Raw genomic sequence first — 57,671 nt, forward strand, 5'->3', positions numbered from 1 at the left:
CAAAAAGCGCCTTCTTGCAGGGGGGGCTTATACCTTTGTCCCAGAACAGTCGCCTCCACATTTAGGTCAATCCGTCAAGAAGGCTAAAGAGCAGCCTTCTCGCCGGCTCGTCTGTAGCCTTGCGCCCCTGGTCAAGGCGCTTCCGCTTTTCTGTTGGTACGGAGTCCTCTTTCTTGCTATAATAAAGTGAACCTATTAGGGGCCTGAAGAGAGAAAGGGAGAAGAAAAATGTTTCTGCCATCCGTACTAGCATTATTTTTGTACTTTCCTGAAGATAAAAGAGAATATATTCCTGCTGCCATTACTTGTGTTATTTTTTTAATCGGTGCATTATTAACCATGCGTCTCATTATCAAAATTTCAAACCGGGAAGCCTTAAAAACAAAAGAGTTAGAAGAACAAATAAACAAGAAACAAACTACGCAAAGGAACAGTTAAACACGACTGTTCCTTTTATCTTTCCATAATCCACTTCTTTCCACTTTTAGAATAGTTCAAGAGCTGATTGCCGATACTAATCTCAAATGTCTAAATGGGGGGAAACTATGAAGAAGAGCTGGATGCTTATTCCGCTTCTCCTGCTTACGGGGTGTATGGAAAAAGAAGTGAAACAGTTAGACGTACAAATATATAATCCATCAGGAGATTCGCTTGGGACCATAACGCTTGCTGAGCAGTCGAGCGGTGTTAAAATGACCGTTGATTTAACTGGACTTCCTACAGGCGAACATGCCATACATATACATGAATCTGGTACATGCAAGGCCCCTGATTTTAAATCGGCGGGGAACCATTTTAATCCTGAAAATAAACAGCATGGTCTTTTGCATCCGAAAGGAGCTCATGCGGGAGATCTGCCAAATTTAATTGTCGAGAATGACGGGTCAGTAAAGGCTGAACTAATGGCACCTAATGTTACCTTAAAAAACGGCAAAAAATCTCTGTTTACAAAAGAAGGGACTTCCATTGTTATTCATGAAGGTAAAGATGATGGAATGACCCAGCCGGCGGGGGATTCTGGAAATCGTATTGCCTGTGGTGAAATTTCTAAAGAAAAGAAGACTGAGCAAAAAAAGGCACAAGACGAAAAACAATAGGTTACAAGCTATCCCGAGTGGATAGTTTATTTTTTTTTGCTTCCCTAGGTATCTATCTAAGCTTATCCAAAAAGTGGACATACACTATTAGCGAGAATGTAAGGAGGCGATTTTTTTGGAAAAAAGACAATTTGGCGGATTTCCAGGACAAATGGGTGGATTCCCACAAATGGGAGGATTCCCACAAATGGGAGGATCCCCACAAATGGGAGGATTTCCACAAATGGGTGGATTCCCACAAATGGGTGGATTTCCACAAATGGGAGGATCCCCGCAAATGGGTGGATTTCCACAAATGGGAGGATCCCCGCAAATGGGAGGATTCCCACAAATGGGAGGATCCCCGCAAATGGGTGGATTCCCGCAAATGGGTGGATTCCCACAAATGGGTGGATTTCCACAAATGGGAGGATCCCCACAAATGGGTGGATTTCCACAAATGGGCGGTCAGCAGCAAATGGGCTTTCCTCAAGGTATGGGCGGAATGGGCGGATCCATGCAAGGGCAACAACCAACTTCTTTCGGCCAACGGAAAAAAGATAAGTAATAACTAGCATAAATAATGAAAGAAAAACCTGTTCTTTTGGTAAAAAGAGCAGGTTCTTCTTTTTCGCTTGATTTCATGGCCATCTTTTTGGACAATGAATACATCCATTCAAAAACAATCACGAGGTGCTTATTCTAATGCGAGCTAAACTTTATTATCAGGATGCATACATACATAGCTTTTCTGCAACTATTTTAAAGCAAGAAAACGATGAAACGGGCAAAAATTACGTTGTCCTTAATCAAACAGCCTTTTATCCAACCGGAGGCGGACAGCCTCATGACACAGGTCGAATCGAGGAAAGGGCCGTTATTGACGTAGAAGAAGTTAACGGTGAAATTCGTCATTATCTTGACGCACCATTACAGGTCGCAGATTCTGATGTAAGCTGTGCGATTGATTGGGAAAGAAGATTCGACCATATGCAACAGCATTTGGGTCAGCATATTTTATCGGCTGCTTTTGACCGTTTGTTTGGCTATAAAACAGTTGGTTTCCATATGGGAACCGAAAACCTAACCATTGACTTAGCGACGGAAGAATTAACAAAGGAAGAAGCCTTAAAAGCGGAAGAACTTGCTAACAAAATCATTCTCGAGAACCGTCCCATTGAAACAAAATGGGTTACAGAGGCAGAATTGTCCCAATATGATTTAAGGAAAGAGACAAAGGTAAAAGAAGATATCCGGCTTGTGATCATCCCCGAATTTGACTATAATGGCTGCGGCGGAACGCATCCAAAGGCAACCGGTGAGGTCAGTGCCATAAAGATTTTAGATTGGGAAAAGCAACGAAAAAATATCCGGATTCAATTTGCCTGTGGCTTGCGTGTGATCAAAAAGCTTGAGGAGAAACAAAGCGTGTTACACCAATTAACCAACCTCTTGAATGCCCCAGAAAAGGGCATGCAGCAAGCTGTCATCCGATTGTTGGAAAATGAGAAACAACTGACAAAAGCACTTGAACAGTCCAAAGAATCCTTACTCCAATATGAAGCGAAGGAGCTGGCAGGAAAAGAACAAACTGTCGCGACGAAGGTTTTTGAAAACAGGACAATCCAAGAGCTCCAGAAATTGGCCCGTATGGTTGTTTCCGATCATGAAAACAGTCTCGTCTTTTTTGTTTCAACGGATGGGACTCGCTTACAAGTGGTTCTAGCAAAAGGAAAATCACGAACAGAGAATATGAAAAAATTGATCGGCGAGATTTTGCCGATGATTAATGGTAAGGGTGGAGGGAATGATTCCTTTGCCCAAGGCGGTGGAGAGGCTATCCTGACTGGTGAGCAAATCCTAAATAAGCTTTTAAGCTTGATGAACTAAGTCAGGTTATTATGTTAGAATAGCTAATATAAAAGGATGGAGGGGAAATATGCGAAAAGAGGTACAAACCAACCTGCAGTTTGTAGACGTCTTGAATCAATGGGATCCTTTTCACTTAGACGGTGGCGATTATGATACAGAAATAGCAGATACAATTCAAGCTGTTCATGAGCTGGATGACCCTTTAAAGTTAGCAGAACGCATTCAATCTATTTATGAATTTTCATTTGAAAAAATGATTCCAATCGACGAATGTCGTAAAATTGCGATAGATTTGTTAGTCATTAAAGAAAACCAATCCTGCTCATTGTAAGTTAAGAAAAGCTGGTTGAATAAACGGCAAAAAAAGAGGACAACCTGTTGGATTGTCCTCTCAAAAAGGGGGAATACTAGAAAGCTTTATAATTAAAGTTTTCCCATTTCCCCCATTTTTATACATAGAAATAAATTAAAATAAAAAAACGGTAAATTATACCGTTTTAAAATAAATATTTTCAAGGATTCACAGTGGTATTATGCTGTAATAACTCAGATGCAGGTATATCTAGAACAGTAGATAATTTTAAGATCGTCTGATTACTTGGAATTTGTTCCCCTGCCTCATATTTAGCGATTGTATGGGTTCCTACTCTAATCTTTTGAGCTAGTTCCTCCTGAGTCATATTAAGCATTTCACGGCCCATTTTGATGGTTTGCCCAATTGAATTCATACCGTTCACCTCATCTTTAAAAGATATTTTCTCTCTATTATTATATCATGGTAATACTCCTTTTTCCTTATGCATTTATGAATTTTATGTTAAGGTGTTCAAAGGGCTGTACGTATTTCTCGATAACTTTGATTAAAGGTATTGTTTATGATATAATTTTTTAATGCGTATATAAGGGAAAAAATAATTATTTACTTAGGAGTGTTTTCATGACAGAAAATATTGAAGTTGGAAGTATTTTAACAGGTAAGGTAACAGGAATTCAACCGTACGGGGCATTTGTTGCGTTAGATGATAATACACAAGGTCTTGTTCATATTTCGGAAATCACGCACGGTTATGTAAAAGATATAAATGAACATCTTAAAGTTGGAGATGAAATTAAGGTCAAAGTCTTATCAATAGATGAAGGAGCTGGGAAAATCGGCCTTTCCATCCGTGCTACTGAAGAAGCACCTGTGCAACAGCAACAGGCTGCTAAACCAAAGAAACCTCGTAAACGTCAAGCTGCAGCGATCATTCCTGAAGCAGATGGGCAACAAGGTTTTAATACCTTAAAAGATAAACTGCAAGAATGGATTGACCAATCTTCACGGGAAGAAATTAAAAAGTAAACAGAATCTAAGCCTGGGCCAGATCTTTTTGTATCTTTGGACTAGGCTTATTTTTTTATTTTTGTTGGAAATTATAAATGTAATTCGATGTGTATATAAAAATTAATAGAAAAAATGTTCATTCTTTTTTAGGGCTCGGCTACAATAGAAGTGTCTATACATAAAATTCGGAAATCAACAGGGAGGAAAATACATGGATACAAGAAACAGCTCAAATGAATTGATCGAGCAAACAGAGAAGTATGGTGCCCATAATTATCATCCGCTGCCAATCGTGATTTCACGCGCTGAAGGGGTCTGGGTGGAAGACCCAGAAGGCAACAAATACATGGACATGCTAAGTGCATACTCTGCGCTTAATCAAGGCCACCGTCACCCTAAGATTGTCCAGGCATTAAAAGATCAGGCAGATAAGGTTACGTTAACTTCTCGTGCTTTTCATAACGACCAACTTGGTCCATGGTATGAAAAAGTTTGCAAATTAACGAACAAAAACATGGTCCTGCCGATGAATACAGGGGCGGAAGCGGTTGAGACGGCTGTTAAGGCTGCAAGACGCTGGAGCTACGATGTAAAAGGCTTAGCGGAAGACCAAGCTGAAATCATCGCTTGTGTCGGGAACTTCCACGGAAGAACGATGACGGCGGTGTCCCTATCATCTGATGCTGAATATAAGCGTGGATTTGGCCCTATGCTGCCAGGTATCAAGTTAATTCCATATGGTGACCTAGAGGCGCTGAAAGCAGCGATTACTCCAAACACAGCAGCATTTTTAATTGAGCCAATTCAAGGGGAAGCCGGGATTATCATCCCGCCAGAAGGCTTTATGAAGGCGGCATTCGATGTTTGTAAAGAAAACAATGTCCTGTTTATTGCTGATGAAATCCAATCAGGCTTAGCACGGACCGGTAAAATGTTTGCCAGTGAGTGGGAAGGGGTTGAACCGGATATGTATATCCTCGGTAAAGCCCTAGGCGGCGGCGTCTTCCCAATCTCCTGTGTGGTGGCCAACAAAGAGATACTAGGCGTATTCAATCCTGGCTCACACGGTTCGACCTTCGGAGGAAATCCAATGGCCTGTGCCGTTTCCATCGCGGCTCTAGATGTTCTTGTCGACGAAAAGCTTGCCGAAAAATCATTGGAGCTTGGGGAGTACTTTATCAATAAATTGAAAGCAATCAACAATCCAAAGATTAAGGAAGTGCGCGGACGAGGTTTATTCATTGGAGTGGAATTGACAGAATCAGCCCGAAAATATTGTGAACAACTAAAAGAATATGGACTATTATGCAAAGAAACACATGAAACTGTCATTCGTTTTGCACCGCCGCTTGTGATTACAAAAGAAGAATTAGACTGGGCTATTGAACGGATTAACAAAGTACTTGGATAATCAAGAAAATAACTAGGGGTGCCAACATGGTGACGATGGATGAGGAGACAGTGGTTGCTGAACAATTGGATTTACTTGCATCGACAAAAATTGTAATACACGATGCCTTAAAAAAACTCGGATATCATCAGGATATGTTTCATCTTTTGGAGGAACCGTTGAAATCCATCACCGTCAGGATTCCTGTTCGGATGGATGATGGCTCCACCAAGATTTTTAAAGGCTTTCGTTCCCAGCATAATGATGCAGTCGGACCGACAATGGGGGGAATCCGATTCCATCCAAAAGTAACAGAGGATGAAGTAAAGGCATTATCGATGTGGATGAGCATGAAGTGCGGAATTTGTGACTTGCCATTTGGCGGAGGTAAGGGCGGGATTATTTGTAACCCTAGAACCATGTCCTTTGGAGAACTAGAGCGGTTAAGCCGTGGGTATGTCCGCGCCATCAGCCAAATGGTTGGACCAACTAAGGATATTCCTTCCCCTGAGCTGTATACGAATTCGCAAGTTATCGCCTGGATGCTTGATGAATACAGCCGTCTCAGGCAAAATGACTCCCCGGGCTTTATCACCGGAAAACCTTTGGTGCTAGGCGGTTCCGAGGGATGGGAAAAAGCAGGAGCAAAAGGGATTACCCTTTGTATTGAAGAAGCGGCCAAGAGGCGTGGAATCTCGATCAAAGGAGCTCGGGTGATTGTCCAGGGCTTTGGAAATGCAGGGGGATATGTCGCCAAGTTTTTACATGACGCGGGGGCATTAATAATTGGTATATCCGATGTTTACGGTGCCCTTTATAACCCTGATGGATTAGATATTGATTATCTTCTGGATCGCCGGGATAGCTTTGGAACGATTACCACGCTGTTTGATAGTGTCATGACAAACGAAGAGCTTATTATAAAAGAATGTGATATTTTAGTGCCCGCAGCGATTGCGAATCAAATAACCGCTCAAAATGCCTACAATATTAAAGCAAAAATTGTCGCAGAAGCTGCGAGCGGACCCACCACACTTGAGGCGACAAATATTCTTTCTGAGCGTAATATTTTGCTCATCCCCGATGTTTTAGCAGGAGCCGGAAGTGTGATCGTCTCCTATATGGAATGGGTTCAAAACAATCAGGGGCTTTATTGGGATGAAGAAGAGATAGAAGAAAAATTACGAGAACAGATTATCCGGGCCTTCGGTCGAATTTATGAGCTTGCACAAAGCAGCCATATCGATATGCGCCTTGCTGCGTATATGGTGGGAGTGAAAAGATTGGCAGAAGCGGCCCTTTTTAGGGGCTGGGTCTAAAAAATTCCTTGTATCGTACATCGATACAGGGAATTTTTTTGTAGCGGGGTAAAAATATAACTTTGAAAATGGTGAAACGTCATCGTTCTAATGTGTTATTAGGAATTCGACAGTACGACAGATAAGATAAGAAGGGGTCTCATCCCCCAAGGACCACAGTCTAGTTTTTTGCAAAATGGAACATTATAAATAATAATAGTAATTGAAAAGGAAGGTGTTAATCTGTGGAGAATTTTACATTTTTGAATCCAACCAAATTAATTTTTGGAAAAGGCCAGCTAGAACAATTAAAAACAGAAATCCCGCCATATGGAAAAAAAGTATTACTTGTTTATGGCGGCGGAAGTATTAAAAAAAGCGGCCTTTACGATAATGTGATCGGCATCTTAGCTGAAATAGGAGCTCAGGTTTTTGAACTTTCTGGTGTGGAACCAAATCCACGTATTTCAACAGCTAGAAAAGGTGTGGAAATTTGTAAAAGAGAAGGTATCGAGTTCCTTTTAGCAGTAGGAGGCGGTAGTGTCATTGACTGTACCAAACTGATTGCCGCAGGTGCTAAATATGAAGGAGATCCTTGGGATATTGTGATAAGGAAAACTGCAGCACGTGAAGCTCTGCCGTTTGGAACGGTTTTGACACTTGCAGCAACTGGTTCTGAGATGAATTCTGGCTCCGTTATTACGAATTGGGAAACTAATGAGAAATACGGATGGGGAAGTGCTGTTACATTCCCGAAATTTTCAATCCTTGACCCGGTAAATACCTTTACCGTTCCTAGAAACCAAACCATTTACGGTATGGTCGATATGATGTCCCATGTGTTAGAACATTACTTCCATCTAGAAGAAAATACAGATTTTCAAGACCGCATGTGTGAGTCCTTGCTGATTACAGTAATGGAGACCGCTCCCAAGTTACTAGCAGACCTTGAAAACTATGAACATCGCGCTACCATTCTTTATGCCGGTACAATGGCTTTGAACGGCATGGTAAATATGGGCTATCATGGCGATTGGGCAACACACAACTTAGAACACGCGGTATCTGCAGTCTATGATATTCCACACGGCGGCGGATTAGCGATTCTTTTCCCTCACTGGATGGAGCATAATCTAAGTGTGAAACCTGAGCGCTTTAAGAAGCTCGCTGTCAGGGTGTTCGGAATAGATCCTGAAGGCAAGACTGCGGAGGAAGCTGGTTTAGAAGGAATTCGTAAGCTGCGTCAATTCTGGAACAGTATAGAGGCTCCTGCGCGTTTGGCAGATTATGATATTGATGACAGTAAAATCGAACTTATGGCTGACCGTGCAATGGTAAATGGAGAATTTGGTAACTTTAAAAAGCTAAATCGTGACGACGTACTAGCCATTTACCGGGCATCATTATAAAAGTAGGAAATTGTCGAAAATGGGTGCGCTTTCACGAGCTGAGGTTTCTTGATAATTTTCTCAAGCTTAGGTAAAGTGATAACTGAAAAATAAAATTATGGAGGATCATACATGACACACGTTCGCTTTGATTACTCGAAGGCCCTCTCCTTTTTTGGAGAACATGAAATTACATATTTACGTGATGCTGTAAAAGTGGCCCATCATTCTCTTCACGAGGGTACAGGGGCTGGAAATGACTTTTTAGGCTGGATTGAACTGCCAACCAACTATGACAAGGAAGAATTCTCACGAATCCAGAAATCTGCAGAGAAGATTAAATCTGATTCAGATGTTCTGCTTGTAATCGGTATTGGCGGATCATATCTTGGTGCAAGGGCTGCTATTGACATGCTTTCTCACAGCTTTTACAATGCACTTCCAAAAGAAAAACGCAGCAATCCACAGATCATTTTTGTCGGAAACAGCATTAGTTCTACCTATATGCGCGATGTTATGGACCTATTAGATGGAAAAGATTTTTCTATTAACGTCATCTCTAAATCAGGAACAACTACAGAGCCAGCGATTGCCTTCCGTATTTTCCGTAAGCTTCTTGAGGAGAAATACGGTGTAGAAGAAGCTCGTAAACGCATTTATGCGACTACAGACAAAGCAAGAGGCGCTCTTAAAACATTAGCGACAGAAGAAGGCTACGAGTCCTTTGTGATTCCGGATGATGTTGGCGGACGTTATTCCGTTTTAACAGCTGTAGGTCTTTTACCAATTGCTGTATCTGGTGCAAATATTGAAAAGATGATGGAAGGTGCTCGTCAAGCACAAAACGATTTCAGTCATTCTGAAATCGAAGAGAATCCAGCTTACCAATATGCGGCAGTAAGAAATGTCCTTTACAATAAAGGAAAAACAATTGAAATGCTGATTAACTATGAACCAGGCTTACAGTACTTTAATGAATGGTGGAAGCAATTGTTTGGTGAAAGTGAAGGGAAAGACCAAAAAGGTATTTACCCATCTTCAGCCAACTACTCAACTGATCTTCACTCATTAGGACAATACGTTCAAGAAGGAAGACGCGATTTATTTGAAACGGTTGTGAAGGTAGACAAGCCTCGCCATGAGTTATCCATTGAAGCCTTTGAAAATGATTTAGATGGTCTTAATTACTTAGAAGGAAAAACCATCGACTTTGTTAATAACAAAGCATTTGAAGGTACCATGCTTGCTCATACAGATGGCGGTGTACCAAACTTAATTGTTTCAATCCCTGAAATGGACGAGTATTCATTTGGTTACCTCGTTTACTTCTTTGAAAAAGCATGTGCGATGAGCGGCTATCTTCTTGGAGTGAACCCATTTGACCAGCCTGGCGTTGAAGCATACAAGGTTAATATGTTTGCACTATTAGGCAAACCTGGCTTTGAAGAAAAGAAAGCAGAACTTGAGAAAAGATTATAAACAGAAGCGGATCGGCTTGTCCAGGGGCGACAGGCATAAGACGAGCCGGCGAGAAGGCTGCAGCCTTCTTGACGGATTGACCTAAATGTGGAGGCGACTGTTCTGGGACGAAGGTATAAGACGCACTCTGCAAGAAGGCGCTTTTTGNNTTATGACCCCGAGCCCCTAGCCGCTGGAGCTAGATAATCTTCAAAGTCTTTTAAATAAATTAATGAAATTATAAAGAGTGCTGATGCCATTTTGCATCAGCACTCTTTTGTTTGGGGAAACTAACACTATCAAAAAGGGGGGGATTTGTATATGTTTGAAATTCAATCCAAGATCGAAGGAAAACAATTTGACCTGTATAAGCTTGAGCAAAAATTAAAGCCAATCGGCTATACGATTGGCGGGAATTGGGATTATGATCATGGTGCATTCGACTATAAACTGAATGACGAAGAAAGTTATCAGTTTTTAAGGGTGCCATTTACGGCTGTTGATGGCGAGCTGGATAGCAAAGGATGTACGGTTGAAGTCGGCAGACCGTTCCTATTGTCACATCAGTATGAATACGGAATTGATGAGCACGGCGATACCGGTAACTTTTCAGCTACCCTAAATCAATTTCAAGCTCCTATTGATTCGGATGCCGATATTCCTACTCAATATATCGATAGGGGAAAAAGGTTAGTGGCCGATTTAGAAAACGTCCTTTTACCTACCCAATAACTATTTAAATGTCAATAATTTATCATTTTCTTCAATTTCAAAAGAGTTGGGGGGATTTAGAATCGTTTCATCCCCTCTTTTTAATCCGATTAATAAACATCCATCCTCAATCAGTTCAACACCAATTTCCCTGAAGCTCCTTCCGATATCCGCTCTTTTTACGGAATTAGTGAAGAGCCTGCTTTCTTGCAGTTGATTGATCACATTTAATAATAGTCCATCTCCATTAGAATGGAGGCTGTTAATCATAAAGACACTTGTTAATTTATTGGATTGGATTACCTCATCTGCTCCTGCGCGTCTTGCATTGATCACTTGTTCAGCCGTCAAGATTTCAATGATACATTTTACTTGTGGACACAGGCCCTTAATCGTAAGTAATGTTAAGATGCTGTTCATATCTGCTTGAAGTTCATCGTTCCCACGGTCAGCTGTAATGAGTACTTTTTCCGCATTTTCAATATCACTTTTCATTATCGTATCATCCACATGGCCTTTTCCCTGGATAAAATGGACAAATCTCGATTTAACCGGATTTGCTTCAAGTGTCTCATCAATTAAGACGATCATTTGCTGATCATTTGTTCTGGTTAGCTTATGAATTAATTCTTTTGACCGCTCATTCCAACCGATGATAATGATATGACCAGCCCCTTTAAAAGGGATTTTACCTTCTGAAAGGGCATCTTGTTTGGTAACAGCCGCAGCAGCTAATGTCCCAAAATAGGAGGACACAAAGGCCACGCCAAATAGGATTAATAGTAAGGCAGTTACTCTGCCAAAGAATGAATGGGGCACATAATCACCATATCCAACGGTGGATGCTGTAATAATCGCCCACCAAATCCCATCAAAGATGGTTGGGAAGGTATCAGGCTCTAAAAAGTGTATCGTAATCCCAAATGTAAGAAAGACCAATAAAGCCATCATTAAGATGCGTACTAGAAGCGGTAAGCGTAAAAAGCCTATATAAACTCTGTTTGGCATCACCGGCACCTCGTTTCTATACTAGATATTATGGTCAAAAATAGTAAGTCCCATAATCTTTTACCGTTATTTCGTTGGTTGGTCCAATGCTCACGCAACATAGTTGGGGTGGATGGCATTTGGAGGTGTAATATTTAATTTAACGACGATTGTTCTTTTTACGCCATTTGGGTCGCCAAACTCCGATAGAAGACCTAAACGTTTTTTTAAATCCAATGAAGGTCGTTATTAGCCTTGATAGGCGACCCAAGCTTGAAAAAAAATGCAATGAAGGTCGTCAATAGCCTTGATAGACGACCAAGCTTGAAAGAATAATTCAATGAAGGTCGTCAATAGTCTGGCTAGAGGATACGAGCTTGGATAAAAATTCAATAACTTCCTCAATAACCGCGATTGACGATTAATCAATGCCCGTCGTCACGATCAAGTTCCATATATCTAGACAATAGAAAAAAGCAGCTTTTTTTGTTTTTTGGAATAAATTTCATTCCTTCAGTAAATTTTAAAATGGAAGAACTCTTGAACATAGGGGTGTAGAAGAGTGGTTATTGAAACGAAAAAGGAGCGCAGCTTAATCCTTTTCGCTTTAATTGTGATTGCGGTCTATCTCTCTCCACTATTTATTTTGCAGGAAAATGCCCATATCCGGGTTCATGATAATCTGGACTCAAATTTAGCTTGGTATAAGGTATTAGCAAGAAGTGGGGAAATGTTTGGCAGCGTCAATGCCGTCATTCCGCAAATTATTAATGGACAATTATCGAGAAATGCTATTGGGACGGAATATAGTGTGATTGTCTGGTTATATGCGCTCTTTCCGACAATGATTGCCTACGGATTAAGCCAAGCACTCACAAGGATTGTTGCTTTCTTTGGTATGTATTTATTGCTTAAAGACCACCTAATGCCAGGTGATAAATGGCTTGTCATAAAAATTGGCAGTGCACTTGCTTTTGCTCTAACCCCTTTTTGGCCGTCAGGGATGCTAAGCACACTAGGCATGCCAATAGCGCTATGGGCATTTCTCAATATCCGAAAGCATGAAGATACATGGAAAGACTATCTGGTGCTGACACTACTTCCTTTGTATGCAAGCATAGTATTAGGTTTTTTCTTTTTTCTAAGTGCGATAGGGGTATTTTGGTTATGGGATGTTTTACGCGGGAAGGGCTGGAACCTTCGCTTTTTATTTGCGATTAGTTACATGACGGGTATTTTTATGCTGGTGGAATATCGGCTTATTTATTCTTTTTTGTTTTCCTCCGAACCTAATAGCCGTGATGAATACTTCCATGCGTATCTTCCATTTTGGAGAGTTGTTAGGCTTTTTGTGAAAAATTACTTACTTGGACACACGCATGTAATGACCGTACATACCCTCATTATTCTGCCGGCCACCTTAATGGCGATCTATATCGTGTTTACCAAAAAGCTTTGGGAGCAGGAAAAGCTTTATGTCTTTTTATTTGGATTAAATATATTCCTGTCATTATGGTATGCCTTTTGGTTTTATGAGGGGTGGCTGCCATTAACAAAAATCTTTCACTTTATGGATACCTTTAATTTTGCCCGCTACCATTTCTTAAGACCAATGGTGATTTATGCCAGTTTTGCCCTTGCCTTAAAAATTATTGCCGTTCATGGACTCGATGGGATAAAAATTGCTAAATGGCTGATCGTTTCGCAAATTGTTTTTTTAGGTTTATTGAATGATGAAATCATCTACCGGGAGAAGCCAACGGTTAAGGAGTTTTTTGCAGAAGACTTATTTACCGAAATAAAGGATTATATCGGCCAAAATCCCGAAGAATACCGTGTGGCTAGTATCGGACTCCATCCGGCCATTTCTCAATTCAACGGTTTTTATACGATTGATACCTATAACAATTTTTATCCATTAAGCTATAAACATCAGTTTAGAAAAATAATTGCTAAGGAATTATCAAAAAATAAATCAATCCAAAAATACTACGATAAGTGGGGAGGGCGCTGTTACCTTTTTACAGCCCAGCTTGGGAAAAGATATATGATTAAGAAGGACTCAAAACGGCATTTAAAAAATCTTCAGCTAAATACGGAAGTCTTTAAGGAGATGGGCGGCCGATATATCTTTTCAAGCCTTCCAATCGACAATGCCAGCCAGAACAAGCTTTTACTTGAAAGGGTATTCTCTTCAAAAAATTCAGCCTGGAAGATTTATTTATATAAAACCATGTAAGCAGCGAGGGGATTATAAATGATAGAACCAGTCCTTACCATTGTTGTACCATGCTATAACGAGGAAGCAGTTTTACCAGACACCATTGAACAGCTCGAGGGGCAGCTAAAAGAACTTATCGATGATGAGCTTGTTTCAAAACAAAGTAAAATCTTATTTGTTGATGACGGAAGTAAGGATCGAACATGGGAGCTAATTTATAAGGAAGGGCTTCGCAATGACTATGTCCGCGGCCTGAAGTTATCGCGGAATGTCGGCCATCAAAATGCCTTGCTGGCCGGGTTATTTACTGCAAAGGAGCATTCTGATTGTGTGATTTCGATTGATGCAGACCTCCAGGATGATATCCGGGTTATTCGTGAATTTATCGTCAGGTTCCATCAGGGCTATGAAATTGTGTATGGTGTCCGCAAAGGGCGAGAAACGGATACGCTATTTAAGCGAAGCACAGCCCAAGGGTTTTACAAACTAATGAAAAAAATGGGTGTTGACCTTGTTTATAATCATGCCGATTTTCGGCTATTAAGCAAACGTGCTGTCCAAGAACTCGAGCGTTTCAATGAGGTTAATTTATTTTTAAGGGGTATTGTTCCATTACTAGGTTTTCGTTCCGATGTCGTTTACTATGACCGCTTAGAACGACAGGCAGGAGAAACAAAATACCCTTTAAAAAAGATGCTTGGGTTTGCCTTTGATGGAATTACATCCTTTTCTGTTTCTCCCATCCGCTTTGTATTAATAATAGGATTCGTATCTTTTTTCATGAGTTTGCTTTTTGGAGGATATTTCTTATACCTTAAATTTTTTGGTACAACTCTAACTGGATGGACGTCCTTAATTACCTCGATCTGGTTAATTGGCGGCCTACAGCTGATTGCCATCGGATTAATAGGAGAATATGTTGGGAAAATTTATAAGGAAACCAAGAACCGGCCTAAATATATTGTTGAAATTGACTCCTATTCTTTACCTGTACCAAGGCATCACTTGCTTAATCAGCCGCTAGATGAGGGCGGATTTAGTTTCGACTTTAGGAAGGTATCTGAATCAAATAAGTAATGTTTAAAACGGTGGGCTTTCTATTAAATGTGGAAAGCTCTTTTTTCTATTTTTTAGTTGTACAACCCTCTCCTTTTGAATACACATGGATAGACAGGCATCTATCCATCGCTTTGGGGGGAGAGGTATTAATGAATGTATTTTTGAGCTATATACTGTTGGGGTTATCGCTAGCCGCTCCAATTGGGCCCATTAATGCGGCACAAATTGATCGGGGAATAAGAAATGGCTTTATGCACTCATGGCTTATTGGGGTAGGGGCCGTGGTGGCAGATGGAATTTATATGCTTGTTGTTTACATAGGTGTGGTTCAATTCCTAGAGACCGCTTTTATGCAAACCTTCCTGTGGTTCTTTGGCTGTTTTGTCCTGATGTATACAGGAATCGAAACCTTTATGAATGCTGGAAAAATAAATCTACAACAGGCACGAGGCAAAGAACCGCTTTATAAATCATTTTTTTCGGGTTTTTTGATGTCGATTTCCAACCCCTTAACCATCCTTTTTTGGTTGGGGATTTATGGATCCGTCCTTGCTAAAACGGCGGCTACCTATGAGGCAAGCCAATTAATTCTTTATAGTAGTGCCATTTTCATCGGGCTGCTGATTTGGGATATTACGATGGCAGGTGTAGCGAGCAGCTTCCGCAAATTCTTAACGTCCCACTTACTGGTTGTTATATCCTGTCTATCCGGCATATCTTTGATTGGTTTTGGAATTTACTTTGGCATGCAAGCGTTTCATAATCTATTTGGCTAATAAAAAAGTCAGCCTTAGGCAGCTGACTTTTTTTGGGATTTCTGAACTTGGGAAATTGTCCAGCTCCAGCGCCTAGCCCNNATCCGTCCAAAAGGTTAAAGAACAACCTTTCGGCCGGCTTGTCTTGTGCTTGTCGGGGCTGATCAAGGCGCTTCCGCTTTTCTATGCTGTTGGCCACGGTTTGAGTACTTTACTCTTGCTTTTTTCTTTGGTCTTTTCTTTTCTCCATTTAAAACTGAGGATAAAGGTAATAATCCCGATGACCCCGATAAAGGCTAAACTAATAAAGAAGCCAGGCCTGCTAGTGTCATGAAATAAGGTTCCGCTCACAGCAATTAAAATAAACAAGGCTCCGATTGTATACATGATTTTTTCCTTTAGCTTTAACTCTAAAATTTTTCTAGAGGATGCAAGTATAAACAGCCAATTATAAAGAAGCATTAATCCTGCCGCTGTTGTAACCCACTCATAAATTTTATCCGGCAGTACCAAGGCCGAGACGATCGATGCTGTGATTCCGAGCATGGTAATGATCAAAGTCCATAATGGAACCTTAAGTTTCCCTTTTTTTGCAAAACAAGCAGGAGCATCCTCCTCTTCCCCAAGCGTTTCTAATACGCTGGTCACTCCATATAAAGAGGCGGTCATCGTTGAAAAGCCCGCGATTATAAGCGCGGCATTAAAGAAATGTGGGATAAAAGGCAGATGGTATGCATTTAAGGCGACAACAAAGGTGCTTTCCTTTGTATTAAATTCATTCCAGGACACCATCATAACGGCCAAACCAATCGACAATACATAAATAAACATGAGGGTAAACAGCATGACTTTTCCAGCTTTCGGTGCTTCACTTGGATCCTTTAATTTCGTCGCCATTAAACCTAAAATTTCGATCCCGCCAAACGCGTAGAAGGCAAAAATAACGGCGGACCACAAGCCGATCGTCCCATGCGGTATTATTTCATTAGCACTATTCGGAAACTGAATCGGACGGTCACCCTCAATTACACCAAAGAGTGCCAGCAGCGCGATGACAATAAACATCGTTATCGCAGATATTTTTAAAATAGCCAAAATATTTTCTAGCCTATTTAACACTTTTACTCCGATTAAAATAATGGTTAAGCCTAAAATCGCATAGATGGCGGTAAATATCCATAAGGGGATGTTTGGAAACCAGAAGCGTGAAAAAATGGACAGTGCTGTTAATTGGCTTCCCATGATAAGCACTTCTGATGACCAATATACCCAGCCGCTGCTAAAGCCGGCCCACCGTCCGTAGGCTTTCTTGGCGTATGACCTAAACCCGCCCTTTAAGGGCTCTTGTGAGGTCATTTTGGACAGAGCATCATAGACAAAATAAGTACCAAGCGCAGCAATTAAAAACGCAAGCAAAATAGCGGGCCCAGCCATTTTAATGGCAAGACCAGAGCCTAGGAAGAAGCCTGTTCCAATTGTACAGCCCACTCCAAATAGTGACAACTGCCACCATTTCATATTGTTTTTTTCTTTCGCACCTGACTTAGATTTACTCATTTTATTCTCCTTTGTATCGAAACATTGCTGATGTTAAAAAGGCTGGGAGGCAGTCCGCCCAACCTTTTAGCTTCCTTATGAGAAGGGAGGCATTTACAGATTACGTCCTGTTGCACCTGGTGATTTATCTGTAATTGATTGATTATTATATTCACGATCATTGAGGCCGGGCTGTTGATTTCGATCGCTTCCGAGATACTTTCCTTGATGTTCCTGCTGAACTTTTCTAAATTTATCAAAGTTTTCATTAACCATTCGAAATCCCCTCTTTTCTCTTCATTTTCACCTTATCACTCTTAAGATACACGACAGACTAAAACTTATTCGATTGCTCCCTGAAAAACCAAAGGGAAATTTATTGGAATTAAATTTTTATTACATAATCAACCATGAAAAAAATGAAAATATAAAGGAACAGTAAATAATAAAACCTTGCTGGTGAAATAAATAGTTAAATTGCGTTTTCTGAAAGGGGTAATAACATGTTATCGACACAGCAGTTAGCTGAGTTACGGTTACAATTGTTAAAGGAAAAAAGTGAAATAGAGGAACGATTCGACCAGAACGACCATTTCGGATTTGAACGCGGACATTATCACGAGTCAATGGGGGAGTTATCGAGTTATGATAACCATCCTGCTGATGAAGGAACAGACCTTTTTGAACGTGAAAAGGATAATGCTCTCCTTGAGCACGAGAAATTACAGTTATATAATATCAATCGTGCCCTAGAGGCGATGGAAAAGGGAACATACGGAAAATGTGAGGTTTGCGGTAAGGATATACCAACAGAGAGGTTAGAAGCACTGCCAAATACAACGTATTGTATTGAGCATAGCCCGGACCAAGTTACCTCCCATGACCGGCCAATTGAAGAAGGCGTCCTAATGCCTCCGTTTGGTAAGTTCGATATGGATGAATCTGATGAAAATGTGGCCTTTGATGCGGAGGATTCTTGGCAGTCAGTAGCGGAGTGGGGAACATCTGATACACCTTCTGACCTTGCTTTTCCTAAAGACCACTATAACGACACATACAATGAATCCGAAGAAAGTATTGGTTATGTAGAAGACTATGAAAACTTTGTTGGAAATGATATGTATGGTAACAATATAACGGTTTATCCAAATGCTCAGCATGAAAAATACGAGGCTGCCCTCGACGAGGAAGGAATTATGACAAGTTACGGGGATTTACCTGGTTATGAACATGACCCATATGTTGAGGATGAGAAGTAATTAAAAAAAGAAAACAGCTTTCAAATGAGAGCTGTTTTCCTACTTCAAGAATAGAAAGTATAAAATTTTGACTTAGATAATTGTCCAGCTCCAGGCGCCATCGGCTCGAGGTCACAAGCCAATCCGTCCAAAAGGTTAAAGAACAACCTTTCGGCCGGCTCGTCTTGTGCTTGTCGCCGAAGTCTAAGCGCCGCTGCGCTTTTCTTATTTACTTTATTCGAAACCTTTTCTAGGGATCGGAATATCTTTGCCATTGACATCATCAATGACGGCCCCAATTTCTCCTTCTGTATAGGTATCGCTCACTTGCTCGTGAGAAGTAGCGATGCCAGAAGATAGGTCGTCACTTTCTTTGTAGTAGCTTGGATGATAAAAACTGCCCGCAAGTTCTTTTTTAGGGTTTGCTTTTTTATGTTCCACCTTTGTAACCTCCCTTTTTAGATTATGGTACAACCGTATTTTTTCTTATTTCACATTAATTACTCCTAAAAATTTTAGAAAGGGGAATGAGCGATGAAACAAAAAAATGAATTTCCATCACGTGAAGAGCTAGATCAGGCCTTCCATTATCTTCATGATCAAATCAACCGGATCTCTGTCGTGGAAGAAGTGGAGATGCTAAAGCAAGAAAAAGACGGGCTAGAAGAGTAAGGGCATATTTCTTGCCCTTACTCAATATTGTTTTAATCACACAAGAGTTTTTCTCTGGACCCATCTAGGTCCTTTTTGATATGATTTTTGAGGCAAGTCTGCTTATACTTAACAAGGAAACAGGTCAAAGTCAGCCCAAACGGGTTCAATTGACGTTTTTAGTAGATGAGAACTGTCTAGCTCCAGCGCCTAGCCCCTCGATGGTCTACAGCCAATCCGTCCAAAAGGTTAAAAAGCAACCTTTCGGCCGGCTCGTCTTATGCTTGTCGGGGCTGACCAAGGCGCTTGCGCTTTTCTTAATTTAAAGGTGGTTTCATTATGGTAATGAGAGAAGCTCTGGCTAAAAAAGTAGCCTGGATTAGTGTGATTAGTAATATCATCCTAACCCTAGGAAAGATCGTGATTGGCTGGTACGGACATAGTGATGCTGTCTTTGCAGATGGTATTCACTCGGCAGCGGATGTATTTGCATCTGTAATTGTCTTACTTGTAATCAAAATTGCCAATAAACCGGCCGATAAGGAACATCCATATGGTCATGGAAAAGCTGAGGTCATTGTATCGGAAATAATCGGGATTCTCCTTCTATTAGTTGCCATTTATGTGGCTTACGAAGGAATCAGCGGTTTCTTTCATAAGGTGGAATCACCAAGTCTGTTAGCGATGTGGGTGGCCCTTTTTTCGTTTATTACAAAGATCATCCTCTATCGAAGTTCGTTAAAAGTAGCGAATGAAAATAATAGTAAAGCAATTGAAGCGATTGCCTTTGACCATAAAGCGGATATTGTGGCATCGATTGCAGCCGCTATAGGGGTTCTTCTTTCCATCATTGGAGAGCGGATGGATATTCACTTTTTACTATACGGTGATAAGGCAGCCAGTGTCTTTGTGGCCTATTTAATTTTTAAAATTGCGAAAGAAATGTTAACCGAAGCCTTTGATATTTTATTAGAGCGTAATATCAACACGGAAACATTGCAGGATTATATAACGGTAATAAAGGATTTCCCAGAAGTTCGCAGGATCGACCGCGTAAGAGCAAGAGAGCATGGCCATTATGTTTTAGTTGACATTCGCATAGCCATTGATCATTTTAAAACCATAAAAGAGGGACATGACTTGGCAAAATCAATAAAACTTGCACTTATGGACCAAAATGACAATATTCATGAAGTATTAATCCATCTGAATCCATATTTTCCTGAAGACAAATAATTCCTAAAAAAACTCCTTTGTACTTTGTAGCATTTGGGTTTATGATAGGATAGGATATAAAAAGTGAGGGAGTTGATATTTTTGAGTTATTCCGTAGACCCGGACCCAAGTAGGCGGGAGGAAGTCAATGTAATCTTAGAATTGATGAAATTGAATATCAGAATATCAACTCTTAAAAAGGTTGTTGGCTTCCTCGATTAAAGAGAAAGAGGAGGTTTTGCCATGTTAGAAATTTTTAAAAGTACCGATGCAAGGGTCCTTGAACAGGTTGACGTTGTCTCAAAAGGCTGCTGGGTCAATATGTATGCCCCAACAGCAGAAGAAATAAATAAGGTTTCAAATGATGCTCAGGTTGATGTAGATATTATAAAAGATGCGCTGGATGATGAAGAACGTCCGAGGATTGAACGGGATGACGGCCGAGTCTATATTATCGTCGACTTTCCCTATATTATCCACGATGAAACAGGTTTAGCTGTGTATGAAACCATTCCAATTGGCATTATTTTAACAGAAGATAATATTATTACCGTTTCATTAAAAGATTCACCGATTATTGAAGAGTTTCGAAAAAATCGGGTGAAGGAGTTCTTTACTTTTAAAAAGACACGCTTTGCCTTGCAAATACTGTTTGTGATTTCTTCTTATTATCTTCGTTACCTCAAGCAAATTAATAAGAAAACAAACGAAATTGAACGTGAAGTACACCAGTCTTTAAAAAATAAAGAGCTCTATGCCTTTCTAGCTTTAGAGAAAAGTTTAGTTTACTTTACCACATCCTTAAAATCGAATAAGGTTGTCCTTGATAAAATCTTGCGTTTTAATTATCTAAAAATGTATGAAGAAGATAAGGACTTATTAGAAGACGTGATTATTGAAAAGACTCAGGCGATTGAAATGGCAGAGACGTACCGTTCAATTTTGTCAGGGATGATGAATGCTTTCGCATCGATCATTTCTAATAACTTGAACATCGTCATGAAGTTTTTAACGTCGATTACGATTATCTTATCCTTCCCAACAATGGTGGCAAGTTTTTATGGGATGAATGTCGATATCCCTTTCCAGCACGCTACCCATTCGTATGCCATCCCGCTAGTCATTTCGGCATTTTTAACGAGTTTAACCGCGTTTGTGTTTTGGAAAAAGAAATATTTCTAGATTACCAGTCTTTAATTAGGCTGGTTTTTTTCGTTTCTTAAAAATTTTCCCAACTTTTTTTCTAATATTGCTAGACAGGTCCGAATATAATTTAGCGCTAGTGACTTGTTCTGTACGATTTTAGAAAGGGGAGTTTGGATGAGAAAAAAGAAAACCATAGGTGCAACAATTATGAGTGTGGTAATGGGGGTCTCCTTGTTTGCAACAGGGGCATTTGGTCAGCAGGTGAATTCCAACGAAACATACCGTGTCCTTATTAAAGGTCCCGCTTCTGAAAAGGCGAAGGCAAAAGCAAGCTACGGTGTCCGGTGGGAATTCGCAGCTAATGGTTTTACAACCACGGTCAATGCTCAAGCATACCAAGCACTCCTCCATAACAAAAATTTAACGATTGAAAAAGTCCCTGAGGTTCAATTAGCTGTTATAAATGAAGCAGCAGCAAAGCAGGGTGGAACTTTAGTGACTGCTCCTAGTGACCGAACCCCATGGGGAATACAGGCCATCTATAATGATTCAGCTATTGCCAGTACTTCCGGGGGCAGCGGCATTGTCGTAGCTGTGCTTGATACAGGGGTGAATCGGAACCATCCTGATTTATCTAACAATGTGGCACAATGTCAGGACTTTTCGCAAATGAAGGTGTCCTGGGTAGATGGAAGCTGTTCAGATGGAAATGGCCACGGTACTCATGTTTCGGGGACAGTCTTAGCGAATGGCGGAAACGGTACGGGAATTTATGGTGTCGCACCAGAAGCAAAATTGTGGTCGTATAAAGTATTAAATGATCGTGGCAGCGGCTATTCTGATGACATCGCAGCTGCGATTCGGAAGGTAGCCGATCAAGCAGCCGGTAAAAAGGTGATTATTTCGATGTCACTTGGTTCAAGCACAAAGGATTCGCTCATCTCTGACGCTGTGGACTATGCTTATGGAAAAGGTGTCCTGATTGTGGCAGCAGCTGGTAATGATGGTTCTGCCGATAACACCATTGGCTACCCGGGTGCATTACCGAATGTCGTGGCTGTAGCTGCACTGGAAAATGTCCAGCAAAATGGGACCTACCGGGTAGCTGACTTCTCATCGAGAGGAAATTCAGCCACAGATGGTGACTATATTATCCAGGAACGAGACGTTGAGGTTTCGGCACCAGGCAGAGCGATCGAATCTACCTGGAAGGATGGAGGATATAACACGATTAGTGGTACATCCATGGCAACACCGCATGTCTCCGGTCTTGCTGCAAAAATTTGGGCTGCCAATTCGTCATGGACCAATGCACAGATACGGGCAGAACTGCAGAATAGAGCAAAATCGTATGATATTAAGGGCGGTATAAGTTCTGCAACAGGTGATGATAATGCATCAGGTTTTGGTTTCCCTAGAGTAAAGTAATCATGATTAGGCCATCCGGAAAAAGGCCTTCCGGGTGGCTTTTTAATTTTTGAAAATTCGACATGTTGAAAATAATACCAAAATTGCTGTTAGGAAATTTCCTAATATAGTAAAATGATAATAAAAGAAAGGCAAGCTGGTGGCATGATGGAATTCGGAGCCCTGATTAAATACTATCGAACCCAACGAGGAATGACCCAAACGGAGCTTGCAAAAGGAATATGCTCCGTTCCGCATTTAAGTAAAATTGAAAACAATTCAAAAGAAGCCAACGAAGAAACGATCGCCCTTTTACTTGAACGGCTCAGCATTAGCCTTGAAGAAATGGAAGAGAAAGAAGAAGAAATCAAACACCTTATTAGAGATGTAAATAATAAAATAAATTTCTACCTTAAAGAAGAAGTAGATGAAATCTATCAAAAATTAAAAAATAGGGAGCACCTCACCCCATTCTCTAAACATATTTATATTTGGGAGTTAACGAAATATCGCTATCTTCTCTTTAAAAGAAAAATTGGGGAAGCTGAGTCACAAAGGGACTTATTATTTAAGCAAAAGAAAAAATTTTCCCAACATGAAAGCTATTTATTTCGCTATTATAATGCGATATTCTTAATTTTAAAAGGACAGTTTAAAAACGCCGATGATATCCTTGATACATTGTACATAGAGAATGATCATGATACAACAAGCGGCGAATTCCTTTATCATCGAGCACTTGTAAAAAGCTCTCGTGAACAGTCGGGACATGCCATTCATTTTGGGAAGATGGCACTGCAGATTTTTATGAACCAGCACAACTTTTTGCGTATTTTGCATACGTTAATGCTCTTAGGCATAAGTTACACTCACTCGAAAATTTACGAGGAAGCAGAAGGGTGTTTTCAGCATTTAATTCGAAATGCAGAATTGTTAAAGGAAGAAGAAATGCTGCCGCAGATTTATCATAACATGGGCTTTTTACAAAATAAAATGAACAATGACAGGGAAGCACTGATCTATTATGAAAAAAGTTTGGCATTACAGACTAACGTAAACCAGCACTATTTAGTTACGCTCTATTCCATTGGAGAAATTTATTTCTCCCTTCAATTCACAGAAAAAGCAAAAAAATGCTTACAGGAAGTCTTTTCACTATCGAAAGAGTTAGGAAATAAGAGATATCGCCTCTTGGCAGAATTTTATTTATTTCATATGGCTTCACCGCAAAAAGCGTTTAAATACTTAGAAACAAAGGTCATTCCTTATTTTGAGGAAATAAGTGAACAGAACGATTACCTTACCCGTTTTTATAAAATGTTAGCTGATTATTTCAATGAAAATGGGATGGTTCACAAAGCAGTCAGCTATCTAAATAAAATTACAGGAGGAATAGTATGAAAAAAATGGCTGTCCTATTACTTTCAGTTTCATTCCTTGTTCTTTTCGCATCCAATAACGCTGTAAAAAGCGAATCTGTGTCCAATACTCATAACTATGCTTACGTAGGGCCACAAGGTCCTCCTATTTTGCCTCCAGTATGATGATAATATAAAAAAATCCCTGACCTCTGAAGTGAACCCCTTAAGTTGGCCTAAAAAATCCAACTTAAGGGGTTTTTTTATTTCACTGGAATGAATGACAATGAAAGGAAGAAAATAAGCGAAAAGTTACTTTTAGAGGAGTCCATTTTTCAATGATACGTGTAACAGAGTTTGAGCAAGATAAACAAATTTGTATGCATTATGAAGATGACCATGATCGATTTCACGGGGCGGTTGTTCCGCCGATATTTCAAAACACATTATTTACTTATCCAACATTGGGTGAGCTGGTGAATGCTGTTCAGTCAGAAAAACATCATTATGTGTATGGAAGAGGAACCAATCCTACGGTTGAAATTGTTGAAAAGAAATTAGCAGCGTTGGAACGCGGGGAAGAATGCAAGACATTTTCATCAGGAATGGCGGCAATCAGCGCAGCCATTATGAATAGTATTCAGAGTGGAGACCATATCATTTGCGTCAGTAATTTATATTACTCGACGATGGAACTTCTAAAATATTTAGGAAAGTTTAATATAAGTCATTCGGTTGTATATTCTACTAATACCGAGGAGATTTCACAGGCGATCCAATCCAACACCAAAGTCATCTTTCTCGAAAGCCCAACGGATATGACCTTCCGATTAATCGATCTTGCGGAGGTCAGTAAGCTGGCAAAGGTAAACGGAATTCGTACCATTATCGATAATACTTGGGCAACTCCATTATTTCAAAAACCACTAACATTCGGAATCGATATAGTGGTCCATTCAGCCTCTAAATATCTTGGCGGCCATAGTGATGTTCTGGGCGGGGCTTTAATTACAAGTAAAAAAATTATGAACACATTATTTAATAAAGAATACTTGCTAATGGGCGGGGCTTTGCCCCCATCTGAAGCATCGTTTTTGCTGAGAGGATTAAGAACATTACCGTTACGTATGGTGAACCATCAGGAAAATGCTGTAAAAGTGGCAGAGTATTTGGAGACTCATCCCAGAGTTGCCAAGGTTCATTTTCCCGCTCTTGAATCCCATCCCGATTATGAGTTGGGTCAAAAACAGTTATCTGGCTATAGTGGATTAATGAGTTTGGAACTAGCAATAGCCAATTACCGCCAAGTGGAAAAAGTCATTAACAAAATGAAGGCATTTAAGGTAGGGGTTTCCTGGGGTTCGTTCGAAAGCCTTGTATTATCTCCAAACATTAGCAGCAATGAAGGGCAGCTGCTTAAGGAACACATAAGTCCGGGAACGATCCGTCTGGCAGTCGGGCTTGAGGATGTGAATGTTTTAATTCGTGATTTAGAGCAGTCACTTAATGATTAAAGTCCAAATAGGAAGCAGGTGATGTTAAATGAATGATCAAGAACAGCATCGACTCTTTGAGGATGAAAAATGGGAAAAAGAGACGATGAAAAAGCTTTATGGTGTAGAACCAGAAATGACTCTGCAAACAGCAAGGTTCGCAACAACGGAAAATCCGCTTCTAACGGAATATTACCAAGATCGATGTAATGATGAACAATAAGCCTGAATGAAATGAATCCGATATTGGGTATCCTAATATCATGTGTTTGTACTTTAAGTAGAGGCTAAGGAGGATTTTCATGGAATCATTTGTTGTTGGGTTTCACCAGGAAGATAATGTAGACAGCATGCAAATACAGAAAATAAATCAAGAGGAATTTAACAAAGCAACCGAGGGCGGGACAAGGCATTTATTTGAAGTTGATACGAATATAGGCCTTTTTGTCTTTTTTGACGCTGCTGACATTGATGGAAATCTTTCTTACATGGTCTTACAATATGAAGACGACAATGAAGACCCAGTCGGCTGTTATTCCTTTCAATTGAAGGACTTCTATGAATTTATGGCGCTTTTCTTAAATGACCTTGAATTCAACGAGGAAACAGAAGAGGAAGAAGAACAAGAATATGGCCCGATTCATCATCTAGCCCATTTACTGTTTCATATTGTCGAAGCAGGCAAAGATCTTAAAGTTTAAAAAACAAAGGCACTGACCGGTTCGAGGTCAGTGCTTTGTTTTTTCAACCTTTTGCTGGCTTCTTGCTTACTTCTACGCGGGCGTTCCCCATAAATATAATCGTAATCGCAGCAAGAGCGATTGGAATCAATGTTAGTATAAAGGTGTGTGTGATGGAATAAGACATAGCTTGAACAATTTTATCTAAGATAAACTCCGGGATTTTTGCCCGTTCACTTGCTTGGAAAATTTGCCGGGGGTCACCCATTTGAAATTGCTGTCCGCCCCCGCCTTGCATACCTTTAAAGGCTTCCTTTAATTTATCAGTAAACAGATTACCTTGCAGGGTACCAAAAATGGTTACCCCAAGTGTCATCCCAAAGGAACGTAAAAAGGAATTAGTTGAATTAGCCGTTCCCCGGTATTGCGGCTCCAAATTGTGCATCGAGGCAGTGGGCAGCAAGGAGAAGGAAAAGCCGACCCCAAAACCAACCAAAATCATATAAATCGTTAGTAAATAACGGGCGGTGTCAACCGTCATCGTTCCAAGTAAATACATCCCGGCCACATAGGAAATAATCGATAATATCATCAAATTACGGAAAGACGTTTTTGTTAAAAAGATCCCTCCAATTGAACTTCCTGCCACCGACCCTAACATCATCGGTGTTAAAATTAATCCGGCATTCTTCGCTGTTCCCCCGTAAACGGCTTGAACAAAAATCGGAATAAACACAGTTAAGATGATAAATGTTCCGCCGTATAAGAAGGAAAGGATCTGCGAGGTGGCAAACAAACGCCGTCTAAACAGCCAAAGTGGTAAAATAGGTTCTGCTGCCTTGAATTCGGCAATGAAGAAGGCCACAAAAAAGATAAAAAAGCTTGCAAATAAACTGATGATTTGCACAGAATCCCAATCATATTCCTTACCGCCTAATTCGAGAGCAAACATTAGACTCACGACCGAAATCACAAGTGTAATCGCACCGAGATAGTCAATTTTTTGTTTAGAATGCTGTAAGGATTCATGATAGTAACGAACAATTAAAATAATCGAAACAATACCAATTGGAACGTTTACATAAAAGACCCAATGCCAGCTAATGTAATCAGTTATATAAGCACCAAGTAATGGTCCTAGAACACTAGAGGCACCAAAAACGGCTCCGAGCAGACCGGTCATTTTTCCACGGTTTTCCGGCGGGAAAATGTCAAATACAATCGTAAAAGCAATCGGCATAAGTGCGCCGCCGCCAATTCCTTGGATGGCCCGGTAAATACTTAACTGGACGATTGATTGGGCTATTCCACAAAGAGCAGACCCAATTAGAAAGACGATTAACCCAAAAAGAAAGAAACGTTTCCGTCCGTACATATCGGATAGCTTTCCGAAAATCGGCATCCCCGCCATGACGGCGACCATATAGGCAGAAGTGACCCAAACAAATTTGTCAAAGCCGCCGAGGTCTGAGACGATGGTTCCCATGGCGGTGGCGACAATCGTATTATCCATGGCCGCCATCAAAATCGCGAGCAAGAGCCCTGTCACAACGAGCTTTAAATTAGTACCTTGTTTAATCATATCAATCTCCTTTTATTTTTCCGAAATGTAAATAGCGGGATAACCCGAGTGCTCCTTATCGTTTTTTAGTTTTTTTTGATGTTTAAATACCTACTGGTAGGCTAAAATTAATTTTATTAATTGGGTTATAGAATTGTCAATTTAATTGTTAAGGGTACAGCATGTTAAAAGAAGGGATGAACATAAAACATGTATCAGCTTAAGGTTAGCAAAGAAAAGGAATTATCTGTTTATGAACTATATAATGAAACGTTAGGCAGCTGGCTAAGGGTTGCTCCAGACCGCGGCGGAATTATTACTAGTTTTGGCGTAGAAAACGACGAGATTTTATTTTTAAATAAAGAGACTCTTTATGATCCTAAGAAAAATATTCGGGGCGGCATACCGATACTTTTCCCCATATCAGGACAGCTGGAAAATGGGGAGTATGAATGGAACGATAAGGTTTACAAAATGAAAAATCACGGCGTAGCCAGGAATCATTCTTGGGAAGTAATCGATACAGATTTAAATGAAACAAAGGCCACGGTTACTATACGCTTAGTAAGCAATGAAGAAACAATGAGAGAATACCCATTTCAATTTGAAGTTATTTTTAGCTACACCATTACTAAAAATGAACTATTGATTGATCAAGTTTATCGGAATATTTCAGACGAGTCCATGCCGATCTATGCAGGTTTTCACCCATATTTTAAAACATCTAGTAAAGATTTGACCTATCAAACAGATGCGAAAACCTATTTAGATTATAATACTATGGAGGTAAATTCTTTTAACGATTCCTTGGATTTAACGAATAAAAAGGAATCCTTAGTATTAATGGATAGTATGAAAAAGCAAATTTCATTTGAACTTCCTGAACTAAAGAAAAAAGTTACCATGAGATATGGAGATGAATTTAAGTATATTGTGTTGTGGACAGAGGCAGAACAAGAATTTATTTGTGTAGAACCATGGATGGCCATGACCGATGAACTCAATAGGAAAGAAGAATTAGTCATGGTTGAACCAGGTAATTCACTACATACATCATTAGTCATATCGGTCCAATAGTGAATACATGATATATTTAAAAAACCTCCTGAAAAAAGGAGGTTTTTGACTACTATCTTAGAAAGAATTCAACTTTTTCCCCGTCAGGACCATTCACAAAGAAATTACGATACCCGTTCGGAAGGGTAACGACTTCTTCACTAATAAATGAAACGTCCAATCCCTTTAAACGGTTAAATTCCTCTTCAATATTATCTACTAAGAAAGCAATGTGGTTGACTTTCCCTTCCTCTGGAAGATCTGGATTGCCACCATATACTAATTCCAATTCCGTTTCATCAGAACCATTGAAGCCAAGGAAGGCTAAGGTTAAAGCTCCATTATTAATGGTAAACTGATCCTTAAGGTCCATACCAACAATCTCTTGATAAAATGTCAGTGATGCATCTAAGTCTTTAACAAATACGCCAACGTGGTCCATCTTTTTAACAGCCATTTTCATTGCTCCTATGCTAATTAAGATTTTAAAACATCATGGTCAACATAACGCTCACCATTGATTTCACTAATCACATTAATCGCAACTTTAGCACCGTCGCCAGCTGTAATGATGGTATGTACACTCACACCAGCAACCGTTCCAGCTGCCCAAATGCCGTCAATATTGGTTTTACCAGCTGCATCCACATCAAGGACAATTTTGATTCTTGGTTCAGTTCCTGGCTTTGTCTTAAGGCCAATCGTTTCAGCAAGTGTTACCAATGCTCCGGTTGCCACAATCACATGTTTTGCTTCATATTCATTTTGGTCCGTTACTACTTTAAAACTATCCTCGGTCTTTTTAACATCGGTAACAGTCGCTTCTACTAATTCAGCGCCGAATTTCGTTGCTTGCTTTTTACCGATATCAATCAAATCTGGTCCAGTGATTTCGGAAACACCATAATGGTTCTCGATCCAAGCACGTTTAGTCATGCTTTTGTCATTGTCGACAACTAAAGTTTTTTTACCAGCTTTAGCTGTAAACAAAGCAGCACTAGCACCTGCAGCACCTGCTCCAATAATAACTACATCAAACATCAAAATCCCTCCAATATTTAGTAATATTTCTAGCTTAGCGTAATTAAAAATGATTGTAAAATGAAGTGCTTACATTTTAGGGGGCTGGTGTACATAACAAGTTATGCTTTCTCTAAGGGGAAATTTTAAATCATTTAATACCCCCTTTAAATCGCTTTCAAAATCGTAATATATAGAAATCAAGGATAGGGGGCGGACAATATGTCGTTAATATCTAAGATTCATTACAAATGGCATATAATGAGGAAAAACTATCATCAACTGTTATTGGATAGTTGTCTAGATTATAATTTGAAAAATAAAATAACAAAAAAGATTACCTATCATGATGAAAAGATAAAACAGTTAAATTCGTTCTGAAATATTGTATTTAGAAGCCTTCTGGTAACAGAAAGGCTTTTTCGTATGAAGTGGGATTGCTTTGATGATTGCACTTTTGAGAAATTCCTTTAATAATTGTATTGTACATATCTTCTAAAAAACAAATGATGAGAAATAGGGGATTACTATGATCGAGATAAAATCACTTGGAGATTTAGCCATCCAAGTATCTTTTGGGAATCAAATTAATGAGGAGATACAAAGGGAAATCCAGCGATTTATTGCAGGTCTTAAAAAAGCAAAAATAAAGGGGATCATCGAGTGGGTGCATGCCTATTGTACGGTTGTTATTTACTATCAGCCAGAGATCATTAGCTATCACGTTTTAGAAAAAATCCTCAAAAGTAATTATTCTACTGCTGACAAAGTTGAGCGGGAAAAGGGGATCGTTTATGAAATACCTGTTTATTATGGCGGGAAAACCGGTCCTGACTTACCATTTGTGGCCAGTTTTCATCAGCTAAGCGAGGAAAAGGTGATAAGCCTGCATACAAGTAAGGAGTACCTGATTTATATGATGGGATTTGTCCCGGGGTTTCCTTATTTGGGTGGGCTTCCACCAAGTCTCGCGGTTCCAAGACTTGAACATCCACGGCCAAGTGTGGAGGCAGGTGCGGTCGGAATTGGTGGGAATCAAACAGGCATTTATCCCGCTGAGGTTCCGTCCGGCTGGCGCATTATAGGAATTACACCCGTTACTCTTTTTGACGTAAATCGTCCGTCACCGTTTCTCTTTTCGGCAGGAAACTATATCAAATTCCATTCGATCGATTTACAAGAGTATGAAAGAATCCAGCAATTAATTGCTAATAAAACATATGAGCTAAAAACATATAAAAAGGGAGAAGAAATATGACAGTGATTGATTTGAATTGTGATTTAGGGGAAAGTTTTGGCGCCTATAAGATTGGAAACGATGAAGAGGTTTTAAAACACATTTCTTCTGCGAATATTGCCTGCGGTTATCATGGCGGGGACCACAATGTTATGTTTGAGACCGTTAGACTTGCAAAAAAATACGGTGTGCAAATAGGGGCTCATCCTGGCTTTCCAGACATAGCCGGTTTCGGGAGGAGAGAAATGAAGCTGACCCCTCGAGAGATTTATCATCTTATGGTCTATCAAATAGGCGCATTAGAAGCTGTATGTAAAGTTAATAGAACTAACCTCGTTCATGTAAAGCCGCACGGTGCTTTATATAATATGGCGGCCAAGAATCGAGATATGGCCGATTCCATCGCTCAAGCTGTTTTCGATGTGAATCCTGAACTTGTATTATTCGCACTTGCCGGGAGCGAATTAGCAAAAGAAGGGCAAGAGAAGGGGCTAGTTGTCGCCGGGGAAGTGTTTGCCGACCGCACCTACCAGCCAGATGGGACATTAACCTCCCGCCTGGAGCCGAATGCAATGATTCATGATTCTGAGCTTGCTATTACTCGGGTCATTCGCATGAATAAGGAAGGAAAGGTTGAGGCTGTTGATGGGACAGATATATCGATTCGAGCGGATACGATTTGTGTACATGGAGATGACCCGCAGGCGTTAGAATTTGTATCTAAATTAAAGCAGGCTTTTCAACAGGAAAACATCCAGATTAGAAAAAGCTGGCAAAGTGAATGAAGGCTATTTTAAAAGTATTGAAACCTGGGCTGCAAACAACGGTTCAGGATTTAGGCAGATATGGATATCAACAATATGGAATCAGCCCATCTGGGTCAATGGATTCCTATTTTATGCAAGTGTCAAATATCCTCGTTGGAAATCCTAAGGGCGAGGCTGTACTCGAGACAGCTTTAATAGGTCCTGAAGTGGAGGCATTAAGTGATATTGTGATCGCCATTTGCGGCGGTGATTTTACGCCTAAAGTGGATGGGATGGAAGTTTCGATGTGGAAAAGCTTTCTCTTACGGAAAGGTCAGGTTCTGACAGTCGGTCACTGTAGACTAGGAGCCCGAACCTATATAGCCATTGGAGGAGGCATTGATGTTCCTTTTGTGTTAGGCAGTAAGTCCACCTTTTTAAATGGAAAGTTTGGCGGCTTTGAGGGACGGGCATTGCAGAAGGGGGATGTACTAGTTGGCAAGCCTTTAATAAGGAAGCCATATAAAATGCTTCATCCAGAATTAGTTCCCCAATATGCAAAAGAAATGACAATTCGGGTGGTTATAGGACCTCATGAAGATCGATTTACGGAGGAGAGTATTCACCGGTTTTTCTCGGAGGAATTTGTTGTGACGCATCAAGCCAATCGGATGGGCTATCAGCTAAAAGGCCCGAAACTCGAACACATCGGCGGTCCAGATATCATTTCCGACCCCATCCCGCTAGGCGGAATCCAAGTCCCCGCAAGCGGCCAGCCCATTATCCTCCTCGCCGACCGGCAAACCACAGGCGGCTATACAAGAATCGGCACTGTCATCTCTGAAGACATTCCAAAGGTAGCTCAAGCGGTGCCTGACACCATTCTTCACTTTTCCATGGTGTCAGTAGAGGAAGCACAACGACTTTATCTAAAAAGACAGAAATTATTAAAACATTTGCAGCTGTGGGCGGCAAAATAAAAAGAACCATCATTTCCTTCACGGGATTGATGGTTCTTGTGTTTAAACTGATATAAATGGTCTTTTTTCGTTTTGGTTGCCCTTGTTCTCATATCCGTGAAAACAAACGGACTTCTCTTCGCTTCGGGATTCATTTTCCCTTCGCGGGCTAGTTTTTCTCTAAGCTTCTTGGCTTTTGATTTAGCCATAAACATCACTCCTCTGATTTGTTTCATTCCATTATATAACAAATCAAGGAGGTTTGTTTAATAAACTTAAATTTCCTGTGCTTTTGCTTGATGCTGGGCAGCTGCCTTTGCCGTAGCACTTTTCTTCGTATGAAGGAAGTAAAATAGAACTAATCCAATTAAGATATAAAAGGAACAGAAGAAATATAGAGTGCCATAATCGACTTTGGCTGCAATGATTCCAACGACAAAGGAACCTAACGCGATGCCGGTATCATAGATAGATAAAAACGTTGCAGTGGCCACTCCTCTTTTGCGAGGTTCTGCATCTTGAATCGCAATCGTTTGAAACGTTGGAAAAAGGGTTCCCCAGCCTAAACCAATTAAACCAGCTGATAAAAGGAAGGTAACTGCTCCATTACTTTGGCTCAAAATAAACATGCCAACCGCAAAAAGAGCGATACATGGGAAACTAATCACATTAGGTCCATATTGATCAAGCCATTTTCCGGTAAACGGTCTTGAGGCTAATAAGAGAATCGCATAAACAACAAAGAACATGCTGGCGATGCTTTCTAAGTGAATTTCACTTGCATAAATCGATACAAAGGATAATAGAGCTGAATAAACAATTGCCATAAAGCCGCCGACAATAGAAATGGGAACGGCAGAAGCCTCAAAAAGGCTGCTGAAAGAAAAAGATGAATGAGCTTTCGGTTGAACTGTTGTTTCTGTTTTGGCTTGTTTTACACTTAGTCCTGTAATTAGCGCACAAATGGAAACAATCACACTGATTATAAACAAGGTCTTGGCGCCCCATTGATGGATGGCCAATAGACCAATAAATGGACCAATAACCATCGCTAAATTGGTCGACATAACGAAATAACCCATTCCTTCTCCACGTCGGGAGACAGGGATAATATCAGCCACAATTGTACCAACCACTGTCGTCGCCATTCCAAAGCCGATTCCATGTAACAAGCGGATGACTAAAAAACCAACCATGGAGCTAGGGAAGAAATATAATAGTGACGCTGCAGCGAAAATAATTAATGCTGCTATCAACACCTTTTTATTACCGGCGCGTTCAAGCCATTGACCGGCAAGCGGGCGGGAAATGATCGCCGAGAGTAAAAAGACTGTCGTCATCAAACCTGCCATAGAAGAACTACTATGTAATTCATCAAGTGCGTATGATGGCAGTGTTACGAGCAAGATATAAAAAGATAAAAACAGAAAAAGATTGCTGAAGGAAATACTAATAAAGTTTTTTGTCCATAATTTAGGTTTGTTCATGTGATGCACCTCTATTTATAAAATTTGCTGTAGCCAGCTTTTTTGGAGTTTTACTAGTTGTTCTCGTGATTCAATAGGGAAGTCCTTCATCAGTTGGTGATTTAACGTATTGACAATGTGTTCCCATTTCGGATATTCCTGGTTGGCAAGGTCTGTAAGCTGGACATACTTTTCTCGTTTATCCTTGCCGGGGACCTGAATGACATATCCTTGCTTGACTAAACGCTGGATTGTCCTTGTCATAGGCGGCGCTTCAACAAAAAGGTAATCACAGAGTTCCTTTTGTGTCAGGGACCCTTTATTTCTGAGAACATAGATAACAGACCACTGGGCACTGTATAATCCTAATGGTTTCAATGCTTCGTTTAGTGAATTAGTGAGATGTCTTGATAGTTGATGTAGTGTATGGAAAAGTTCGTGAGTTAACATGATTCGCTCCATAAATTTTATTAGTTACCTAGGTAACTATATTCCGAAAAGGAGATTCTGTCAAGGGATGTGTGTGAATTTGGGTTGTGGGGATATGTAATAATAGTGGGCGGAATAAATTGAATTTTTGGCGAAAAAAAAACCAACAATCGGTGGAAACCAACACCACCAACCATTCAAATCCCCATAAAAAAATCCGCGGGCATTAACTCCGCGGATTAATCTTACCTATTCACATTAAAATACCTAGCCTCAGGATGCGCAAAAACAATCGCTGATACCGATGCTTCAGGCTCCATCATACAGCCCTCCGTTAATTCAATCCCAATTTCCTCCGGTTGAATTAACTTGAACAGCTTCTTCTGATCCTCTAACTCCGGACATGCCGGGTAACCAAATGAGAAACGCTGCCCTTGATATTTCGCTGTAAATCGATCCTGCATCGTGAAATCAAGCGGATCCGGGAATCCCCAGCGATCACGCATCTGGCGGTGAATCAATTCGGCAAAGCCTTCAGCAGACTCAAGCGCCAATGATTGAAGAGCATGGCTTTCAAGGAATCGTCCCTCTGCCTTTAACTCATCTGCCTTTTGGCGAATCCCTCTTCCAGCTGTTACCGTAAAGAAGCCAACATAATCCATCACACCACTGTCAACAGACTTTAAAAAGTCAGCTAAACAAAGGAATGGTGCTGATTCCTGACGAGGGAAATCAAAGGTTTCAATAATGGTCTTTTGATCTTCTGGATCATAAATATATACCTTATTACCATCCGATTGCGCTGGGAAAAATTGATATGCTGCTGCAGGTGTTATCCAGTTATTTGCACTGGCTTCTGCTAACAATTGATCTACCGTTCCTTTAATTTTTAAGGCTTTTTCATCCTTTTCTGCAAGCAGCTTCGAAAGTTTTCCTTTCAAACCAAGATGATGTCCTATTAACATTTGCATATTAATATACGGCTCAATATGAGAAAGAGAATAGGATCTTAAAATATGCCTTTTCGTGTCCATCGGCGTAAAGACAGGTACTTCTGTTGACACCGCTGGTTTTACTTTTACCGCGACAGCACTAGCCGCTCGGGTAGGTAATTCCCGTGGGATCTCCAATGCTGCCAACTTTTCTGCTTTATCATCAAGCAGCTTTTGATACTCTTCCGGTGACTGCAATTGATTGGCAAGCGATAGACCGTTCATTGCATCCTTTGCATAAAGAACAAGTCCATCATATTCCTTGGCAATCCTTGTATCGGTGAACTTACGAGAAAGGGCAGCACCACCAACAAGAATTGGCACAGAAATTCCGGCTTCTTTCATATCTTGGGCCGTTAACACCATTTGCTGTGCAGATTTTACCAATAGACCTGATAATCCGACCATATCCGGCTTCTCTTCACGAATTGCTTGCACCAAATCCGTTGGAGTAACCTTAATCCCTAAGTCAACGACGTTATAACCGTTATTACTTAGTATGATATCTACGAGGTTTTTACCGATATCGTGTACATCACCTTTAACCGTTGCTAAGATAACTTTCCCCTTAGAGGCAGACACATCGCCTTTTTCCATATGAGGCTCTAGGAAGGAAACAGAGGCTTTCATAACCTCAGCACTTTGCAGAACCTCCGCCACAATTAACTGGTTATCATTAAACAGGCGGCCGACTTCTTTCATGCCATCCATTAATGGACCGTTAATAATATCTAATGGAGCAGGGTAGGAGGCAAGCGCTAGTTCTAAATCAGGAAGCAAACCTTCTTTTGTTCCTTCAATCACATAGTAAGCAAGTCTTTCCTCTAGTGTCATATTAGGAATGGTTGTTTTTGCTTCCTTCTTTTTCCCGCGGTAAAACTCGGTAAATGTAGCTAATGTTTCATCCGTTGTATCAAATAACAAAGCCTCTGCTAATTGCACTTCATCCTTTGAAATCGAAGCAAAGCGCTCAAGCTTTTCCGTATTCACAATCGCATAATCCAAGCCAGCCTGCGTACAATGGTAGAGGAAGACCGAATTCAGTACCTCGCGTCCAACAGGAGGAAGACCGAACGAAACGTTACTAATTCCAAGGATGGTCTGTACTTCCGGCATCGCTTCTTTAATCATCCTAATTCCTTCTACGGTTGCTTTAGCTGAGCCAATATATTGTTCATCACCTGTACCAACAGGGAACACAAGCGGGTCAAAGATAAGGTCCTGAGGATTAAGTCCATACTTATGAACTAATAGGTCATGAGAACGTTTGGCAATCTCCAATTTCCGCTCTGCTGAAACTCCCATTCCCTCTTCATCAATCGTCCCCACCACAACAGCCGCACCATAACGGTGAATTAACGGAACAATCGCTTCAAAGCGCTCCTCACCATCCTCAAGGTTGATCGAATTGATAATGGCTTTCCCTTGAGAATACTTAAGTGCTCTTTCAATGACCTTTTCATCAGTTGAATCAATAACTAGCGGCACTTTCACCTTTTTAACGACTTCTTTAATGAAATTCTCCATATCAGCCATCTCGTCACGGTCGGGGTCGGCAAGGCAGATATCAATAACATGGGCGCCGCCCTTCACCTGAGCGCGGGCAACTTCTGATGCTTCTTCAAATTTACCTTCCGTAATTAATCGTTTGAACTTACGAGAGCCGATAACGTTTGTACGTTCCCCAACCATGATAGGTCTTAAAGTAGGATCATCGTAAATAAATGGATCAATACCGGAAACCATGTGAGTACTTGATGATTGGAACGGACGTGGCTGATATTGTTTCATTGCTTCAGCAATCACCTTGATATGTTCAGGTGTTGTACCACAGCAGCCGCCAACAATATTTAACCAGCCATGTGCAGCAAAATCGGAAAGCTTTTTCGCCAGTATTTCTGGTGTTTCGTGATAGTGACCATCTTCATCAGGCAAGCCGGCATTTGGATAACAGCTGACAGCGGTTGTTGCCAAACCTGCAAGTGAACGAATATGATCCTGCATGAATTCAGGACCGGTCGCACAGTTAAGACCGACAGCGACCGGATTCATATGCTCCACTGAAATAAAGAACGACTCAATCGTTTGTCCAGCCAGGGTTGTCCCCATCGGTTCGATGGTTCCTGAAATAAAGAGCGGCAGGGTTTTACCCGTTTTTGAAAAAGCACTTTGAATCCCGACAAAACCCGCTTTCACATTCAATAAGTCCTGGCTTGTTTCTAGTAAAAGTAAATCAACGCCGCCATCGATTAACCCAATCGCCTGCTCTTCATAAGTAGCAGAGAGGGCATCGAAGGTGGTTCCACCGGTAACACTTAAGGTTTTGGTTGTCGGACCCATGGAGCCTGCTACATAGCGTGGCCACTCATCTGTCGAAACGCTCATCGCTTCCCTGACAGCAAGCATCGCAGCGATTTTATTAATCTCATAAGCTTTAAATCCAAGTTCATATTCGTCTAGTACAAGGCTTGTCGCCCCAAACGTATTAGTCTCAATGATGTCTGCACCGGCCTCTAAGTATTCACGATGAATACGCGAAATGACGGAAGGAGCCGTTAGAACGAGGTGTTCATTACAGCCTTCATACTGCTCACCGCCAAAATCATCTGCTGTAAGATCGGCTTGCTGCAGCATCGTACCCATTGCACCGTCCATGACTAAGATGCGCTTTTTAAGTTGTTCAGAAAATGGTGTTTTCGGCATAGCTGACCCCCCTAATCTCACTGGCTCGCTGGTTTGCATAAGCAGCGAGCTCTGCTGTTAATTCAAACCTTAAGAATGGTGTAATTAAATAAATTCCATTAAATAAATCTAATGCTGTATCAATGAGTGACTTAGTAATCGCAATGCCTTCTCTAGCCGCCTGAAGCGGATTGTCATTCAAGAGAGCCATCCGCTCACGAATGGAATCAGCAATTTTAATTCCAGGCACTTCATTGTGAAGAAACTCTGCGTTTTTACTGCCTGTTAATGGCATTAAGCCAATGTAAATCGGTGTATCAAGATGTTTCGTATTTTCATAGACTTCGATTAATTTTTCCTCAGAAAAGACCGGCTGAGAGATAAAGTAATCAGCACCGAATTGAATCTTTTTCTCCAAACGCTTCACCGCTTTTTCGACAGAGCGGACATTCGGATTAAAGGCACCTGCGACACTAAAAGCTGTTTTTTGTCCTAAGTCTTTACCGGAGTAAGACAAGCCTTCGTTCATCTGTTTAATCATTTGTATTAGTTCAAATGACGACACATCATAAACGGAGGAGGCACCAGGGAAATCTCCTACTCTAGCAGGGTCACCTGTAATGGCTAAGATATCATTCATTCCAAGCGTGTGAAGTCCCATTAAGTGAGATTGAAGCCCGATGATATTGCGGTCACGGCAGGCAAGATGAATCAGCGGCCGCATACCTAACTCACTTTTTAAAAGATAGCCTAAGGATTCATTAGAAATTCGAACTGTTGCCAGCGAATTATCCGCAAGCGTGATGGAATCAATACCAGCTTCTTTAAGCGCCTTAGCCCCTTCGAAAAACTTAGTTGTATCCAGTTTTCGAGGAGGATCTAATTCGACAATAACCGATGGTCGTTCTTTCACGATCTCCTGCAGGGGAGTGTATTCCCTTTTAGGAGCAGTTTCGACAATAATCGGCTTTTGTTTCAATTTTACAACTTTTTCAGTCACAGGGATACTATTCTTTAATTCAGATGCATAGGCGCGAATATGGTCTGGTGTTGTACCGCAGCAGCCGCCAAGCAAGCGGACGCCTTCGTTTCTAAAGCGTTGCGCTGATTTTTGGAAATAATCGGCATCGCCTTCATAATGAAACTTTCCGTCTGTATAGGTTGGAAGACTTGCATTTGGATAGGCAGATAGGAAAGCATGCTTCGGAATCTCAACCTGTTCCAATGCCAATAACATATGGTGCGGGCCTAACCGGCAGTTAAGGCCGACGACATCGGCGCCAAGGCCTTCCAGCCTTTTTAAAGCTTCATTAACAGGTGTTCGATCCTGTAAGAAACCAGGGTCCTGAAGGGAAACTTGAGCAATAATCGGCAGCTTCGTTTCCTTCCGTGCAATCGTTAGAACGGTTTCGAGCTCTTCTAAATCGTAAAAGGTTTCGAATAACAGCCCATCAACACCTTCAAGCAATTGGCAATATAATTGTTCACGGAAGCTTCGTTTTAATTCTTCTATTGTAATCGAACTTGTTTTTATCCCGCGATTGCCGCCAATCGTTCCGAGGACATAAGCATTCGATTGAGCGGCTTTTTTTGCATTTCGGACAGCAGCGCTGTTGATTTCCTTGACCGAGTCTTCTAATCCATACCGCTGCAGCTTTAGGTAGTTTGCTGCATACGTATGGGTTTGAATGACATCTGCTCCGGCGTCAATATAGGCGCGATGGATGTTTTGGATCTGCTCTGCTTGAGATAAATTGAGTTCTTCTGAACATGTATCCACTCCAAATGAATAAAGCAGTGTACCCATGGCACCATCGCCTATTAAAATTTGGTTTTTTAATTTGTCTAAAAAGGTCATGATGATTCTCCTTGATGTAACACTAAATGTTGAGCACGAACCTCCTCAAGGGCCTGAGAAAAATCCTTAATCAAATCATCTGGATTTTCTAGTCCAACCGATAAACGGACAAGGCCATCCGTGATTCCACGCTCCAAGCGGTCCTGTTTAGACATAGCAGCGTGAGACATTTTTGCCGGATAAGAAAGGATGGATTCAACCGCACCTAAACTAACCGCAAAAACAGGGATTTCCACATTCGCAACAAAGGTGCGAAGGGCATCTTCAGTAGCTAATTCAAACGATAACACCGCTCCCGGACCATCTGCTTGTTCTTTCTGAATCTGATATTGCGGATGGCTTTCGAGCCCAGGATAATGAACTTTCTCCACAAGTGGATGTGCATCTAAAAATTCTGCGATTTTAATCGCTGATTTTTGTGATTGTTCCAAACGAACAGACAATGTCTTGATTCCTCGTAAAACAAGCCATGCATCTTGAACACCTAAAATCGCACCAAAACTATTTTGTAAGAATCCTAGTCTTTTAGCTAACTCTTCATCTTTGACAACGGCAAGACCCGCCACCACATCACTGTGACCTGCTAAGAATTTTGTTGCACTATGAAGGACAACATCTGCACCAAGTGCCAACGGCTTTTGATGGTAAGGAGTAAGGAACGTGTTATCAACAAATGTCAACGCATCGATTTCATTAGCGATCTCGCTAATCGCTTTAATATCCGTTACTTTCATCAATGGATTTGATGGTGTTTCCACATAAAATGCCTTTGTATTCGGCTGAATCGCTTCCTTTACTTCCTCTAAATTGGTCATATCAACAAAGGTATGTTCAATCCCAAGTCTCGAAAGAACTTGAGTGACCATTCTGAAGGTACCGCCATACACATCCTCGGTAATCACAATGTGGTCGCCAGAGGATAGAAGAAGGAAGGCAGTTGAAATAGCGGCCATCCCTGATGCAAAAGCAAATCCTTTCACTCCGCCCTCAAGTTCCGCGATCACATCTTCAAGTGCTTCACGAGTCGGATTTAAACTGCGGCCATAATCGTACTTTCCGAACTGATCAAAGTCTGCTTGATGGAAGGTAGAGGCATGCTGAATGGGAACACTAACCGCCCCTGTTACCGGATCAATCTTATGCTTGTTGTGGAGCAGTCTGGTTTCAAAACTATATTCTTCGTGTGCCATTATGCAATTACCCCTTCCTGAACTTTAGCAAAAGCGTTCTGTAAGTCTTCAATAATATCTTGTGAATCTTCAATTCCAACCGAGAAACGTAATAAACGATTGCAAACGCCGGCTTGAATGCGAATCTCTTCTGGGATATCCATATGCGTTTGCGTTGCTGGATAAGTAATGAAGCTTTCCGTTCCACCTAGACTTTCTGCAAAACTGATTAAATTTAAATTCTGTAAAAATGGATTTACCCATGCTTCGTCCTTAATTCTAAAGGAAACCATTCCGCCGCGTCCTGGGTAGAGCACATCTGTTACAGCATCATGCTGTGAAAAGAATTCTACGATGGCCTTTGCATTCTTTTCATGTCGTTCCATTCTTAGTGACAATGTCTTCATTCCGCGCATTAATAACCAAGAATCAAATGGACTTAACACCGCTCCGGCACCGTTATGGTGGAAGGCTAATGCTTCACAAATTTCCTTTCCTTTTGCAACAACAAGTCCAGCAAGAACGTCATTATGACCACCAAGGTATTTCGTAGCACTATGGATGACGATATCCGCCCCAAGGCTGATTGGTTGTTGTAAAAGCGGTGTATAAAACGTATTGTCCACGATTAACAATAATCCATGTTCCTTTGCAATCTTTGAAATCGCAGCAATATCCGATTCCTGCATAAGCGGATTGGTTGGTGTTTCTAGGAAAATCGCCTTTGTTCGTGCTGTGATTTTCTTTTCAACTTCTTCCGGACAACAGGTATTCACATATTGAGTAGTTAAGCCCCATTTTTTATAGCCTTTTTCTAATAGGCGGTAAGTACCGCCATATAAATCTTCACTAACGATCCATTCGTCACCAGATTCAAATAAAGCAAGGATTAGTTGAATGGCAGCCATACCAGAGCTGCAGGCAAATCCTTGATCCGCACCTTCTAAATCAGCGATTGTTTTTTCAAGGAGCTGGCGTGTTGGATTCCCTGTTCGTGTATAGTCAAATCCAGTAGATTGCCCGATTCCCTCATGACGGAAGGCTGTTGAGAAGTAGACAGGCGGATTGACGGTTCCAGTTGTTGTTTCACTGCGGTTGCCGATTTGGGCAAGTTTTGTATCGATTTTGTACATAAGGCACGCTCCTTGTAATAAATGTTTATAATTTTTCGCATTAACGCGATTGAGTGATAAAGCTTTTTAATAAATAAAAAAAGTCTTCTTATAAGAAGAAGACTTTTGAATGCACGACGCACCTGTCATTCTTCTTATCTTGCAAATTAGTAAATTTGCAGGACTTAGCACCTTTTCAATGAGAATAGACATTGAAGGTTGCTGAGGTGTCGCAGGGCCCTTCCCTCAACCTCTCTTGATAAGAAAACAATTATTTAGATTATTTATAAAATTTACTACAAATATAATGGAATGTCAATTTATATTTATTGGCCAACTATATTATTTATCAAGTAGATAGTTGACTTTATTAGTAATATAGGTTTAAAATGTTCTTTAAAAAGAACATAGGTCTAAAGATCTGATTAATTAATAATATATTTACATTTTTATAGTAAAAACGTTAGGGGGAACCTAGATAATCCCCCGAAATCAATCACAAAAACAAGTAGTTATATTAAATAAGATAACAAAAAAGAGCAGTTGGTTAAAATTTAAAAAATAATAGATAGAGCTATTACTATAGAATTAGAAAAATTTAATAGAAATAATAATCTTGATAAAACACACTCTTAACCGAGTATTGTGGGGATTTGTCTTGATTCCCCTTTGGCTATGGAAAAGCTAATTAGTTAACTTCTTAAAACATACGACAATTTTAACGAATTTCGCAATTAAAAGTAAGTTTTTTTTATTGAAAGGATTAGAGAAATGAATATTTCCAAAAATTTAACCCAGGAAAAATTGTTAGAGATTTTAATTGACTCCTATAGAAAAGGGCAAGAGATAGAAAATATTAAGATGAATGATTTCATCGAAGACATAAAGGAAAAAGTAATACTAGTCATAAATGCTAAAAATGATTAAAGGGTTGCTTAAAACATCCACAAAACAAGAGTAAATATTTTAAGTATTCAATCAAATTAAGAAATTCGACACTTTTTGTTCTTTACAAAGAACATAGCGTTCAATATAATGGCGTTAGAAAGGAGTGGAATTTATTATAGGAGGTTTAATATGTTAGGTTCAATAATTCAAAAATTGAGGCAAGAAAAAGGGTTCTCTTTAACTCAGTTGGCTGAAAGGACGGAAATTTCAAAATCCTATTTGAGCTATATAGAGAGAAATATCCAGACAAATCCATCTATAGAAGTACTAGCGAAAATATCTGCAGCTTTAGATGTCGATCTTCAAACGCTTTTGAGTCCTAATACAAAGATTCAGGAATCAACAACAAACAGTAAAAAGATTCATGTGAAAAATTGGAGTGACTTAATTAACATTGCTCTTAAATCCGGATTAATAAATGAGGAGGATATAAGGGAAATAAGAATTGCCATTCAAAAGGGGAAATTAGAATAACTAAAGGTAACTATCTCATTAAGTTAAAAGATAATAGCTTAAACGTTGGTTATTAAGGTACACAGGAGAAGTAAATGTATAAAAATAGTAAGTATATATTCTATTCAACCGTTATTGCAGTAGCTTTTCTTTTCTATTTTTTCTACTTAGAAAGCAGAGCGATAAATAAGGATGATCAAGTCGTAATAAAGGCTGGAAATGATCAGAACGAATATATTAATGTGGATGAATTTGGAGCTAATGGCGAGGATTCAAAGGATGATTCTAAATCCATACAGGAAGCCATAAATTACAGCCAAAGTTCAAAGATTGGTAAAGTAAAGTTACTAGGAAATAAGAACTATATATTAAGGAAAGGGTTAGTTTTAGTAGAAGGTGTTGAATTAGAACTTGGTCAAAATACAAAATTAATAATAGAAGGAAACTTCCGAGCTATTAAAGTGAAAAAAAACGCGTCAATAACGAACGGCATCTTCGAAGTTGCAGATACAAGCTTTAATTCAGATGTTATTTATTTAGATGGTAAGGAAAAATTCTGGTCATGGGCAAGGACACAAATTCAGAATGTTACCATCCTTAACATAAGCGGCTCACATAAGGGTACAGGTCTTCATCTTTATGCTGGCGGACCAGGGCATTTCATAAGTTTTTTGAATTTTTCTAACATGAAAATAGCGGGGTTTCATACTGGTGTTAAATTAGAAGCGAAAAAACCAAAGGATAATAAATACAGCTTTATTAATGGCAACCGATTTGTTAATTTTACGCTGGATGATTGTGTAAGAGGCATATATATCAATAGTTCCATCACTGTCCCTAATGAAAGTTCAGGTAATGATTTTAGTGGTCTTCAAATTCAAATATCTAAATATACAAAAAGGGCAATAACAGTAAGTGGCTCTGACAATAAATTTGAAGGTGTAATATGGGATGTCCATATATTAAAGAATCATAAATCAGTAATTGAGTTTTCTCAGAACTCAATGAGAACTAGCTTGGAATCAAATTTAACTTCTGAATATATTCAGGATAAGGGAGAACTTAATTACAATTCATCACCTGAAGAAAAGGCAAAATAATAATGATATTTAATGCTTCAATTTTTATTAACAGTCAATTTTTCTTTATAAATTTATTAATCCTACTTAGGAGGTTACCATGAACGGAGAAATAAATTTAAAAAAATTCTTGAATATTATGAGAAAGAGAATACTCACGATTATTACTACAGTCCTATGTGTATCTATCATTACTTCAATTGTCTCGGTTTATTATATGAAGCAGACATATGAAGCTACTGAGAACATTTTGATTGGAAAGTTAGCAAATGATGACAGTAGATATGGAGATTCACAAGAACTCAGTATGTTACTTGCTTCCACTATGGATTTAATAAAAAGTCCAATTGTACTTAATTCGGTTCGACAAGAGCTAAATATAAATGAAGATGAATTAGAGAAGAAGATTGTTGTTCAAAACAACAAAAATTCACAAATTGTCAATGTTGTGGTTAGGGATAATGATATCGAAGCGGCTAAGAAGCTTGCCAATACAGTTGCAGTTACTTCTGTTAATAAAATGACTCAACTATTCGGCGTTCAAAATATTAAATTATTAAGCGATATAAATGGGGAGCCTTCGGCAAAGAAAGTGGGTAGCGCAACATTAAATATCGCAATCAGTATAGTTGTTGGGTTCTTTTTGGGAGTAGGTCTTTCGATGTTTAGAGAGTATTGGGACGATTCTATTAAAGATGTAAAAGAAATAGAGTATATCCTGGGTTTACCAGTTTTAGGAGAAATTAATCTCAAAAATAAACGAGGTAAATCTAAAAACAAAAGAGGAACCACACAACCAGGGCAGGTTCTAAATAGAGGTAATGGGGGTCAAATGAGTGTATAAAAAACGGGATGAAACAAAAAAAATAATGCATATGCTTCAATTAAACGAAGATTCAATAAGCACGGAACAAATTCGGATGATCCGTACGAATATTGATCAAGTATCTGACAGTAAAATGGCGGTACTAATGGTAACATCCCCAAATCATGAAGGCGATAGATCAATTATTTCCGCTAAATTAGCAATATCATTTGCCGAACAAGGAAAAAGGATCCTGTTAGTAGATGCCAATATCAGAAAGCCCTCTTTAAACAAGTGGTTCCAAATCAAAAACGATAGTGGATTAACGAATGTTATTTTAAACAAAGAAGAAATAGAACTACATTATAGAGAGACTCTAGTACCAGGGCTCTATGTCTTACCAGCAGGCCTAGCTCCATTAAATCTATCGGATATTTGGGTAACTAGTAAAATTAAAGAGATGGTAATAAAATGTGAATCGGAGTTTGATGTGGTTATTTTTGAGGCCCCTCCTTATTTAACAGTATCAGACTCACAAATGTTAGCAAGTCTATGTGATGGTGTAATTATCGTTGTCAAGGCTAATTCTACTAAAAAAGAAGATGCAATCAAGACTAAAGACTATTTAGATAAAACAAACAATAGGATCTTAGGGGTAATTTATCAAACGAGCTAATGGCGGATATTTAATTCCCCGGGGAACAGGTGTCCATAATTAAGGTGGCTATATATATGGAGAAATCAAAGAAAAATTCAATTGCTAAGAATATCTTACATCTTTTTTATAGTACAGCACTATCTAGTGGATTAAATGCTGCTGCATTAATCATTTTAGCCTATTACCTAGGGTCCTATTATTATGGAATGTTTAGTGTAGTTTTAGCCTTTGCTATGATTATGGGCTACTTTACAGATGCTGGCCTAAGTGACATAGTGCTTAGGGAAGGATCAAAAAAAGAGGTTGATATATCCGTTCTTATTTCATCTTATTTGAAAATGAGGGTGGGGTTACTAGTTGCTTCATTTCTATGTGGATTTTTTATTTTCCATATCTCAAATTCAGGGCACTCGGAATTAATCCAAATAGGTTATTTTTTAATTATTCCGATGGTTACCGGAATTGCCCTACAAAGTATTGGGACCACATATTTTCAGCTAATTGAGAAAATGCAATATTACGGACTAATTCGAATTGTTTCTTCTGTATGTTTACTTCTTACCCTCTCAGTAGGAATGCTTTTTCGTTTTAGTCCACTCACAATTTGTTCATTATATGGAATATCTTATTTGGCTGCTGGTATGTTGGGAGTATATCTGGTTAGTAAAAATGTTCAAATCCGCATAAAAGGTCCTTTCCATAAGGGACTGTTCCGAAATTTAGGAGCGTTTACGATTGGCGGATTGTTGTTTGTGATGATTCCTCAATTAGGACCACTTGTTCTGGAAAAAACCATCAGCCTTCAAGAAGTTGGTTTATTCGCAGTTGCTTATCGAATCCCGCAAGCATTACAGCAAATTCCGTTCATTGTAGCGGGTGCTTATTATCCAGTAATGTTTAGAGCATTTAATAATAAGCAGTTGGATGATCATTTAAGATATAACATTAATCTATTAAAAACGATTTCATTGGTGGGAATGGCCATGACAATACCATTCTTTTATATGTCTAATTTTTTCATTGAGTTATTATTTGGTGAAAAGTGGATTCAAGCCGCCTTCCCACTAAAAATATTATCATTATTGCTTACATTACAAGCAATAAATATTGCCTTAGCAGACGGGTTAACAACAAGAGCACTTCAATCTTATCGTACTGTTGTCCAATTATTCTCTGTGATAACCGGTATCTTTTTTTATATGTTTTTTAGTAAATCTTTTGGTGTTTCTGGGGCAGCCTTTGCTGGTTTAACGATTGAAGGCATCGCCTTGATCGGATATTGGTTGTGCATACCAAATCGTTGGGTTATTGCAAAAAGGGTAGTCATTCCGTATGTAACCTACTTTACGGGCTGTTTAATTACTATAGACTTTTTCCTGGATTCACTTCCAGTTTTAGCCGTTGTAATTAACTTCGTTTTATTAGCTCTGGTTGCCTTAGTGGATAAAGAAAATATGGAAAAGATTAATAGATATATGAATACACTAGGAATCAATCAAAGATTGAAGTCGAAGAAGTCTGAGGGGGTTTAAAGTGGACGATACAATTATGCAAAAATCTAATCCTTACAGTTTCAAAATCTTCATTCTCTTTTTATTAGTAACATTAGCAAATTATTATATTTATGTAGGGTTTGCAATAAAGCCGTATATGATTTTTCTAATCTTGTTTTTGACTATTCAAATTGGATCATTCCGCTTTCAAAGGCTCCATTTGTTTGAGGTTGCATTATTGTTATTTTACCTCATGTATAGCTATACTGGTGCCTTTGCATTATACCCTGCCTCCAGCATTAGAATTATCTGTGGAATTATCCTTTATATCTTTTGTTATTTTATTATGAAATCCGTTATTCGAAACACTCAAGATTTTGTGCTTGAAAGAGCCCTATCTGATGCTGGGATACTATTTAATATTGCTAGTTTAACACTTTATTTTGTTGGGTTAAAAAGTCTCGGATTTGTGTTCGATGGAGATAGGATATACAGTTTCGGACTGTTATTAGATCGCGATTATCCTCGTTTAATCGGGTTGTTGCAGGATCCTAATTTCTTTGTTTTCTATAATACGCTCTTCTACACATATTATCTCTGTAATGCTGGATCCTTGAAAAATAAGCTGGGATTGCTATTGTGCTTTATTGCAAATATCCTAACTTTTTCAAGAGGAGGGATTATGATCATGGTATTTATTTTGCTTCTTTATCTGATAATCAGCAACCCTATCAAAAAGTTAAAATTACTTGCAGGTATTACCGTCTCACTATGTACAGCTTTATTTATTGCGATTGAATATATGAATTTTGATATTTTCGGAATTTTACAATCCAGGGTAGGAGACCTTTCCGAGGATGGTGGTAGTGGAAGGCTGGAATTGTGGAGCAGGGCTTGGGATTATTTTACTTCACATCTGGTGTTCGGTATTGGCGCGTTTAATTTTTCTGATTACAACTTCTTTCAATATAGGGATAATTTGGAGGTCCACAATACATTTTTAGATATTTTGTCTGAATCTGGTTTACTAGGAATGACATGCTTTTTATTATTTATCAGTTTAGTATTAGTACAAATTTTTAAAAGCAGTATACCTAAAAATAATCCGTATCTTTTATTGACCTTTCTTGGACTGATACTTCAAATGGGATTCCTTTCAGTTATTATTAACGACATGTTTTTTATGTATTTGGCGATTCTATCTACTTATTTACATAATGAAAAGCACTTGTTAAAGGATGAAAAGAAAACCAGGACTTCCTTTTCGGCCTTAACTTCCCAAAAGCGAATGAGTGAATTGAGTGTTAATTATAAAGGGAGTGATGCAACACATGAATATTCTAGTCGTAACGGATAAGCTCATTTTAGGCGGAGCAGAAATGTATTTTTGTAAATTAGAGAATCAGTTGCAACATCCTAACATTTCCTTTTACTATGCAGCGGGTTCGGGAGAGTTATACAAGAAAATTAAGCATAAGGACAAATTTAGTGAGATAAGTAGAAAGGAGCATTTCCAGAATATTAATAAACTTAGAAAATGGATTACAGATAAACAAATAGACATTGTCCATGCAAATAGTTTGAGGATGGTTCTGTACTGCATAGCTGTAAGAAAATTTACAAAACAGAAATTCAAGATTGTCTACACAAAACACAATGTTACTGTTCTTGAGGAGAAAAACCCGTTTGTTTTCGCACATTTATTAAATAAATTTGTTGAAAGAATTATTACTGTTAGTGAATATGAAAAGAATAATCTTGTCAAAGCCGGAATAAAGCCTGGCAAAATTACAACTATATATAACGGTGTTGATCTAAAACAGTTTACCTTTCATCAGAAAGAAAAGGGTGACACTTTTAATGTTGGTATTTTAGCAAGATTATCAGAAGAAAAGAATCATGAGTTATTTATAAAAATAGCTGACCAGCTGCGCCATATTCCAAATATCATGTTTTATATTGCAGGGGATGGACCGGAGAAGGAAAAAATAAAAGAGATGATTCAAACACTTAATTTATCTCAAAAGATAAAGATGGTTGGAGCTGTTCAAAATCCGGAGTCATTTATTAAAGATATGGACCTCTTAATACTTACATCCCATCGTGAAGTATTCCCTATGGTTATTTTGGAAGCCATGGCAGTAGGGACACCCATTATTTCTATCAATAGAGGGGGGATTGGGGAAGCGATAATTGAAAATAAAACTGGATTCCTTATTAATGAACATTCAGTAGAAGACTTTTGTAACAAAATTCTGGATATTGAATCAAACGAAGAGATTAGGAATCAATTTATTGAAAATGCCCTAAGAAAAGTCCAAACCGAATTTTCGTTAGAGCAGATGGTAGGTAATACCTTAAAAGAGTATGAAAACTGTAGCTAATGGCTGCCAAAGTTTTCATAAATAGTTTTTATGAACAGCTATTTGATAAGTTGATTTCCTAGGAGTGTTAAGATGATGAAAAGAAAGAGACTTCGGTTTGGAATTATATCTGACAGTGAAAACATCGAGGATTGGCAAAAAAGCTGTTTAAAAAAAATGCTAGAATTAGAAAGTGTTGAAGCAGGCTTGTTCATCTTGTTAAATACTAAAAAAAGTAAGCAAAAGTCGATTCGCACGGGCGCTAGTTTAACTGACTTGGTAAATAACGTTTCATTCTTAAAATGTGAATCCGTAAAAACGGGGAACATGGAACACCTTCTTATTAAAAAGGATTTGAAAAAAATAGATGAACACAAACTAGATTTTCTATTAAATTTCAGTTCAAGAAATATTGGTGGAGAGATAATAGATTTGCCTAAATATGGTGTGTGGGTCTTCCAGTATAGTTCTGATTTGCATGAATATATTGGTGATATTTATAATGATGAGTCGATTACCTTTGCGAGGCTGCTAAAACTTTCTAAAGAAAATAAGAGATTACCTTTAAAGGAAGGTTGTTTTTCAACAATAAAAGATTCGTTTAAGAAAAATAGGGAGCTTATCACTTCCGCAATATCAAGTTGGCCTGCCTTAGTATGTAGGGACATTTTGAATAACAATGCTGAATATACTAACCATCCAGCCACTTTTGTATCAAATCCATATGTTTTGAGACCAAACTTGATACAAATGGGAAAATTTCATTTTAGGATGGTTAATAATAGATGGAAAAAAATCATCTCAAAACTTTTTTCTTATGAATATTGGAATATTGGAATTGTCCACAAACCAATACATGAGTTTCTTAATGATCCAAAAGCTAATATTGAATGGCTAGTTCAAAAGAAGGATTTATATTACGCAGATCCTTTTGCCTATCAGGATGAAAATGGACTTCGAATCTTAATGGAAGAAGTAGATTATCGAGTGGTTAAAGGGTTTATTAGTGGTGTAAGCGTAAAGGATGATGTAGTAGTATTTGACCAGGCGTTGATGAAATTCCCGTGCCATATGTCATATCCTTTTATACTAGAGCATAAAAATCAGATATACTGCATACCTGAAACCTCAGAAGCACGAGAGGCTTCTATTTATATGTATAAAGGGTCAAGTAAAGAATGGGAAAAAGTTAAAACAGTATTAGAAGATTTCCATGCAGTAGATTCAACAATCGTTAAATATGGAGATACTTGGTGGTTATTTTGTACAAAATCGTTTTCAACGGTTCAAAGTCATAATAATGAATTGCATATCTATTATGCTACGGATTTGTTTGGAGAATGGAAACCGCACATTTTAAACCCAGTTAAAGTTGATATAAGATCATCTCGTCCTGCTGGGACACCATTTATGGATGAAGGAGTACTCTACCGACCGGCACAGGATTGTTCAAAAACGTATGGGGGAAGAATTGCTATAAATAGAATTAAAACATTAACAATTACCCAATTTGAAGAAGAAACAGTTTGTTATATAGAGCCTATGAAAGGCAGCTTGTATCCTGATGGCGTTCATACAATTTCTAGTGCTGGTGGAATAACGATTATAGATGGAAAACGTTTCGATTATAATTTTCTCCACTTCTTTAGAAAGTTATATAAATATAAACCAGTAAGTTCAGAAACTGTAAAAGCTGGCAAATTCATAAAAGAACGTGGAGGTAAGAAAAAATGGATAAGGGCAGACCAGGTTGAATCCACTTATCAAGAACATATGAATAAGTAGACAACAGACCTTGACGTGGTTTGGTAGGTTGTTGAATTATTTTTTCGTCAAAACGTTCCATATTAAGAACGTTTTGAAGGTTATATAAGAACGGAAGATCGTAATCAAACTACCGTCCCTTACCTAAAGGCTTGATCGGAAGGAGAATTAAAATGAATGAAGACTATAAGGGGAGCTATGTAAAATTCATTTTGGCTATAGTTGATATTGCGTTAGTATATGCGGGGTTTTTCTTATCGAATAAATTATTACAACAATTTTCAATATTGCAGACAGGGGTAAAAAATGATTTTTCAAAGTTAATTGTGCTTTCGGCTTGCTCTGTTTTTGTAATGTACTTTTATGACCTATATGCAGATTGGAGAAGAAAAAGTTCCCAACATTTAGTTTATTCAATTGTACTGTCAATGGTGATTTTCACAGGTTTTGAATTAATAATAACAGAATGGTCATCCTACCTATCTTATCCGATAAGTTACATTATTTTAGCATTTCTTATTCAAACGATTTTATTGGTCTCTACGCGGATTGGTATTTGGTATGTGAATAAGAAATTATTCGGTAAGAAGAAAGTCTATATTATCGAGGAAGATTCAAATACAAGCCTCCATTTAGCTGAAAAATTTCTAAATCATGATAAAGGATGGTTTGAAATAGAGGGATTCGTCTCGATAGCAAAAAAAGGGCTAATTCCGGATTATGTAAAACAATGTGATCTTATCCTGATTAGTCCAACTATAAATAATAAGGATAAAGAGGAAATTATAAACCTATGTATCCAGTATGGAAAAGAAGTTATGATGGTACCGCAATTTTTTGAATTATCTGTACTTAGTGCGAATACCCAGCAAATTGATGATATGCTTGTGGTTTCAATAAAGCCTCCACAGCTTAGTGTAAGTCAACAATTTTACAAACGAATGTTTGATATCATTGTATCTTTCATTATCTTAGTAATCACAAGTCCTTTTTTTCTAGTTTTATTCCTTTTAATACCACTCACTTCAAGAGGAGCAGCACTTTATAAACAAGAGCGTATAGGATTAAATGGTAAACCATATTCCATTTATAAGTTTAGAAGTATGGTTCAAGATGCTGAAAAAAGAACAGGTCCAGTACTGGCTTTGGATAGAGATCCAAGAATTACGCTAATTGGAAGGTTCATAAGGGCTGTTCGTTTAGATGAACTTCCACAGTTATTAAATGTCATTAAAGGTCAAATGAGCTTAGTAGGGCCAAGACCAGAAAGAGAGTTTTTCATTAGCCAATTTAAACAAAAGTACCCTGAATATTCCTATCGGTTGAAAGTGAAGCCAGGGATAACCGGCTTAGCGCAGGTGTTAGGAAATTATACTACTCCTGTAGATGATAAATTGCGTTTTGATTTACTGTACGTTCGTAATTATTCGTTTTGGCTGGATTTAAAAATCCTCTTTCAAACCTTTAGAGTTGTTCTTCAACGTGAACAAGCACAAGGAGTAAAAGAAACCAATATTCAGAACCAGAAAATACTAAAAACTCTTGAACAAACGAAAGTAATTAATCATTAGAAATACTTTGGTGTTACTAGGTTATAAGAACTGTGACGAAGTCTATTTTAGAGAATAGGGTGGGGAAATAAAAATGGAAAACTCATCTGGAGCTACAGTTTCAATTATTACTCCTATGTATAACGCTGTAAGATTTATAGCAGAAACAATTCATTCCGTCAAGGCACAGACTTTTACAAACTGGGAAATGATTGTTGTGGATGATTGTTCATCAGATGATACGGTTGATATTGTGAAGAAAGAAATGGAATATGATTCGAGAATAAAGTTATTAGAACTAAAAAGAAATAGTGGGCCTGCCAGTGCTCGAAACCAAGCTATTAGTGCTGCAAACGGAGATTTTCTTGCTTTTCTAGATAGTGATGATCTTTGGCTTCCTCAAAAATTAGAAAAACAGCTAATATTTATGGAAAAAAATAATCTCGCATTTTCTTATACAGATTACAGAATTATGACCGAAGTTGGGGAGAGAACTGATATTGTTTTCAAAGTCCCGGCTAAGATTGAATATAAGACCTTATTAAAAAATACAATGATTGGAACCCTAACGGTGATGCTGGATAAAAGGAAGGTTGGAAGGGTACAAATGCCATTACATCGTGATTGCTCAGAGGATTTTGGATTATGGCTTTCTATCCTCTCAACAGGAATTGATGCATATGGCTTGAATGAGGAGTTAGCAATTTATAGAAAGTGTGAAAATTCTCTTTCAAGCAATAAACTAAAATCTGCTCAGAAAACATGGAATACGTACAGGAAGGTAGAAAAGATTAATATCCCTTCAGCTTTATGGTACTTTGCTAATTATTCTATCAATGCCTTTATGAAACATTCAAAGGCATAGAGATGGTGGTTTATCGGCTTGATTGAAGGAAAAGAGGGGAAGAAAATATGGAAAGTGGAAGAAGAAGGCTTTCGTATGTACAGATTTCAAGAGCAATAGCTATCTTATTTGTTCTTTTAGGACATGTGAATATTTTATTTTATACAAAATATAAATACGACTGGTTTAATATGGGGGAGTGGGATAGAACGGGAGGTGTCGACTTCTTTTTTATCGTTACTGGTTTTATGATTTATTACCTTTATCATAAACATGCTGGTGTGCCCGGAAAGACAAAGGAATTTATCTTAAAGCGTGTGATTAGAATTTATCCCGTTTACTGGTTGTTTACCTTAATTTTAATATCTCTTACTTTTTTATTTCCTTCAAAGTTCGAAGGGTATTCTGGGGAACTAATCATAAAGTCAATGATTATCTTGCCACCTATACCCATTCTCGATTCAGCTTGGTCACTTTGTCATGTCATGTTTTTTTATCTATTATTTAGTGCCTTTCTCTTCAGGCCTAAAATCTTTAAACCTATTATATTTTTGTGGATTGTGGCAACAGTCTTAATCGAATTAAAAATTGTTCCTTATCCAGAGAAATCCTTTATCTTTAGCTTTAGTAGTTTGGAAATTCTTTTCGGATGTTTGGTTGCTCATTTGACACTTAACTATGATTTTAAACATTCTACCCTTTTTATATCAATAGGACTTTTAGGATATTTAGCGGTTTGGATAAATAACATCTACAACTTTATGCATTTACATGGACCTACATTCTTTTCTGTATTTTCCATGATTCTAATGCTTGGGATTTCAGAAAAAGATAAGAAAGATAGAAAAGTACCAAAATTACTTTCATTTTTGGGAGATGCCTCCTATTCAATTTATATTGCCCATGCATCATTATTGCATCTCTTTCTTTATTTATTGGTAAAAATTCATTTGGTCAGTTTATTAGGCTACTTTTTTTCAATGTCTATTGTCATTATCTTAACTGTAATAACTTGCTGCTTTGTCTATAAAATTGTTGAAAAGCCCATGTCAAGATATTTAAGAAGGATAATATTTATGAAAAAGACTAGATCATTAGAGGTTACTATAGGGATTGCAAAATAATCTCAAATGGTTCGAATTTCTTTAGAAATGAGGAGAAGTTAATGGAAAGTAGCAATAGGAAGCTCTCCTATGTACAGATTTCAAGGGCGATTGCCATATTATTTGTTCTCTTAGGGCATGTAAATATTTTGTTTTATACTGATTTTAAGTACAACTGGTTTCATATGGGAGAATGGAAAAGAACAGGGGGAGTAGATTTCTTTTTTATCGTTACTGGTTTTATGATTTATTATATATATCATAAGCATACTGGTGTTCCAGGTAAAGCTGCTGAATTTTTTTTGAAGCGATTAATTAGAATTTACCCAATGTATTGGATATTTACGTTATTGACTATTGCAGCCTCAATAATCTTTCCGGCTGTCGATGAACCATTCTCTTGGGAGCTCGTTTATAAGTCAATGCTGATCCTACCATCTGATCCTATTCTAGCTTCAACATGGTCACTTAGCTTTGTCATGTTTTTTTATATCCTATTTACCATGTATATTTACAAACCCAAGGTTTTTAAACCAGTGATTTTATGCTGGGTATTCGCTCAAGTTTTAATAGAGTTAAACATTATTCCATTTCAAGAAAATTCATTTCTTTTCGACTTTAGCAGCTTAGAAATTATATTTGGTTGTTTAGTTGCATATTTGACCCTTAACTATAACTTCAGATATTCAACCACGTTAATTTGGGGAGGAATGTTAGGATACCTTGCTGTTTGGATAAATAATATATACAGTTTTGTTGATATTCAGATGCCTGTTTTCTATTGCCTATTTTCAATGATGTTGATGCTTGGCATTTCAGAGAAAGATAAGAAACTTCGAAAGGTCCCCAGAGTGCTATCATTCTTAGGAGATGCCTCTTATTCGATTTATATTGCCCATGGACCATTTCTTCAATTTTATATTTTGATATTAAAAAAGCTAAACTTAGTTGATGCGTTTGGCTATTTTTCTTCAATGGTTATTGTGATTTTATTGACAGTTATTTCTACCTGTTTAGTTTATGTCGTTATTGAAAAGCCAATTTCTAAATATTTAAGGAGAGTTGTTTTCAAGAAAAAAACTATTACGACTCTAGAATCACCAGTTACCTATGCTAAATAATTTTTGTTGCATCGTTCTTTATAGAGGTTTATGTGGAATTTTATAATGAAAACGTTAGGGGAAAACGATGAAAAGAATGTTTGATATTTTTGTGGGTTTGCTCCTACTTTGTCTGTCTAGCCCAATAATGATTGGAGTTGCGATTATCGTCAGAGTGAAAATTGGTTCTCCTATTCTATTCCAACAGAAACGAGTAGGATATCATGAGGAAATTTTTACATTATTAAAGTTTAGAACCATGACAAATGAAAAGGATCAAAATGGGGAAGATCTGCCTGACTCCATTCGATTAACAAAAGTAGGACTTTTGTTAAGACGACTAAGTATGGATGAGTTGCCACAGCTTCTAAATGTAGTAAAGGGGGACATGAGTTTAGTAGGACCACGCCCACTTTTGGTTCGGTATTTACCTTATTACACCTTAGAAGAAACGAAAAGGCATACCGTTAGACCAGGAATAACAGGGTATGCACAGATCCATGGCAGGAATGAATTAGATTGGGATAGCAGATTAGCTTTAGATGTTAAATACGTAGAAGAACGGTCTTTTCTCTTAGACTTAGGTATTATCTTAAAAACGATAACTAAAACTTTAAAGCGAGAAGGGATTGCCAATGTACCTGATCAGCTAATGTTGGATTTTGATGTGGAAAGACGGAACAAGGCAAAGGCTTTAAGAGGTGGATAACAAACAATGGAAATACGAATAGAGCCCTTTAAAAATAAAGATGTAAAGATAATTCCGAAGTTAATTGAAACAGGCATGGACAAGGATATTTTTCCGCTTACTATTTTTAGTTCTAATGGCTATGAGGCCTATTTAAGAAAGCAGCTTAAGATATCTGAGAAAAATCGCAGAGCGAAGTTTTACGCAGCATTTATCGATGATGAATTAGCCGGATATTCTGAATGGCGTTATTTAGAAAATAGTCTTTTGTTA

At 38.8% G+C, this 57,671-nt stretch carries 58 protein-coding genes and 1 riboswitch (1 of these 59 running past the window's edge); of the genes, 43 read left to right on the plus strand and 15 right to left on the minus strand.

Annotation, left to right across the window (positions count from 1 at the left end; genetic code table 11):
- The first annotated feature begins 228 nt into the window (after positions 1-228).
- The 5 genes from COD92_RS15465 (at position 229) to COD92_RS15485 (ending at position 3,279) form a co-directional block, all read left to right on the plus strand.
- The gene (locus COD92_RS15465; protein ID WP_098528063.1) at positions 229-438 is read left to right on the plus strand and encodes a hypothetical protein; all 210 of its coding nucleotides are present in this window, start codon (positions 229-231) and stop codon (positions 436-438) included.
- A gap of 107 nt (positions 439-545) precedes the next feature.
- Positions 546-1,097: a superoxide dismutase family protein gene (locus COD92_RS15470; RefSeq protein WP_098528064.1), complete on the plus strand. Its 552-nt coding sequence runs from the start codon at positions 546-548 to the stop codon at positions 1,095-1,097.
- 115 nt (positions 1,098-1,212) lie between these two features.
- A complete protein-coding gene (locus COD92_RS15475) occupies positions 1,213-1,644 on the plus strand; it encodes a hypothetical protein (protein WP_098528065.1) in 432 nt (143 codons plus the stop codon).
- Positions 1,645-1,781: 137 nt separating this feature from the next.
- A complete protein-coding gene (locus tag COD92_RS15480; protein ID WP_098528066.1) occupies positions 1,782-2,966 on the plus strand; it encodes an alanyl-tRNA editing protein in 1,185 nt (394 codons plus the stop codon).
- Positions 2,967-3,015: 49 nt separating this feature from the next.
- Positions 3,016-3,279 carry a DUF1871 family protein gene (locus tag COD92_RS15485; RefSeq protein ID WP_098528067.1) on the plus strand — a complete coding sequence of 88 codons (264 nt, stop codon included), beginning with the start codon at positions 3,016-3,018 and terminating at the stop codon, positions 3,277-3,279.
- 181 nt (positions 3,280-3,460) lie between these two features.
- Here the strand turns inward: COD92_RS15485 and COD92_RS15490 are convergent, their stop codons facing one another.
- A complete protein-coding gene (locus COD92_RS15490; RefSeq protein WP_098528068.1) occupies positions 3,461-3,676 on the minus strand; it encodes a helix-turn-helix domain-containing protein in 216 nt (71 codons plus the stop codon).
- A 209-nt stretch (positions 3,677-3,885) separates the two neighbouring features.
- On the opposite strand from COD92_RS15490, the gene yugI reads away from it, so the two are divergent.
- From yugI to COD92_RS15520, 6 genes are all read left to right on the plus strand, one after another.
- Entirely contained in the window at positions 3,886-4,290 is a 405-nt protein-coding gene (yugI, locus tag COD92_RS15495; protein WP_098528069.1) for a S1 domain-containing post-transcriptional regulator GSP13, read from the plus strand.
- Positions 4,291-4,483: 193 nt separating this feature from the next.
- Positions 4,484-5,683 (plus strand): ornithine--oxo-acid transaminase, encoded by a 1,200-nt coding sequence (locus COD92_RS15500; RefSeq protein WP_098528070.1) that lies wholly within the window; start codon positions 4,484-4,486, stop codon positions 5,681-5,683.
- 26 nt (positions 5,684-5,709) lie between these two features.
- Positions 5,710-6,981: a Glu/Leu/Phe/Val family dehydrogenase gene (locus COD92_RS15505; protein ID WP_098528071.1), complete on the plus strand. Its 1,272-nt coding sequence runs from the start codon at positions 5,710-5,712 to the stop codon at positions 6,979-6,981.
- A 224-nt stretch (positions 6,982-7,205) separates the two neighbouring features.
- Complete coding sequence (locus COD92_RS15510; protein WP_098528072.1) at positions 7,206-8,369, plus strand: iron-containing alcohol dehydrogenase; 1,164 nt, start codon at positions 7,206-7,208, stop codon at positions 8,367-8,369.
- Between the two features lie 111 nt (positions 8,370-8,480).
- Entirely contained in the window at positions 8,481-9,827 is a 1,347-nt protein-coding gene (locus COD92_RS15515; protein ID WP_098528073.1) for a glucose-6-phosphate isomerase, read from the plus strand.
- A gap of 300 nt (positions 9,828-10,127) precedes the next feature.
- Entirely contained in the window at positions 10,128-10,538 is a 411-nt protein-coding gene (locus tag COD92_RS15520) for a YugN-like family protein (protein ID WP_098528074.1), read from the plus strand.
- On the opposite strand, the gene COD92_RS15525 is transcribed toward COD92_RS15520, so the two are convergent.
- Entirely contained in the window at positions 10,539-11,525 is a 987-nt protein-coding gene (locus COD92_RS15525; protein ID WP_098528075.1) for a potassium channel family protein, read from the minus strand.
- Positions 11,526-12,066: 541 nt separating this feature from the next.
- Between COD92_RS15525 and COD92_RS15530 the strand changes: the two genes are divergently transcribed.
- The 3 genes from COD92_RS15530 to COD92_RS15540 all read left to right on the plus strand — a co-directional run bounded on the left by COD92_RS15530 (position 12,067) and on the right by COD92_RS15540 (position 15,560).
- Positions 12,067-13,743 carry a DUF6044 family protein gene (locus tag COD92_RS15530; protein ID WP_098528076.1) on the plus strand — a complete coding sequence of 559 codons (1,677 nt, stop codon included), beginning with the start codon at positions 12,067-12,069 and terminating at the stop codon, positions 13,741-13,743.
- Positions 13,744-13,761: 18 nt separating this feature from the next.
- A complete protein-coding gene (locus tag COD92_RS15535) occupies positions 13,762-14,802 on the plus strand; it encodes a glycosyltransferase (protein ID WP_098528077.1) in 1,041 nt (346 codons plus the stop codon).
- 131 nt (positions 14,803-14,933) lie between these two features.
- Positions 14,934-15,560 carry a LysE family transporter gene (locus COD92_RS15540; protein ID WP_098528083.1) on the plus strand — a complete coding sequence of 209 codons (627 nt, stop codon included), beginning with the start codon at positions 14,934-14,936 and terminating at the stop codon, positions 15,558-15,560.
- A 162-nt stretch (positions 15,561-15,722) separates the two neighbouring features.
- On the opposite strand, the gene COD92_RS15545 is transcribed toward COD92_RS15540, so the two are convergent.
- Both COD92_RS15545 and COD92_RS32015 read right to left on the minus strand, forming a co-directional pair.
- Complete coding sequence (locus COD92_RS15545; RefSeq protein ID WP_098528078.1) at positions 15,723-17,096, minus strand: amino acid permease; 1,374 nt, start codon at positions 17,094-17,096, stop codon at positions 15,723-15,725.
- A gap of 93 nt (positions 17,097-17,189) precedes the next feature.
- Positions 17,190-17,351 carry a hypothetical protein gene (locus tag COD92_RS32015; protein WP_176541079.1) on the minus strand — a complete coding sequence of 54 codons (162 nt, stop codon included), beginning with the start codon at positions 17,349-17,351 and terminating at the stop codon, positions 17,190-17,192.
- 227 nt (positions 17,352-17,578) lie between these two features.
- Between COD92_RS32015 and COD92_RS15550 the strand changes: the two genes are divergently transcribed.
- Entirely contained in the window at positions 17,579-18,334 is a 756-nt protein-coding gene (locus tag COD92_RS15550) for a TraR/DksA C4-type zinc finger protein (RefSeq protein ID WP_098528079.1), read from the plus strand.
- A 213-nt stretch (positions 18,335-18,547) separates the two neighbouring features.
- Here the strand turns inward: COD92_RS15550 and COD92_RS15555 are convergent, their stop codons facing one another.
- On the minus strand, positions 18,548-18,754 hold the full coding sequence (locus COD92_RS15555) for a YozQ family protein (RefSeq protein ID WP_098532010.1): 207 nt from the start codon (positions 18,752-18,754) through the stop codon (positions 18,548-18,550).
- A 93-nt stretch (positions 18,755-18,847) separates the two neighbouring features.
- Here COD92_RS15555 and COD92_RS32020 point away from each other — a divergent pair, with 93 nt between their 5' ends.
- The 9 genes from COD92_RS32020 (at position 18,848) to COD92_RS15585 (ending at position 26,284) form a co-directional block, all read left to right on the plus strand.
- On the plus strand, positions 18,848-18,985 hold the full coding sequence (locus COD92_RS32020) for a hypothetical protein (protein ID WP_176541318.1): 138 nt from the start codon (positions 18,848-18,850) through the stop codon (positions 18,983-18,985).
- 318 nt (positions 18,986-19,303) lie between these two features.
- Positions 19,304-20,200 carry a cation diffusion facilitator family transporter gene (locus tag COD92_RS15560; RefSeq protein ID WP_098529067.1) on the plus strand — a complete coding sequence of 299 codons (897 nt, stop codon included), beginning with the start codon at positions 19,304-19,306 and terminating at the stop codon, positions 20,198-20,200.
- 222 nt (positions 20,201-20,422) lie between these two features.
- The gene (locus COD92_RS15565) at positions 20,423-21,361 is read left to right on the plus strand and encodes a magnesium transporter CorA family protein (protein WP_098529068.1); all 939 of its coding nucleotides are present in this window, start codon (positions 20,423-20,425) and stop codon (positions 21,359-21,361) included.
- Positions 21,362-21,499: 138 nt separating this feature from the next.
- On the plus strand, positions 21,500-22,753 hold the full coding sequence (locus COD92_RS15570) for a S8 family peptidase (RefSeq protein ID WP_098529070.1): 1,254 nt from the start codon (positions 21,500-21,502) through the stop codon (positions 22,751-22,753).
- Positions 22,754-22,900: 147 nt separating this feature from the next.
- Entirely contained in the window at positions 22,901-24,133 is a 1,233-nt protein-coding gene (locus COD92_RS15575; RefSeq protein ID WP_176550444.1) for a helix-turn-helix domain-containing protein, read from the plus strand.
- Positions 24,130-24,276 carry a hypothetical protein gene (locus COD92_RS32025; RefSeq protein WP_176541135.1) on the plus strand — a complete coding sequence of 49 codons (147 nt, stop codon included), beginning with the start codon at positions 24,130-24,132 and terminating at the stop codon, positions 24,274-24,276. Before COD92_RS15575 ends, COD92_RS32025 begins: the two co-directional genes overlap by 4 nt.
- A 152-nt stretch (positions 24,277-24,428) precedes the next feature.
- On the plus strand, positions 24,429-25,604 hold the full coding sequence (locus COD92_RS15580; protein ID WP_098529073.1) for a trans-sulfuration enzyme family protein: 1,176 nt from the start codon (positions 24,429-24,431) through the stop codon (positions 25,602-25,604).
- Positions 25,605-25,632: 28 nt separating this feature from the next.
- Entirely contained in the window at positions 25,633-25,806 is a 174-nt protein-coding gene (locus tag COD92_RS32030) for a hypothetical protein (protein ID WP_176541136.1), read from the plus strand.
- Between the two features lie 79 nt (positions 25,807-25,885).
- Positions 25,886-26,284 (plus strand): cytosolic protein, encoded by a 399-nt coding sequence (locus COD92_RS15585; protein ID WP_098529074.1) that lies wholly within the window; start codon positions 25,886-25,888, stop codon positions 26,282-26,284.
- Between the two features lie 43 nt (positions 26,285-26,327).
- Here COD92_RS15585 and COD92_RS15590 read toward each other — a convergent pair whose 3' ends face one another.
- Complete coding sequence (locus COD92_RS15590; RefSeq protein WP_098529076.1) at positions 26,328-27,845, minus strand: MDR family MFS transporter; 1,518 nt, start codon at positions 27,843-27,845, stop codon at positions 26,328-26,330.
- 189 nt (positions 27,846-28,034) lie between these two features.
- Here COD92_RS15590 and COD92_RS15595 point away from each other — a divergent pair, with 189 nt between their 5' ends.
- Positions 28,035-28,901: an aldose epimerase family protein gene (locus COD92_RS15595; RefSeq protein WP_098529078.1), complete on the plus strand. Its 867-nt coding sequence runs from the start codon at positions 28,035-28,037 to the stop codon at positions 28,899-28,901.
- 52 nt (positions 28,902-28,953) lie between these two features.
- On the opposite strand, the gene COD92_RS15600 is transcribed toward COD92_RS15595, so the two are convergent.
- Positions 28,954-29,337, minus strand: coding sequence for a VOC family protein (locus tag COD92_RS15600; protein ID WP_098529080.1), 384 nt, complete (start codon positions 29,335-29,337; stop codon positions 28,954-28,956).
- A gap of 20 nt (positions 29,338-29,357) precedes the next feature.
- Positions 29,358-29,921 carry an FAD-dependent oxidoreductase gene (locus COD92_RS15605; protein ID WP_098529082.1) on the minus strand — a complete coding sequence of 188 codons (564 nt, stop codon included), beginning with the start codon at positions 29,919-29,921 and terminating at the stop codon, positions 29,358-29,360.
- Between the two features lie 508 nt (positions 29,922-30,429).
- Here COD92_RS15605 and pxpB point away from each other — a divergent pair.
- Genes pxpB through COD92_RS15620 form a run of 3 tightly spaced genes read left to right on the plus strand, consistent with a single transcriptional unit; the run spans position 30,430 to position 32,863 of the window.
- Entirely contained in the window at positions 30,430-31,158 is a 729-nt protein-coding gene (gene pxpB / locus COD92_RS15610; protein WP_098529084.1) for a 5-oxoprolinase subunit PxpB, read from the plus strand.
- Positions 31,155-31,922: a 5-oxoprolinase subunit PxpA gene (locus COD92_RS15615; RefSeq protein WP_098529086.1), complete on the plus strand. Its 768-nt coding sequence runs from the start codon at positions 31,155-31,157 to the stop codon at positions 31,920-31,922. The genes pxpB and COD92_RS15615 overlap by 4 nt, the downstream gene beginning before the upstream one ends.
- Complete coding sequence (locus COD92_RS15620) at positions 31,919-32,863, plus strand: 5-oxoprolinase subunit C family protein (protein WP_098529088.1); 945 nt, start codon at positions 31,919-31,921, stop codon at positions 32,861-32,863. Before COD92_RS15615 ends, COD92_RS15620 begins: the two co-directional genes overlap by 4 nt.
- Here COD92_RS15620 and COD92_RS15625 read toward each other — a convergent pair.
- The 7 genes from COD92_RS15625 to COD92_RS15655 all read right to left on the minus strand — a co-directional run bounded on the left by COD92_RS15625 (position 32,809) and on the right by COD92_RS15655 (position 42,571).
- Entirely contained in the window at positions 32,809-33,051 is a 243-nt protein-coding gene (locus COD92_RS15625) for a hypothetical protein (RefSeq protein ID WP_098529090.1), read from the minus strand. The two genes, COD92_RS15620 and COD92_RS15625, sit on opposite strands and share 55 nt — an antisense overlap.
- Positions 33,052-33,117: 66 nt before the next feature.
- On the minus strand, positions 33,118-34,329 hold the full coding sequence (locus COD92_RS15630) for an MFS transporter (protein ID WP_098529092.1): 1,212 nt from the start codon (positions 34,327-34,329) through the stop codon (positions 33,118-33,120).
- A 15-nt stretch (positions 34,330-34,344) separates the two neighbouring features.
- Positions 34,345-34,758 (minus strand): MarR family winged helix-turn-helix transcriptional regulator, encoded by a 414-nt coding sequence (locus COD92_RS15635; protein WP_098529094.1) that lies wholly within the window; start codon positions 34,756-34,758, stop codon positions 34,345-34,347.
- A 224-nt stretch (positions 34,759-34,982) separates the two neighbouring features.
- A complete protein-coding gene (gene metH / locus COD92_RS15640; protein ID WP_098529096.1) occupies positions 34,983-38,432 on the minus strand; it encodes a methionine synthase in 3,450 nt (1,149 codons plus the stop codon).
- Positions 38,410-40,269: a bifunctional homocysteine S-methyltransferase/methylenetetrahydrofolate reductase gene (locus tag COD92_RS15645; protein WP_098529098.1), complete on the minus strand. Its 1,860-nt coding sequence runs from the start codon at positions 40,267-40,269 to the stop codon at positions 38,410-38,412. The genes metH and COD92_RS15645 overlap by 23 nt, the downstream gene beginning before the upstream one ends.
- Positions 40,266-41,459, minus strand: a complete 1,194-nt coding sequence (gene metC / locus COD92_RS15650; RefSeq protein WP_098529100.1) for a cystathionine beta-lyase — start codon at positions 41,457-41,459, stop codon at positions 40,266-40,268. Before metC ends, COD92_RS15645 begins: the two co-directional genes overlap by 4 nt.
- Complete coding sequence (locus tag COD92_RS15655; RefSeq protein WP_098529102.1) at positions 41,459-42,571, minus strand: methionine biosynthesis PLP-dependent protein; 1,113 nt, start codon at positions 42,569-42,571, stop codon at positions 41,459-41,461. The genes metC and COD92_RS15655 overlap by 1 nt, the downstream gene beginning before the upstream one ends.
- Before the next feature lie 131 nt (positions 42,572-42,702).
- A riboswitch (SAM riboswitch) is annotated at positions 42,703-42,816 on the minus strand.
- 505 nt (positions 42,817-43,321) lie between these two features.
- On the opposite strand from COD92_RS15655, the gene COD92_RS33615 reads away from it, so the two are divergent.
- The 15 genes from COD92_RS33615 to COD92_RS15725 all read left to right on the plus strand — a co-directional run.
- On the plus strand, positions 43,322-43,477 hold the full coding sequence (locus tag COD92_RS33615; protein ID WP_176541137.1) for a YwzD family small protein: 156 nt from the start codon (positions 43,322-43,324) through the stop codon (positions 43,475-43,477).
- Between the two features lie 150 nt (positions 43,478-43,627).
- Positions 43,628-43,972: a helix-turn-helix domain-containing protein gene (locus COD92_RS15660; RefSeq protein ID WP_176541138.1), complete on the plus strand. Its 345-nt coding sequence runs from the start codon at positions 43,628-43,630 to the stop codon at positions 43,970-43,972.
- Positions 43,973-44,046: 74 nt separating this feature from the next.
- Positions 44,047-45,051, plus strand: a complete 1,005-nt coding sequence (locus COD92_RS15665) for a pectate lyase family protein (protein WP_098529106.1) — start codon at positions 44,047-44,049, stop codon at positions 45,049-45,051.
- 79 nt (positions 45,052-45,130) lie between these two features.
- A complete protein-coding gene (locus COD92_RS15670) occupies positions 45,131-45,874 on the plus strand; it encodes a YveK family protein (RefSeq protein ID WP_098529108.1) in 744 nt (247 codons plus the stop codon).
- Complete coding sequence (locus COD92_RS15675) at positions 45,867-46,511, plus strand: CpsD/CapB family tyrosine-protein kinase (RefSeq protein WP_098529110.1); 645 nt, start codon at positions 45,867-45,869, stop codon at positions 46,509-46,511. Before COD92_RS15670 ends, COD92_RS15675 begins: the two co-directional genes overlap by 8 nt.
- Before the next feature lie 56 nt (positions 46,512-46,567).
- A complete protein-coding gene (locus COD92_RS15680; RefSeq protein ID WP_098529112.1) occupies positions 46,568-48,025 on the plus strand; it encodes a lipopolysaccharide biosynthesis protein in 1,458 nt (485 codons plus the stop codon).
- A gap of 1 nt (position 48,026) precedes the next feature.
- Positions 48,027-49,343 carry an O-antigen ligase family protein gene (locus tag COD92_RS15685; protein WP_255286601.1) on the plus strand — a complete coding sequence of 439 codons (1,317 nt, stop codon included), beginning with the start codon at positions 48,027-48,029 and terminating at the stop codon, positions 49,341-49,343.
- Positions 49,318-50,370 (plus strand): glycosyltransferase family 4 protein, encoded by a 1,053-nt coding sequence (locus COD92_RS15690; protein ID WP_098529113.1) that lies wholly within the window; start codon positions 49,318-49,320, stop codon positions 50,368-50,370. Before COD92_RS15685 ends, COD92_RS15690 begins: the two co-directional genes overlap by 26 nt.
- A gap of 75 nt (positions 50,371-50,445) precedes the next feature.
- A complete protein-coding gene (locus COD92_RS15695) occupies positions 50,446-52,134 on the plus strand; it encodes a glucosamine inositolphosphorylceramide transferase family protein (RefSeq protein WP_141561109.1) in 1,689 nt (562 codons plus the stop codon).
- Positions 52,135-52,286: 152 nt separating this feature from the next.
- Positions 52,287-53,684, plus strand: coding sequence for a sugar transferase (locus tag COD92_RS15700; RefSeq protein WP_098529115.1), 1,398 nt, complete (start codon positions 52,287-52,289; stop codon positions 53,682-53,684).
- 73 nt (positions 53,685-53,757) lie between these two features.
- Positions 53,758-54,528 carry a glycosyltransferase family 2 protein gene (locus tag COD92_RS15705; protein WP_098529116.1) on the plus strand — a complete coding sequence of 257 codons (771 nt, stop codon included), beginning with the start codon at positions 53,758-53,760 and terminating at the stop codon, positions 54,526-54,528.
- Positions 54,529-54,575: 47 nt separating this feature from the next.
- Positions 54,576-55,631, plus strand: coding sequence for an acyltransferase family protein (locus COD92_RS15710; RefSeq protein WP_098529117.1), 1,056 nt, complete (start codon positions 54,576-54,578; stop codon positions 55,629-55,631).
- Positions 55,632-55,672: 41 nt separating this feature from the next.
- Positions 55,673-56,731 (plus strand): acyltransferase family protein, encoded by a 1,059-nt coding sequence (locus COD92_RS15715; protein WP_098529119.1) that lies wholly within the window; start codon positions 55,673-55,675, stop codon positions 56,729-56,731.
- 67 nt (positions 56,732-56,798) lie between these two features.
- Positions 56,799-57,419, plus strand: a complete 621-nt coding sequence (locus COD92_RS15720; RefSeq protein WP_098529121.1) for a sugar transferase — start codon at positions 56,799-56,801, stop codon at positions 57,417-57,419.
- Positions 57,420-57,425: 6 nt separating this feature from the next.
- Positions 57,426-57,671: the start of a GNAT family N-acetyltransferase gene (locus tag COD92_RS15725; RefSeq protein WP_098529123.1), read on the plus strand. The gene runs 519 nt beyond the window's last position; 246 of the gene's 765 nt are visible here — the first part of the coding sequence; it begins with the start codon at positions 57,426-57,428; the stop codon falls past the right edge of the window.

It is taken from the genome of Bacillus sp. AFS037270 (genome assembly GCF_002585305.1).

Excerpts from the sequence above, each read along its gene's own strand:
- COD92_RS15545 (WP_098528078.1), bottom strand. The coding sequence starts at position 17,096 with ATGAGTAAATCTAAGTCAGGTGCGAAAGAAAAAAACAATATGAAATGG.
- COD92_RS15560 (WP_098529067.1), top strand. The coding sequence starts at position 19,304 with ATGGTAATGAGAGAAGCTCTGGCTAAAAAAGTAGCCTGGATTAGTGTG.
- COD92_RS15700 (WP_098529115.1), top strand. The coding sequence starts at position 52,287 with ATGAATGAAGACTATAAGGGGAGCTATGTAAAATTCATTTTGGCTATA.
- COD92_RS15600 (WP_098529080.1), bottom strand. The coding sequence starts at position 29,337 with ATGGCTGTTAAAAAGATGGACCACGTTGGCGTATTTGTTAAAGACTTA.
- COD92_RS15515 (WP_098528073.1), top strand. The coding sequence starts at position 8,481 with ATGACACACGTTCGCTTTGATTACTCGAAGGCCCTCTCCTTTTTTGGA.
- COD92_RS15535 (WP_098528077.1), top strand. The coding sequence starts at position 13,762 with ATGATAGAACCAGTCCTTACCATTGTTGTACCATGCTATAACGAGGAA.
- COD92_RS15590 (WP_098529076.1), bottom strand. The coding sequence starts at position 27,845 with ATGATTAAACAAGGTACTAATTTAAAGCTCGTTGTGACAGGGCTCTTG.
- pxpB (WP_098529084.1), top strand. The coding sequence starts at position 30,430 with ATGATCGAGATAAAATCACTTGGAGATTTAGCCATCCAAGTATCTTTT.
- COD92_RS15480 (WP_098528066.1), top strand. The coding sequence starts at position 1,782 with ATGCGAGCTAAACTTTATTATCAGGATGCATACATACATAGCTTTTCT.
- COD92_RS32020 (WP_176541318.1), top strand. The coding sequence starts at position 18,848 with ATGAAACAAAAAAATGAATTTCCATCACGTGAAGAGCTAGATCAGGCC.
- yugI (WP_098528069.1), top strand. The coding sequence starts at position 3,886 with ATGACAGAAAATATTGAAGTTGGAAGTATTTTAACAGGTAAGGTAACA.
- metC (WP_098529100.1), bottom strand. The coding sequence starts at position 41,459 with ATGGCACACGAAGAATATAGTTTTGAAACCAGACTGCTCCACAACAAG.
- COD92_RS15665 (WP_098529106.1), top strand. The coding sequence starts at position 44,047 with ATGTATAAAAATAGTAAGTATATATTCTATTCAACCGTTATTGCAGTA.
- COD92_RS15720 (WP_098529121.1), top strand. The coding sequence starts at position 56,799 with ATGAAAAGAATGTTTGATATTTTTGTGGGTTTGCTCCTACTTTGTCTG.
- COD92_RS15500 (WP_098528070.1), top strand. The coding sequence starts at position 4,484 with ATGGATACAAGAAACAGCTCAAATGAATTGATCGAGCAAACAGAGAAG.
- COD92_RS15715 (WP_098529119.1), top strand. The coding sequence starts at position 55,673 with ATGGAAAGTAGCAATAGGAAGCTCTCCTATGTACAGATTTCAAGGGCG.
- COD92_RS32030 (WP_176541136.1), top strand. The coding sequence starts at position 25,633 with ATGAATGATCAAGAACAGCATCGACTCTTTGAGGATGAAAAATGGGAA.
- COD92_RS33615 (WP_176541137.1), top strand. The coding sequence starts at position 43,322 with ATGAATATTTCCAAAAATTTAACCCAGGAAAAATTGTTAGAGATTTTA.
- COD92_RS32015 (WP_176541079.1), bottom strand. The coding sequence starts at position 17,351 with ATGGTTAATGAAAACTTTGATAAATTTAGAAAAGTTCAGCAGGAACAT.
- COD92_RS15655 (WP_098529102.1), bottom strand. The coding sequence starts at position 42,571 with ATGTACAAAATCGATACAAAACTTGCCCAAATCGGCAACCGCAGTGAA.
- COD92_RS15630 (WP_098529092.1), bottom strand. The coding sequence starts at position 34,329 with ATGAACAAACCTAAATTATGGACAAAAAACTTTATTAGTATTTCCTTC.
- COD92_RS15485 (WP_098528067.1), top strand. The coding sequence starts at position 3,016 with ATGCGAAAAGAGGTACAAACCAACCTGCAGTTTGTAGACGTCTTGAAT.
- COD92_RS15540 (WP_098528083.1), top strand. The coding sequence starts at position 14,934 with ATGAATGTATTTTTGAGCTATATACTGTTGGGGTTATCGCTAGCCGCT.
- COD92_RS32025 (WP_176541135.1), top strand. The coding sequence starts at position 24,130 with ATGAAAAAAATGGCTGTCCTATTACTTTCAGTTTCATTCCTTGTTCTT.
- COD92_RS15470 (WP_098528064.1), top strand. The coding sequence starts at position 546 with ATGAAGAAGAGCTGGATGCTTATTCCGCTTCTCCTGCTTACGGGGTGT.
- COD92_RS15660 (WP_176541138.1), top strand. The coding sequence starts at position 43,628 with ATGTTAGGTTCAATAATTCAAAAATTGAGGCAAGAAAAAGGGTTCTCT.
- COD92_RS15490 (WP_098528068.1), bottom strand. The coding sequence starts at position 3,676 with ATGAATTCAATTGGGCAAACCATCAAAATGGGCCGTGAAATGCTTAAT.
- COD92_RS15710 (WP_098529117.1), top strand. The coding sequence starts at position 54,576 with ATGGAAAGTGGAAGAAGAAGGCTTTCGTATGTACAGATTTCAAGAGCA.
- COD92_RS15690 (WP_098529113.1), top strand. The coding sequence starts at position 49,318 with ATGAATATTCTAGTCGTAACGGATAAGCTCATTTTAGGCGGAGCAGAA.
- COD92_RS15570 (WP_098529070.1), top strand. The coding sequence starts at position 21,500 with ATGAGAAAAAAGAAAACCATAGGTGCAACAATTATGAGTGTGGTAATG.
- COD92_RS15525 (WP_098528075.1), bottom strand. The coding sequence starts at position 11,525 with ATGCCAAACAGAGTTTATATAGGCTTTTTACGCTTACCGCTTCTAGTA.
- COD92_RS15680 (WP_098529112.1), top strand. The coding sequence starts at position 46,568 with ATGGAGAAATCAAAGAAAAATTCAATTGCTAAGAATATCTTACATCTT.
- metH (WP_098529096.1), bottom strand. The coding sequence starts at position 38,432 with ATGCCGAAAACACCATTTTCTGAACAACTTAAAAAGCGCATCTTAGTC.
- COD92_RS15505 (WP_098528071.1), top strand. The coding sequence starts at position 5,710 with ATGGTGACGATGGATGAGGAGACAGTGGTTGCTGAACAATTGGATTTA.
- COD92_RS15615 (WP_098529086.1), top strand. The coding sequence starts at position 31,155 with ATGACAGTGATTGATTTGAATTGTGATTTAGGGGAAAGTTTTGGCGCC.
- COD92_RS15465 (WP_098528063.1), top strand. The coding sequence starts at position 229 with ATGTTTCTGCCATCCGTACTAGCATTATTTTTGTACTTTCCTGAAGAT.
- COD92_RS15645 (WP_098529098.1), bottom strand. The coding sequence starts at position 40,269 with ATGACCTTTTTAGACAAATTAAAAAACCAAATTTTAATAGGCGATGGT.
- COD92_RS15575 (WP_176550444.1), top strand. The coding sequence starts at position 22,901 with ATGGAATTCGGAGCCCTGATTAAATACTATCGAACCCAACGAGGAATG.
- COD92_RS15605 (WP_098529082.1), bottom strand. The coding sequence starts at position 29,921 with ATGTTTGATGTAGTTATTATTGGAGCAGGTGCTGCAGGTGCTAGTGCT.
- COD92_RS15620 (WP_098529088.1), top strand. The coding sequence starts at position 31,919 with ATGAAGGCTATTTTAAAAGTATTGAAACCTGGGCTGCAAACAACGGTT.
- COD92_RS15635 (WP_098529094.1), bottom strand. The coding sequence starts at position 34,758 with ATGTTAACTCACGAACTTTTCCATACACTACATCAACTATCAAGACAT.
- COD92_RS15565 (WP_098529068.1), top strand. The coding sequence starts at position 20,423 with ATGTTAGAAATTTTTAAAAGTACCGATGCAAGGGTCCTTGAACAGGTT.
- COD92_RS15670 (WP_098529108.1), top strand. The coding sequence starts at position 45,131 with ATGAACGGAGAAATAAATTTAAAAAAATTCTTGAATATTATGAGAAAG.
- COD92_RS15705 (WP_098529116.1), top strand. The coding sequence starts at position 53,758 with ATGGAAAACTCATCTGGAGCTACAGTTTCAATTATTACTCCTATGTAT.
- COD92_RS15585 (WP_098529074.1), top strand. The coding sequence starts at position 25,886 with ATGGAATCATTTGTTGTTGGGTTTCACCAGGAAGATAATGTAGACAGC.
- COD92_RS15625 (WP_098529090.1), bottom strand. The coding sequence starts at position 33,051 with ATGGCTAAATCAAAAGCCAAGAAGCTTAGAGAAAAACTAGCCCGCGAA.
- COD92_RS15595 (WP_098529078.1), top strand. The coding sequence starts at position 28,035 with ATGTATCAGCTTAAGGTTAGCAAAGAAAAGGAATTATCTGTTTATGAA.
- COD92_RS15580 (WP_098529073.1), top strand. The coding sequence starts at position 24,429 with ATGATACGTGTAACAGAGTTTGAGCAAGATAAACAAATTTGTATGCAT.
- COD92_RS15695 (WP_141561109.1), top strand. The coding sequence starts at position 50,446 with ATGAAAAGAAAGAGACTTCGGTTTGGAATTATATCTGACAGTGAAAAC.
- COD92_RS15550 (WP_098528079.1), top strand. The coding sequence starts at position 17,579 with ATGTTATCGACACAGCAGTTAGCTGAGTTACGGTTACAATTGTTAAAG.
- COD92_RS15520 (WP_098528074.1), top strand. The coding sequence starts at position 10,128 with ATGTTTGAAATTCAATCCAAGATCGAAGGAAAACAATTTGACCTGTAT.